The sequence below is a fragment of the Yoonia sp. 67-2 genome (assembly GCF_035117555.1).
GTDB lineage: Bacteria > Pseudomonadota > Alphaproteobacteria > Rhodobacterales > Rhodobacteraceae > Yoonia.
This window is the reverse complement of record NZ_JAYKPK010000004.1, coordinates 56,876-112,127: the sequence shown is the minus strand read 5'-3', so window position 1 is coordinate 112,127 and position 55,252 is coordinate 56,876. Positions and strand designations below refer to the sequence as shown.

59 protein-coding genes and 1 pseudogene (1 of these 60 only partly in view) are annotated in these 55,252 nt (G+C 60.3%); 24 read left to right on the top strand and 36 right to left on the bottom strand.

Annotated features, from left to right (window positions below; genetic code table 11):
* Positions 1–19 precede the first annotated feature (19 nt).
* A complete protein-coding gene (locus VOY09_RS08105; protein WP_322894019.1) occupies positions 20–364 on the top strand; it encodes a metalloregulator ArsR/SmtB family transcription factor in 345 nt (114 codons plus the stop codon).
* Here VOY09_RS08105 and VOY09_RS08100 read toward each other — a convergent pair.
* Entirely contained in the window at positions 337–1,218 is an 882-nt protein-coding gene (locus VOY09_RS08100) for a LysR family transcriptional regulator (protein WP_322894020.1), read from the bottom strand. The two genes, VOY09_RS08105 and VOY09_RS08100, sit on opposite strands and share 28 nt — an antisense overlap.
* A gap of 119 nt (positions 1,219–1,337) precedes the next feature.
* Between VOY09_RS08100 and VOY09_RS08095 the strand changes: the two genes are divergently transcribed.
* The 10 genes from VOY09_RS08095 (at position 1,338) to VOY09_RS08050 (ending at position 7,423) form a co-directional block, all read left to right on the top strand.
* Positions 1,338–1,706: a hypothetical protein gene (locus tag VOY09_RS08095; protein WP_322894021.1), complete on the top strand. Its 369-nt coding sequence runs from the start codon at positions 1,338–1,340 to the stop codon at positions 1,704–1,706.
* Positions 1,707–1,832: 126 nt separating this feature from the next.
* On the top strand, positions 1,833–3,326 hold the full coding sequence (gene ffh / locus VOY09_RS08090) for a signal recognition particle protein (RefSeq protein ID WP_322894022.1): 1,494 nt from the start codon (positions 1,833–1,835) through the stop codon (positions 3,324–3,326).
* Between the two features lie 81 nt (positions 3,327–3,407).
* Positions 3,408–3,704, top strand: coding sequence for a chorismate mutase (locus VOY09_RS08085; protein WP_322894023.1), 297 nt, complete (start codon positions 3,408–3,410; stop codon positions 3,702–3,704).
* Positions 3,705–3,754: 50 nt separating this feature from the next.
* Entirely contained in the window at positions 3,755–4,141 is a 387-nt protein-coding gene (gene rpsP, locus VOY09_RS08080; protein WP_322894024.1) for a 30S ribosomal protein S16, read from the top strand.
* Positions 4,142–4,200: 59 nt separating this feature from the next.
* Complete coding sequence (locus tag VOY09_RS08075) at positions 4,201–4,344, top strand: hypothetical protein (RefSeq protein WP_322894151.1); 144 nt, start codon at positions 4,201–4,203, stop codon at positions 4,342–4,344.
* Positions 4,337–4,852, top strand: a complete 516-nt coding sequence (gene rimM, locus VOY09_RS08070) for a ribosome maturation factor RimM (protein WP_322894025.1) — start codon at positions 4,337–4,339, stop codon at positions 4,850–4,852. Before VOY09_RS08075 ends, rimM begins: the two co-directional genes overlap by 8 nt.
* The gene (gene trmD / locus VOY09_RS08065) at positions 4,845–5,639 is read left to right on the top strand and encodes a tRNA (guanosine(37)-N1)-methyltransferase TrmD (protein ID WP_322894026.1); all 795 of its coding nucleotides are present in this window, start codon (positions 4,845–4,847) and stop codon (positions 5,637–5,639) included. The genes rimM and trmD overlap by 8 nt, the downstream gene beginning before the upstream one ends.
* Before the next feature lie 254 nt (positions 5,640–5,893).
* Complete coding sequence (gene rplS, locus VOY09_RS08060; protein WP_322894027.1) at positions 5,894–6,277, top strand: 50S ribosomal protein L19; 384 nt, start codon at positions 5,894–5,896, stop codon at positions 6,275–6,277.
* Positions 6,278–6,289: 12 nt separating this feature from the next.
* On the top strand, positions 6,290–6,511 hold the full coding sequence (gene rpmE / locus VOY09_RS08055; RefSeq protein ID WP_322894028.1) for a 50S ribosomal protein L31: 222 nt from the start codon (positions 6,290–6,292) through the stop codon (positions 6,509–6,511).
* Positions 6,512–6,946: 435 nt separating this feature from the next.
* Positions 6,947–7,423 (top strand): DUF3291 domain-containing protein, encoded by a 477-nt coding sequence (locus VOY09_RS08050; RefSeq protein ID WP_322894029.1) that lies wholly within the window; start codon positions 6,947–6,949, stop codon positions 7,421–7,423.
* Between the two features lie 45 nt (positions 7,424–7,468).
* On the opposite strand, the gene map is transcribed toward VOY09_RS08050, so the two are convergent.
* Together map and VOY09_RS08040 are read right to left on the bottom strand one after the other, a co-directional pair.
* Positions 7,469–8,221: a type I methionyl aminopeptidase gene (gene map / locus VOY09_RS08045; protein ID WP_322894030.1), complete on the bottom strand. Its 753-nt coding sequence runs from the start codon at positions 8,219–8,221 to the stop codon at positions 7,469–7,471.
* A 67-nt stretch (positions 8,222–8,288) separates the two neighbouring features.
* On the bottom strand, positions 8,289–9,617 hold the full coding sequence (locus VOY09_RS08040) for a DEAD/DEAH box helicase (RefSeq protein ID WP_322894031.1): 1,329 nt from the start codon (positions 9,615–9,617) through the stop codon (positions 8,289–8,291).
* Positions 9,618–10,010: 393 nt separating this feature from the next.
* On the opposite strand from VOY09_RS08040, the gene VOY09_RS08035 reads away from it, so the two are divergent.
* Both VOY09_RS08035 and VOY09_RS08030 read left to right on the top strand, forming a co-directional pair.
* On the top strand, positions 10,011–10,820 hold the full coding sequence (locus VOY09_RS08035; RefSeq protein ID WP_322894032.1) for a division plane positioning ATPase MipZ: 810 nt from the start codon (positions 10,011–10,013) through the stop codon (positions 10,818–10,820).
* 57 nt (positions 10,821–10,877) lie between these two features.
* Entirely contained in the window at positions 10,878–12,494 is a 1,617-nt protein-coding gene (locus VOY09_RS08030) for an FMN-binding glutamate synthase family protein (RefSeq protein ID WP_322894033.1), read from the top strand.
* On the opposite strand, the gene VOY09_RS08025 is transcribed toward VOY09_RS08030, so the two are convergent.
* From VOY09_RS08025 to VOY09_RS08015, 3 genes are read right to left on the bottom strand one after another with little or no spacing between them, the layout of a single operon-like run.
* Complete coding sequence (locus VOY09_RS08025) at positions 12,491–13,468, bottom strand: DMT family transporter (RefSeq protein ID WP_322894034.1); 978 nt, start codon at positions 13,466–13,468, stop codon at positions 12,491–12,493. The genes VOY09_RS08030 and VOY09_RS08025 overlap by 4 nt on opposite strands.
* A gap of 1 nt (position 13,469) precedes the next feature.
* On the bottom strand, positions 13,470–14,573 hold the full coding sequence (leuB, locus tag VOY09_RS08020) for a 3-isopropylmalate dehydrogenase (protein WP_322894037.1): 1,104 nt from the start codon (positions 14,571–14,573) through the stop codon (positions 13,470–13,472).
* A 55-nt stretch (positions 14,574–14,628) separates the two neighbouring features.
* Positions 14,629–15,522, bottom strand: coding sequence for a LysR family transcriptional regulator (locus VOY09_RS08015; RefSeq protein ID WP_322894039.1), 894 nt, complete (start codon positions 15,520–15,522; stop codon positions 14,629–14,631).
* 91 nt (positions 15,523–15,613) lie between these two features.
* On the opposite strand from VOY09_RS08015, the pseudogene VOY09_RS08010 reads away from it, so the two are divergent.
* Positions 15,614–16,171 (top strand): annotated as a pseudogene (locus VOY09_RS08010) (NAD-dependent epimerase/dehydratase family protein); the annotation flags it as partial.
* 147 nt (positions 16,172–16,318) lie between these two features.
* On the opposite strand, the gene VOY09_RS08005 reads toward VOY09_RS08010, so the two are convergent.
* The 6 genes from VOY09_RS08005 to leuC form a co-directional block, all read right to left on the bottom strand.
* Positions 16,319–17,419, bottom strand: coding sequence for an endonuclease/exonuclease/phosphatase family protein (locus tag VOY09_RS08005; RefSeq protein WP_322894041.1), 1,101 nt, complete (start codon positions 17,417–17,419; stop codon positions 16,319–16,321).
* A gap of 23 nt (positions 17,420–17,442) precedes the next feature.
* On the bottom strand, positions 17,443–18,291 hold the full coding sequence (locus tag VOY09_RS08000; RefSeq protein WP_322894043.1) for a hypothetical protein: 849 nt from the start codon (positions 18,289–18,291) through the stop codon (positions 17,443–17,445).
* Between the two features lie 258 nt (positions 18,292–18,549).
* Positions 18,550–19,155, bottom strand: a complete 606-nt coding sequence (gene leuD / locus VOY09_RS07995) for a 3-isopropylmalate dehydratase small subunit (RefSeq protein WP_322894045.1) — start codon at positions 19,153–19,155, stop codon at positions 18,550–18,552.
* Positions 19,156–20,292: a hypothetical protein gene (locus VOY09_RS07990; protein WP_322894046.1), complete on the bottom strand. Its 1,137-nt coding sequence runs from the start codon at positions 20,290–20,292 to the stop codon at positions 19,156–19,158.
* A complete protein-coding gene (locus tag VOY09_RS07985; protein ID WP_322894048.1) occupies positions 20,289–20,780 on the bottom strand; it encodes a DUF4365 domain-containing protein in 492 nt (163 codons plus the stop codon). Before VOY09_RS07985 ends, VOY09_RS07990 begins: the two co-directional genes overlap by 4 nt.
* Before the next feature lie 7 nt (positions 20,781–20,787).
* Positions 20,788–22,194 carry a 3-isopropylmalate dehydratase large subunit gene (gene leuC / locus VOY09_RS07980; RefSeq protein ID WP_322894049.1) on the bottom strand — a complete coding sequence of 469 codons (1,407 nt, stop codon included), beginning with the start codon at positions 22,192–22,194 and terminating at the stop codon, positions 20,788–20,790.
* Positions 22,195–22,440: 246 nt separating this feature from the next.
* Between leuC and VOY09_RS07975 the strand changes: the two genes are divergently transcribed.
* Together VOY09_RS07975 and VOY09_RS07970 are read left to right on the top strand one after the other, a co-directional pair.
* Positions 22,441–23,766 (top strand): mechanosensitive ion channel family protein, encoded by a 1,326-nt coding sequence (locus VOY09_RS07975; RefSeq protein ID WP_322894050.1) that lies wholly within the window; start codon positions 22,441–22,443, stop codon positions 23,764–23,766.
* Positions 23,767–23,836: 70 nt separating this feature from the next.
* Positions 23,837–24,151, top strand: coding sequence for an HPF/RaiA family ribosome-associated protein (locus VOY09_RS07970; RefSeq protein WP_322894052.1), 315 nt, complete (start codon positions 23,837–23,839; stop codon positions 24,149–24,151).
* Positions 24,152–24,204: 53 nt separating this feature from the next.
* Here the strand turns inward: VOY09_RS07970 and ureG are convergent, their stop codons facing one another.
* The 12 genes from ureG to VOY09_RS07910 all read right to left on the bottom strand — a co-directional run bounded on the left by ureG (position 24,205) and on the right by VOY09_RS07910 (position 34,996).
* Entirely contained in the window at positions 24,205–24,813 is a 609-nt protein-coding gene (gene ureG, locus VOY09_RS07965; protein WP_322894053.1) for an urease accessory protein UreG, read from the bottom strand.
* A gap of 14 nt (positions 24,814–24,827) precedes the next feature.
* A complete protein-coding gene (locus VOY09_RS07960) occupies positions 24,828–25,463 on the bottom strand; it encodes an urease accessory protein UreF (protein WP_322894146.1) in 636 nt (211 codons plus the stop codon).
* Entirely contained in the window at positions 25,456–25,911 is a 456-nt protein-coding gene (locus VOY09_RS07955) for an urease accessory protein UreE (RefSeq protein ID WP_322894055.1), read from the bottom strand. The genes VOY09_RS07960 and VOY09_RS07955 overlap by 8 nt, the downstream gene beginning before the upstream one ends.
* A complete protein-coding gene (locus tag VOY09_RS07950; RefSeq protein WP_322894057.1) occupies positions 25,908–26,495 on the bottom strand; it encodes a hypothetical protein in 588 nt (195 codons plus the stop codon). Before VOY09_RS07950 ends, VOY09_RS07955 begins: the two co-directional genes overlap by 4 nt.
* Before the next feature lie 52 nt (positions 26,496–26,547).
* The gene (locus tag VOY09_RS07945; RefSeq protein WP_322894059.1) at positions 26,548–26,772 is read right to left on the bottom strand and encodes a DUF1127 domain-containing protein; all 225 of its coding nucleotides are present in this window, start codon (positions 26,770–26,772) and stop codon (positions 26,548–26,550) included.
* A gap of 114 nt (positions 26,773–26,886) precedes the next feature.
* Positions 26,887–28,647: an urease subunit alpha gene (gene ureC, locus VOY09_RS07940; protein ID WP_322894060.1), complete on the bottom strand. Its 1,761-nt coding sequence runs from the start codon at positions 28,645–28,647 to the stop codon at positions 26,887–26,889.
* Positions 28,648–28,889: 242 nt separating this feature from the next.
* Positions 28,890–29,195, bottom strand: coding sequence for an urease subunit beta (locus VOY09_RS07935; RefSeq protein ID WP_322894061.1), 306 nt, complete (start codon positions 29,193–29,195; stop codon positions 28,890–28,892).
* A gap of 42 nt (positions 29,196–29,237) precedes the next feature.
* Complete coding sequence (locus tag VOY09_RS07930; protein WP_322894062.1) at positions 29,238–29,540, bottom strand: urease subunit gamma; 303 nt, start codon at positions 29,538–29,540, stop codon at positions 29,238–29,240.
* 3 nt (positions 29,541–29,543) lie between these two features.
* Positions 29,544–30,377: an urease accessory protein UreD gene (locus VOY09_RS07925; RefSeq protein WP_322894063.1), complete on the bottom strand. Its 834-nt coding sequence runs from the start codon at positions 30,375–30,377 to the stop codon at positions 29,544–29,546.
* Between the two features lie 118 nt (positions 30,378–30,495).
* Positions 30,496–32,784: a glycosyl hydrolase family 28-related protein gene (locus VOY09_RS07920; RefSeq protein WP_322894064.1), complete on the bottom strand. Its 2,289-nt coding sequence runs from the start codon at positions 32,782–32,784 to the stop codon at positions 30,496–30,498.
* 102 nt (positions 32,785–32,886) lie between these two features.
* Positions 32,887–33,291, bottom strand: coding sequence for a DUF4864 domain-containing protein (locus VOY09_RS07915; RefSeq protein ID WP_322894065.1), 405 nt, complete (start codon positions 33,289–33,291; stop codon positions 32,887–32,889).
* Between the two features lie 130 nt (positions 33,292–33,421).
* A complete protein-coding gene (locus VOY09_RS07910) occupies positions 33,422–34,996 on the bottom strand; it encodes a lysine--tRNA ligase (protein ID WP_322894066.1) in 1,575 nt (524 codons plus the stop codon).
* Between the two features lie 110 nt (positions 34,997–35,106).
* Between VOY09_RS07910 and VOY09_RS07905 the strand changes: the two genes are divergently transcribed.
* On the top strand, positions 35,107–35,529 hold the full coding sequence (locus VOY09_RS07905) for a tellurite resistance TerB family protein (RefSeq protein WP_322894067.1): 423 nt from the start codon (positions 35,107–35,109) through the stop codon (positions 35,527–35,529).
* Positions 35,530–35,588: 59 nt separating this feature from the next.
* Here the strand turns inward: VOY09_RS07905 and dacB are convergent, their stop codons facing one another.
* The 5 genes from dacB to mgrA form a co-directional block, all read right to left on the bottom strand.
* Positions 35,589–37,121: a D-alanyl-D-alanine carboxypeptidase/D-alanyl-D-alanine-endopeptidase gene (gene dacB, locus VOY09_RS07900; protein ID WP_322894068.1), complete on the bottom strand. Its 1,533-nt coding sequence runs from the start codon at positions 37,119–37,121 to the stop codon at positions 35,589–35,591.
* A complete protein-coding gene (locus VOY09_RS07895) occupies positions 37,052–37,645 on the bottom strand; it encodes a nicotinate-nucleotide adenylyltransferase (protein ID WP_322894069.1) in 594 nt (197 codons plus the stop codon). Before VOY09_RS07895 ends, dacB begins: the two co-directional genes overlap by 70 nt.
* Before the next feature lie 61 nt (positions 37,646–37,706).
* Positions 37,707–38,525, bottom strand: a complete 819-nt coding sequence (locus VOY09_RS07890) for a hypothetical protein (protein WP_322894070.1) — start codon at positions 38,523–38,525, stop codon at positions 37,707–37,709.
* A complete protein-coding gene (locus tag VOY09_RS07885; protein ID WP_322894071.1) occupies positions 38,525–40,111 on the bottom strand; it encodes a glycoside hydrolase family 43 protein in 1,587 nt (528 codons plus the stop codon). The genes VOY09_RS07890 and VOY09_RS07885 overlap by 1 nt, the downstream gene beginning before the upstream one ends.
* Positions 40,108–41,142, bottom strand: a complete 1,035-nt coding sequence (gene mgrA, locus VOY09_RS07880; protein WP_322894072.1) for an L-glyceraldehyde 3-phosphate reductase — start codon at positions 41,140–41,142, stop codon at positions 40,108–40,110. Before mgrA ends, VOY09_RS07885 begins: the two co-directional genes overlap by 4 nt.
* A 137-nt stretch (positions 41,143–41,279) precedes the next feature.
* Between mgrA and VOY09_RS07875 the strand changes: the two genes are divergently transcribed.
* Genes VOY09_RS07875 through VOY09_RS07865 form a run of 3 tightly spaced genes read left to right on the top strand, consistent with a single transcriptional unit; the run spans position 41,280 to position 43,649 of the window.
* Positions 41,280–42,212 (top strand): aldo/keto reductase, encoded by a 933-nt coding sequence (locus VOY09_RS07875; protein ID WP_322894073.1) that lies wholly within the window; start codon positions 41,280–41,282, stop codon positions 42,210–42,212.
* Positions 42,209–43,279: an FAD-dependent oxidoreductase gene (locus VOY09_RS07870; RefSeq protein ID WP_322894074.1), complete on the top strand. Its 1,071-nt coding sequence runs from the start codon at positions 42,209–42,211 to the stop codon at positions 43,277–43,279. Before VOY09_RS07875 ends, VOY09_RS07870 begins: the two co-directional genes overlap by 4 nt.
* Before the next feature lie 46 nt (positions 43,280–43,325).
* Positions 43,326–43,649, top strand: a complete 324-nt coding sequence (locus VOY09_RS07865) for a hypothetical protein (protein ID WP_322894075.1) — start codon at positions 43,326–43,328, stop codon at positions 43,647–43,649.
* Here the strand turns inward: VOY09_RS07865 and VOY09_RS07860 are convergent.
* Positions 43,646–46,138, bottom strand: a complete 2,493-nt coding sequence (locus tag VOY09_RS07860; RefSeq protein ID WP_322894076.1) for an FAD-dependent oxidoreductase — start codon at positions 46,136–46,138, stop codon at positions 43,646–43,648. The two genes, VOY09_RS07865 and VOY09_RS07860, sit on opposite strands and share 4 nt — an antisense overlap.
* Before the next feature lie 102 nt (positions 46,139–46,240).
* Positions 46,241–47,227 carry a D-glycerate dehydrogenase gene (locus VOY09_RS07855; RefSeq protein ID WP_322894077.1) on the bottom strand — a complete coding sequence of 329 codons (987 nt, stop codon included), beginning with the start codon at positions 47,225–47,227 and terminating at the stop codon, positions 46,241–46,243.
* A gap of 108 nt (positions 47,228–47,335) precedes the next feature.
* On the opposite strand from VOY09_RS07855, the gene VOY09_RS07850 reads away from it, so the two are divergent.
* Together VOY09_RS07850 and VOY09_RS07845 are read left to right on the top strand one after the other, a co-directional pair.
* Positions 47,336–47,854 (top strand): SH3 domain-containing protein, encoded by a 519-nt coding sequence (locus tag VOY09_RS07850; RefSeq protein ID WP_322894078.1) that lies wholly within the window; start codon positions 47,336–47,338, stop codon positions 47,852–47,854.
* 45 nt (positions 47,855–47,899) lie between these two features.
* A complete protein-coding gene (locus tag VOY09_RS07845; protein ID WP_322894079.1) occupies positions 47,900–48,823 on the top strand; it encodes a cation diffusion facilitator family transporter in 924 nt (307 codons plus the stop codon).
* A 46-nt stretch (positions 48,824–48,869) separates the two neighbouring features.
* On the opposite strand, the gene VOY09_RS07840 is transcribed toward VOY09_RS07845, so the two are convergent.
* From VOY09_RS07840 to VOY09_RS07820, 5 genes are all read right to left on the bottom strand, one after another.
* The gene (locus tag VOY09_RS07840; protein WP_322894080.1) at positions 48,870–50,891 is read right to left on the bottom strand and encodes a M3 family metallopeptidase; all 2,022 of its coding nucleotides are present in this window, start codon (positions 50,889–50,891) and stop codon (positions 48,870–48,872) included.
* Positions 50,892–50,903: 12 nt separating this feature from the next.
* Positions 50,904–51,968, bottom strand: a complete 1,065-nt coding sequence (locus VOY09_RS07835) for a molybdopterin-synthase adenylyltransferase MoeB (RefSeq protein ID WP_322894081.1) — start codon at positions 51,966–51,968, stop codon at positions 50,904–50,906.
* Positions 51,965–52,411 carry a dUTP diphosphatase gene (dut, locus tag VOY09_RS07830; RefSeq protein ID WP_322894082.1) on the bottom strand — a complete coding sequence of 149 codons (447 nt, stop codon included), beginning with the start codon at positions 52,409–52,411 and terminating at the stop codon, positions 51,965–51,967. The genes VOY09_RS07835 and dut overlap by 4 nt, the downstream gene beginning before the upstream one ends.
* A complete protein-coding gene (gene coaBC / locus VOY09_RS07825) occupies positions 52,408–53,601 on the bottom strand; it encodes a bifunctional phosphopantothenoylcysteine decarboxylase/phosphopantothenate--cysteine ligase CoaBC (protein ID WP_322894083.1) in 1,194 nt (397 codons plus the stop codon). The genes dut and coaBC overlap by 4 nt, the downstream gene beginning before the upstream one ends.
* Before the next feature lie 66 nt (positions 53,602–53,667).
* Positions 53,668–54,546, bottom strand: coding sequence for an RNA polymerase factor sigma-32 (locus VOY09_RS07820; protein ID WP_322894084.1), 879 nt, complete (start codon positions 54,544–54,546; stop codon positions 53,668–53,670).
* 89 nt (positions 54,547–54,635) lie between these two features.
* Here VOY09_RS07820 and cobU point away from each other — a divergent pair, with 89 nt between their 5' ends.
* Positions 54,636–55,151, top strand: a complete 516-nt coding sequence (cobU, locus tag VOY09_RS07815) for a bifunctional adenosylcobinamide kinase/adenosylcobinamide-phosphate guanylyltransferase (protein WP_322894085.1) — start codon at positions 54,636–54,638, stop codon at positions 55,149–55,151.
* A protein-coding gene (locus VOY09_RS07810) for a histidine phosphatase family protein (protein WP_322894086.1) crosses the window boundary here: on the top strand, positions 55,148–55,252 show its beginning. The gene runs 474 nt beyond the window's last position; only the first 105 of its 579 coding nucleotides appear in the window; the start codon lies at positions 55,148–55,150; its stop codon lies off the right edge, out of view. The genes cobU and VOY09_RS07810 overlap by 4 nt, the downstream gene beginning before the upstream one ends.

Sequence of the window (55,252 nt, the reverse complement as noted above, 5' to 3'; positions counted from 1 at the left end):
CTGTGGCGTAAGCGAAGCTATGAACACATCACTCGACATCATCTTTGCCGCCCTTGCGGACCCGACCCGGCGCGCGATCCTTGCGATGCTACTGGAAGATGACATGGCCGTCACCGATGTGGCCGAGCCTTTTGCGATGTCACTGGCCGCAATTTCCAAACATCTGGGCGTGCTGACCGCCGCGGGCCTGATCAGTCAGGAAAAGCGCGGCCGGGTGAAATGGTGCAAACTCGAACCCGACGCCCTGCGCGCCGCCTCGGTCTGGATGCAGGGCTTCGGCCAGATGGGCGCGATTGATCTTGATGCTTTCGAGGCGTTTCTGGACCGCGAATTCGATCAGGATGCCTCTGCTTCCTTCAGATAATCTTTCAGGAACCGTAAAAACGCCTGCACCTTGGTCGTGCGGTGCAGATCGACATGGGTGACCAGCCACAAGGGCGCGGTCCAGGCATCCATGCTGGGAATTACCTCGGTCAGGCCGGACTCCGCAGTGCATTGTTGGCTCAGCACGAAACCGATCCCGGCACCGGCCATGACGGCATCCTGCATATTGCGCTGATCCGTGGCACGATAGCTCAGACACTCATCCGGCACCTGCCCGCGCAGCCAGCGTTCAAACGGCGCGCGGGATGTCTCGTCATCGCTGGTGACAAAGCGGTGGTTGCGCAGATCATCCACACCATCGGGCAAGCCGTACCGCGCGATATAGGCGGCAGAGGCCACCAGCGACATCCGCCGCGCCATCAGCGGCTGCACGACATTATCCGGCTCTTCTGGCATATTGCCCGCCCGGATCGCGACATGGGCCTCGCCATATTCCAGCCGGAAGACGCGCACGCCGCTGCGGTATCTGATCCGCACCTCGGGATAGAGCTCCTGAAACGCGACCATCACCGGGGTCAGCCATTGCGACAACAGATCGACCGAGGTGATCACCAGATCGCCAGAGACACCTTCGCCCTGCCCTTTGATCCGGCCCGCAAGCTGGGTGAATTGATCATCCGTCGCCTGTGCCACCTGCAACAGGTCCTGCCCCGCTTCGGTCGCGGTATAGCCGCGCGCATGGCGTTGGAACAGCTTGACCCCTAACCTTTGTTCCAGCGCATCGATATGGCGGATCACGGTGGCATGATGCACGCCCAGCACCTCTGCCGCGCCGCTGACAGTGCCTTTGCGCGCCACCTGAAAAGCGGTGCGGATTTCATCCCAATTGTCCATGATGCTTTCCGTGCGCTGGCAAACGATTATGACGAAACCTGTGCCAATCCGTTCATTTGTGCAAGGGAATTCGCAAGCCGGTGCTCTTGATAATGACAACAGCGGCCTATCCTTGCCTCATGACCAAGCTCAAAGCCCTGCGCATCTCGCTCACCCTCGCCTTTCTTTACTTCGGCCTGCGCAAGCTGCTGGGCTATAGCACCGATGTCGCGATCTACGAGGCGATAGGGTTCGGCCAGTTCCCCCGCTATGTGACCGGATCGGTCGAGGTGCTGGGCGCCGCCCTGCTCTGGCGGCGCGGCTGGGAAGGCATCGCCGGGCTGCTTTTGTTGGCCACGGTGATCACTGGCCTCGGCGCCCTGCTGATCTGGGTCGGTCCACCCTATTGGCATATGCTGGCGCTGATCGCGGGCACTGGTACTATCACCTATATTTACCGTCATCACATGACGGCAGTGTTGACTCCGGGACTCTCACGCAATAAGTGATTTTCAATTCCGGATTGCATCTGCTGTCCGGTCCCCGCTTGGTGGGGATCGCCCTCCGTCAGCGCGTTGCGCCCACGGGGGCCTTCCTGTTTGGCGGTCATCGCAACGACGAAAAGGCGCGCGCCTATGTTTGAAAATCTCTCCGAACGCCTGTCAGGTGTTTTCGACAAGCTGACCAAACAAGGTGCGCTGTCCGAGGATGATGTCAAAACCGCCCTGCGCGAGGTGCGGATCGCGTTGCTGGAGGCTGACGTCTCCCTGCCCGTCGCGCGCGATTTCGTCGCCGCCGTGCAGGCCAAGGCGACAGGTCAGGCCGTCACCAAATCGATCACGCCGGGCCAGCAGGTCGTCAAGATCGTGCATGACGAATTGCAGCGCGTCCTGACCGGCGATACCGATCCGGGTGCGCTGAAAATCGACAACCCGCCTGCGCCGATCCTGATGGTCGGCCTGCAAGGGTCGGGGAAAACCACCACCACCGCCAAACTCGCCAAACGGCTCAAGGAACGTGAGGGCAAGAAGGTCCTAATGGCCTCGCTCGACACCAACCGCCCTGCGGCGATGGAACAGTTGGCGATCCTGGGGATGCAGATCGGCGTCGATACGCTGCCCATCGTTCCCGGCGAAACGCCCGTCCAAATCGCCAAACGCGCCAAGGTGCAGGCCAGCATGGGCGGCTATGACGTCTATATGCTCGACACCGCCGGTCGGTTGCATATCGACGCCGAACTGATCGCGCAGGCCGCTGCGGTGCGCGACGTCGCGAACCCGCGCGAAACGCTGCTGGTCGTGGACGGGTTGACCGGCCAAGACGCGGTGAATGTCGCGCAGGAATTCGACGACAAGATCGGCGTGACCGGCGTGGTCCTGACGCGGATGGACGGTGACGGTCGCGGCGGTGCCGCCTTGTCGATGCGCGCGATCACCGGCAAGCCGATCCGCTTTGTCGGCCTTGGCGAAAAGATGGATGCGATCGAAACCTTCGAGCCATCACGCATCGCGGGCCGCATCCTCGGCATGGGCGATATCGTCGCCCTTGTGGAAAAGGCGCAGGAAAATATCGAGGCTGAACAAGCCGCGCGGATGATGAAACGGTTCCAGCAGGGCCGGTTCAACATGAACGACCTCAAGATGCAGCTGGAACAGATGCTGAAAATGGGCGGCATGGAAGGCATGATGGGGATGATGCCCGGTGCCGCCAAGATGGGTAAACAGATGGCGGCCTCGGGCATGGATGATTCCATCCTGAAACGCCAGATCGCGCTGATCAATTCGATGACCAAGAAAGAACGCGCCAACCCCGATCTGCTGGCCGCCTCGCGCAAGAAACGGATCGCCAAAGGCGCCGGGCTGGAAGTGTCAGAACTGAACAAACTGGTCAAACAACACCGCCAGATGGCCGATATGATGAAGAAAATGGGCAAAGGCGGCATGCTGAAACAGGCGATCAAAGGCATGTTCGGCAAAGGTGGCGCGCCCGAGGGCATGCCCGACATGAACGACCCCAAGGCGATGGCCGAAGCTGCCAAAGCGCTGCAAGGCCGCGGCGGCCTGCCCGGCTTGGGCGGCGGCGGCATGCAATTGCCGTCCGGCCTGTCGGGCTTTGGCAAAAAGAAATGACATCGTCAGAGCCCAAATATCCCCGCCGGAGGCTTCAGGTTTGCCAAAACCTGAAAACCCGCCACCCGAAAGGAACAGCCCATGTCTGATCCCGTCACCCGCGCCGCCGAGATCCTGAAAGGGCATCGCGCCAGCATCGACCGGCTCGATGCGATCCTCGTCTATACTCTGGGCGAGCGTTTCAAACACACACAGGCCGTGGGTAAGCTGAAAGCCGAACACGCCCTGCCCCCGTCCGATCCCGCCCGCGAAGAGGCGCAGATCGCACGGTTGACCGAGCTTGCGGAACAGGCCGATCTGGACCCTGAATTCGCCAAGAAATTCCTGAATTTCATCATTCAGGAAGTGATCCAGCATCACAAACAACACCAATCGTAGGGCGGGGTTCACCCCGCCACCCCCAAAAGACATCTTAAAGGAGATACCCAATGTCTATGAAAATCCGGCTCGCCCGTGGCGGCTCCAAGAAACGCCCTTATTACGCGATTGTCGCTGCTGACAGCCGCATGCCACGTGATGGCCGTTTCATCGAAAAACTCGGCACCTATGCGCCCATGCTGCCCAAAGACAGCGAAGACCGCGTGCGCATGGATATGGACCGTATCCAGCACTGGCTGGGTCAAGGCGCACAGCCGACCGACCGCGTTGCCCGCATGCTGGAAGCTGCTGGCGTGATGCCGAAAAAAGACCGTGCCAACCTGAAAAAAGGCACACCCGGCAAGGCCGCGACCAAGCGCGCCGAAGAAAAAGCCGCCAAAGCGGCCAAAGCTGAAGAAGCGGCCAACGCACCAGCCGAAGAAGCCGCCGCAGAATAAGCGGCGGATCGTGGCCCGGGTGCAAACCCGGGCGACACCCCTCATCCCAGATGTTTCGCTTGCTCCGTACTTTCATCCTTGTGATCATCGCCTTTGTGGCGGGGATGCTCTATGAACGCAGCGGCCAGCAGGAGATCTGTGAAAACGGTGGCGGGCTCTGGGTGTCTGATATCTGTCTTGCAGCGGAGATGATCAATGAATGACCGCGTTATCGTCGGCCAGATCGGCGGCTCTTTCGGGGTCAAGGGTGAGGTGCGGCTGAAATCCTATTGCGCCGACCCTGCGGCCATCGCCGATTATACCCCGCTATATACCGAACATGGCGACAGCATCGCGCAGATCGTGCTGACTGGCCAGCTCAAGGGCGGCTTCACCGCGCGCCTCTCCGGCGTCGTGACGAAAGAAGACGCCGATGCCCTGCGCAATGTGGCGCTTTACGCCGACCGCGCGGCGATGCCGTCGCTGCCGGACGATGAATATTACTACGCCGATCTGATCGGGCTGCAGGTGCTCGACACCGGCGGCAGCAAATTGGGTCAGGTCAAATCCGTCGTCGATCACGGTGCGGGTGCGATCCTCGAACTCCATGTTGCGGGCCAGTCCGAAACCGTGCTTTTGCCCTTCACCCAGGCCGCCGTGCCCACCGTCGATCTGGCAGCAGGGCGCATCATTGCCGACCCGCCTGCCGGGCTATTTGCCGACAATGAATGACAAACCCCACCGCGCCATCGGTCGCAAATCAATCAGCGCGACCCTGAAACCGCGCGAGCTGATGACCGACACGCCCACACTTGCGGGCGCATGGATGGCCCAGATCATCACCCTCTTCCCCCAAGCCTTTCCGGGCGTGCTGGGCGAAAGCCTGACCGGCCGCGCCTTGCAGGACGGGCTGTGGCAGATGCAGACCTATGATCTGCGCGAACACGGGATCGGCAAGCACCGCAATGTCGATGACACGCCCGCAGGCGGCGGCGCGGGCATGGTCCTGCGCGCCGATGTGCTGGAATCCGCCATCACCGCCGCCCGCAGCAGCGCGAAAGGCATCATGCCGCTGGTCTATCTCTCGCCGCGCGGGCGCCGTTTCGACCAAACCATGGCGCGCAACTGGGCGCGGATGGACGGTGTCACCCTGCTTTGCGGGCGCTTTGAAGGTGTCGATGAACGCGTCATCCAGCATTTTGGGATCACCGAAGTCTCGCTCGGTGATTTCGTCCTGACGGGCGGTGAAATCGCCGCCCAAGCGATGATCGACGCCACCGTCCGCCTGCTGCCCGGCGTGCTCGGCAATGCTGAAAGCGCCATCGAAGAAAGCCATTCCAACGGCCTGCTCGAACATCCGCAATATACCAAACCCGCCGAATGGCAGGGCCAGCCGATCCCCGATGTGCTGATGTCCGGCAATCACGCGAAAATCGCCGCCTGGCGGCGCGCGATGTCGGAACAGATCACCCGTGATCGCAGGCCCGATCTGTGGCAGGCCTATCAAGACAAGCCTTGATCGCAAGGGCAGTTGCGCCTATACGCCACTCAGCTTGGGCAGTTCATCTGATTCCGGGCCATTGGTTTATGGAACCTCTGGATCATGTGGGGCACTTGCGTTGGTGCCAACAACACCAGACAGGCCGGACAACCGCGATAAAACGATGACGCAATCTCTGACGGGCGCTGCGGCGGACCCGGACAACGATCAGAGCTCTTCGTTATGGCAAACAACATTGCGGACCACCGCAAGCATCATAAGGAGCGTTTCAGATGAACCTGATCGCACAGATCGAAGCGGAGCAGATCGCTGCGCTGGGGAAAACCATCCCCGATTTCAAAGCGGGTGACACCATCCGCGTCGGTTACAAAGTGACCGAAGGCACACGCACCCGTGTGCAGGCCTATGAAGGCGTCTGCATCGCCCGCAAGAACGGCAAAGGCATCGCCGGGTCGTTCACCGTGCGCAAGATTTCCTTTGGTGAAGGCGTCGAACGTGTGTTCCCGCTGCATTCCACCAATATCGACAGCATCGAAGTTGTCCGTCGTGGCCGTGTGCGCCGTGCGAAACTCTATTACCTGCGCGCCCGTCGCGGGAAATCCGCACGTATCGCCGAGGACACCAATTATTCCGCCCCCAAGGGCGCCAACGCATAAGGACCCCGTGTTATGAAACAAGGTATTCACCCTGATTATCACATCATCGACGTGAAATTCACCGATGGCACCGTGGTCCAGATGAAATCCACCTGGGGCAAGGAAGGCGATCAGATGTCGCTGGAAATCGACCCTTCCGTGCACCCTGCATGGACCGGCGGCGGCACACGTCTGATGGACGCTGGCGGCCGCGTGTCGAAGTTCAAGAACAAATACGCCGGTCTGGGGTTCTAAATCCTGTAAGGTGGAGCCTGCTCCACCCTCCGCTGGCCGAAACGCCGCATCTTCGGGTGCGGCGTTTTGCGTTTGGTCGGTGCGTATCGCGCCGGTCAAAGGCCCCGCAAAACGGCAGCCTCACTTTTTCACACGTCCTCGGGAACCATCTGTGATCTGGTTGGTTAGTGTCCAAACGTCCCATGTCTGGGAGTTTCAGGAATTGGAGTAAACATGAACAATATCATTTATATCGTTGGCCTCGTCGTTGTCGTCCTCGCTGTGCTGTCATTCTTTGGCATGCGCTGAAGACGCCCGCACGCCGCCCGGTCTGACTGGCGCCACTGGCGCGAAATGCCGCTCCTTTCGGGGCGGCGTTTTGCGTTGAAGGGGCGCTTGACAGGTTGGGTGGACCTGGACCAAGTTTGAGATGTGCCCCCATCCAAAGGCAAAACGATGCAACTTGCTGAACTGAACATTGGCCGCCTTCTCGCCCCTACTGACGATCCGCGCGTCAAAGAATTTATGGATAATCTCGACCGGGTGAACGGCTTGGGCAAGCGGATGCCGGGATTTGTCTGGATGATGGAAGGGTCCGGCGAACCGGGCACAGGCAACACCGATGCGAAAATTGGCGGTGATCCACAATTCGTGTCCAACCTGACGGTTTGGGAAGATGTGGAAAGCCTCGAAAAATTCGTCTTCGGCACCATCCACAAGCAATTCTACGACCGCCGCAAAGAGTGGTTCGCGCTTTTGGGAGAGCAGCATTTCGTGATGTGGTGGGTCGCGGAGGGGACGCGCCCGACATTGCAAGAGGCCTTGGCGCGGCTCGATGATTACCGCACCAACGGGCCAACGGCGCGGGCTTTCGGCTGGCGGGATCTTCCGCAGGCGCAGCTTTACAAAACGCAAGCCTGCACAGCGGCATAGAACCCGGCAGCAACCGCCGATTCCGGAACAATCATTAAAGCCCCCTCACCCCGGCAGCGTCACAATCACTGGCCCGCCGCGCGTTGCCACGACCGTATGTTCATATTGCACGCAGGGCGCCGCTGGTGTGCTGTAAAGTGTCCAGTCGTCCTTGCCGCTGGACTGCGCCCATTTGCCGCCGCGCGACAGGAACGGTTCCACCGTCAGCACCAGACCGTTATGCATCCGCCGCCGGTCGCCTTTGGTAGGCCAGGTCGGTATCTCTCCCGGCTCTTCATGCAGGGCTTTGCCGACGCCGTGGCTCGCAAGGTTGCGGATCAGCGTATAGCCACGCTTTGACGCGAATTTGCCAATCGCATTGCCGATTCCTGCCAGCGGTTTGTCATGGCCGACCTGCGCGATACCGATCTGCATCGCGCGTTTGCCATCACGGCACAGCTGCGCGACCGATGGCGCAACGGCCCCGAGGCAAAAACTCGCCCCTGTATCGGCGAAATAGCCATTGAGCGAGGCGGATACGTCGATATTCACCAGATCACCATCGGCAATGCGGCGGCTGCCCGGGATGCCATGGGCGATCTCTTCGTTCACGCTGATGCAGGTGATGCCCGGAAAATCGTAGCTCGCCTGCGGGGCGGAAACCGCGCCATCCCGCTCCAGCAAGGTGCGGCCGATCTCATCAAGCTCTTTGGTGGTCATCCCCGGCTCCATCGCCGCGGCCATCTGATGCATGGTCTTGGCGACGATGCTGCCGATTTTCATCAGCCCGTCCAGATCATCCTGATGCGTGATTGTCATGATTTGTCTCCATTCATCGCCACTTTAGCAAAAAGCCCCGGCGTTTCCACCGGGGCTTTCCTGTCTCTTACGCTACCGACCGGCTGCGCGACCGGCCACCGCCGCCACCGGCACCGGGTCTGCGGCCACCCTGCGGCTTGCCAGCACCACCGGCAGGTTTGCCACCGGCACGCGGCGCGGCAGAGCGGTTACCGCCGCCACCACCAGCACCACGGCGACCGCCGCCACCGCCACCACCATTGGGGCGCTTTTTCTGACCGGGCATGATTTCCCACGCGCGGCCCGATGCGACAGGAATGGTTTCCTTCATCGCTTTTTCGATATCCTGCAATTCGATCATCTCATCCGGTGCAACCAAGGCGATGGCCGATCCTTCAGCGCCCGCACGTGCGGTCCGGCCGATCCGGTGGACATAGTTTTCCGCCACATTGGGCAGATCGTAGTTATAGACATGGCGTACGCCCGGAATGTCGATGCCACGGGCGGCAACATCCGTCGCGACCAGCACGCGGACCTTGCCGGATTTAAACGCCTCGATCGCGCGTTCGCGCTGACCTTGGGATTTGTTGCCGTGGATCGATGCCGCGGCAAAGCCTTTGGCTTCCAGCGTTTTATACAGTTTCTCACAGCCGTGCTTGGTGCGGCCAAAGACCAGCGCCAATTCGTCCCGGTGCTTGTCCAGCAGATCGACCAGCAGATCAGTCTTCGCCGCCTGCGCCACGAAATGCACCGATTGCGCGATCTTCTTGACAGCCTGGCCCGGAGGGTTGACCTGCACCCGCACCGCATCGGTCAGGAAAGCATCCGCCAGTTCCGACATCAGTTTCGGCATGGTGGCCGAGAACATCATCGTCTGACGATCCTTCGCCAGCAACGGCGCGATCCGGCGCAGGGCATGGATGAAGCCCATGTCCAGCATCTGGTCGGCTTCATCCAGCACCAGATAGACGGTCTCATCCAACCGCACGGCGCGGCGGTCCAGCAGGTCGATCAACCGGCCCGGTGTCGCGACCAGCAGGTCCACACCACCGGCCAGACGTTTGGTCTGGGCTGTGATCCCGGCCCCACCAACGACCAAAGCCACTTTCAGATGGCTGCCCTTGGTATAGGCGGTCAGGTTATCGGCGATCTGTTTGGCCAATTCGCGTGTCGGTGCCAGCACTAGACCGCGCACCGCCTTGGGGTTGGGTTTTACACCCGCCTTCATCAGCGCATGAATCATCGGCAGACCAAAGGCCGCCGTTTTGCCGGTGCCGGTCTGGGCCAGGCCCATCACGTCACGGCCATTCATCGCATGCGGAATCGCCTGCGTCTGAATCGGGGTTGGGTCGGTGATGCCTTGTTCTTTGAGAACGGCAATCAATCGGGGCGCAAGGCCCAGCATGTCAAAATCCATAATGGATATCCTTTTCAGCGGACCAAAGGCCCGCGCATATGGGTGTGACCCATGGGCGTTTCCCAAAGGTCATAGCAAGGTTGCGCCATATGCTGACTGCCTGAACCGCATTGTCCGGGCGCCGATGTGGCGCGGGACCCCTGCGTGATCTGGGAACCTGAAAATCAACCGATGCCTTGCGACAGACCAATCATGGCCCTGCTCTGCTCACGCGGCAGCTTGCATCTGTTGGCCGACACTTGCGCCATCGTCATCCGCTTGTCAAGCACCTGTGGTCCAAGTGCAAAAAGCCAACACTGGCTAAAAACCACGGGCCTGCGCGATGCTGCGCTTTCACTCAGGCGGACCACATCATATAGAAGCAGCAACCTTGACCAGTAAAAGGATTTGACCGTGGCGCATATCATCGTGGTGGGGAACGAAAAGGGCGGCGCTGGCAAATCCACCGTGTCGATGCATGTGGCCACCGCCCTTGCGCGCTGCGGGCTGAAGGTCGGCGTGCTCGATCTCGACCTGCGGCAGCAGACCCTCGCGCGCTATCTGACGAACCGCACCGCATATCTGGCCAAGGCAGAGCTTGATCTGCCGTCGCCGGTGTTTCTGGCCCTGCCAGAGGTGGATGAGGCCAGCCTGCAGCCCGGCGAACATGCCTCTGACCTGCGGCTGTCGCGGGCTGTCGCGCAGCTGGAAAAAGACTGCGATTTCATCCTGATCGATTGCCCCGGATCGCATACGCGGATCTCTCAGGTCGCGCATTCATTGGCCGACACCTTGATCACGCCGCTGAACGACAGTTTCGTCGATTTCGACCTGCTCGCCCATGTCGACAGCGAGGGTGAGGAGATCACCGGCCCTTCCGTCTATTCCGAAATGGTGTGGAACGCGCGGCAATTGCGCGCACAGGCCGGGCTGAAACCGATCGATTGGGTCGTGGTGCGCAACAGGATGGGCGCGCAGGCCATGGTCAATAAAGAAAAAATGCAGCGCGTGATCGAAAAGCTTGCCCGCCGGATCGGGTTCCGCACTGCCCCCGGCTTCAACGAACGCGTGATTTTCCGCGAATTATTTCCCCGCGGGCTAACTTTGCTCGATCTGCGCGATACCGGGGTGAAGGGGTTGAATATTTCCAACATCGCCGCCCGGCAGGAATTGCGCGATCTGATCAAATCTTTGGGCCTGCCGGGGGTGAAGTTAAACTTCTGACATCTGGCTGCGATAGATGTAAAGACGCCCGAATCCCGCAACCCGAAGGACGTTACTGTGCCACGATTGTCATTACCCAACAGGTTCACCCCGCTGATCATTGCCGCGACGCTGGCGCTGATCAGCCTCGCGCTGACGTTCTGGGCCGGGATTTTCTGGCTGTTCTTTGTGATCTTTGTCGGGCTGACTGTGCTAGGCGTTTATGATCTGCGCCAGCACAATCATTCGATCCTGCGCAATTATCCGATCATGGGGCATATCCGCTTTTTGCTGGAAAGCATCCGCCCGGAAATCCGGCAATATCTGATCGAAAACGATCAGGACGAACAACCATTCAGCCGCGAACAACGATCCTTGGTCTATCAACGCGCCAAAGGGGCCGAGGATAAGCGCCCCTTCGGCACGCAGGAAAAAGTATACGAGGCGGGCTATTCCTGGTTGACCCATTCGGTCCAGCCGGTGCATTTCCCTGACACGGATTTCCGGGTCCGCATCGGCAATGATGCCTGCAAGCAACCCTATGATGCCTCGCTTTACAACATTTCCGCGATGAGCTTTGGCGCGCTGTCCGCCAATGCGATCCTTGCGCTGAACACCGGGGCCAAGATGGGCGGTTTCGCGCATGACACCGGCGAAGGCGGGATCAGCCGCTATCACCGGCAGGCAGGCGGCGATCTGATCTATGAAATCGGATCAGGCTATTTCGGCTGCCGGACGGATGACGGGCGGTTCCACCCCGACAAATTCGCCGAAACTGCCGCTGACCCACAGGTCAAAATGATCGAATTGAAACTCAGCCAGGGGGCAAAACCCGGCCATGGCGGCATGCTGCCCGCCGCCAAGATTACACCTGAGATCGCAGAGGCGCGCGGTATCCCGATGGGGCAGGATTGCGTCTCTCCCGCCGCCCATCCTGAATTTTCCAACCCGGTCGGGATGATGCAATTCATCGGCCAGCTGCGCGATCTGTCAGGCGGCAAACCCGTGGGGTTCAAACTCTGCATCGGGCATCGGCGCGAATTCATGTGTATCGTCAAGGCGATGCTGGAAACCGGCATCGTGCCTGATTTCATCGTGGTGGATGGCAGCGAAGGCGGCACCGGGGCGGCCCCCTTGGAATTCGCCAACCATGTCGGCATGCCCTTGGTCGAAGGGCTGACCTTTGTCCACAATACCCTGCGCGGTGCGGGCCTGCGCGATCAGGTCAAGATCGGCGCGGCGGGCAAGATCGTCAGCGCCTTTGACATTGCCCGCGCGCTGGCGATTGGCGCGGATTGGTGCAATTCCGCGCGCGGCTATATGTTCGCCGTGGGCTGTATTCAGGCGCAGGCCTGCCACACCAACAAATGCCCGGTCGGTGTCGCGACACAAGACCCGCTCCGCCAGCGCGCGCTGGATGTGGATGATAAATCCCACCGCGTCGCGCGGTTCCACGCCAACACACTGAAAGCTTTGGGTGAAATGGCGGGCGCTGCGGGCCTGACCGACCCGAATAATTTCGAGCCCTATCATTTCATGACACGGCGGGGCGACGGCCAGATGACCGAAGCCAATGACGTCTATACCTATCTGCGCAACGGTTTCCTGCTCGACGATGGCACCGACAACCCGATCTACCGCGAACGCTGGGCGCGGGCCAATGCCCACAGCTTTGCCCCGCCGGAAGGGCGCTAGTGGCGGCCCCTTTTCTGCCCCGGTAAGGTCTTGCCGCTGACCCGCGCCAGCATGCTGATGCGTGGCACGATCCCGGTTTCCGACCGCGACCGCGTGCGCAGCACCGGCGTATTCTCCGACGCACCGGACTTGCTTTCGCGCAAGACGATATACAGCCCGCTGGCAATGATGATACTGGCCCCGATGGCCGTGGTCAGTTCGATGAATTCGCCAAAGAACAGAAAGCCAAAAATCGTCGCCCAGATGATCTGGCTATATTGCATCGGCGCGATGATCGCCGCCTCACCCGCCTGATAGGCCGAAATGATCATCCGGCCCGCGATCCAGGCAAAGACCGCGATGATCCCCATCATCCCCAGATGCTCAATCGGCATCGGCACATAGACAAAGGGCAGCGCCGCCGCCATCACCACAAAGTTCAGCGCCATCGGATAAAGCAGCATCACAACGGGCCGTTCCTCTGACCCGATCTTGCGCACGATGATCGACGCAATCGAGCCGCCCACCGCCGCCATCAGCGCCGCCAGATGCCCGATCGATAATTCCGCCGATCCCGGCCGCAACACGACCAGCACGCCGATCAGCCCCACAATGACCGCCGCCCAGCGCCGGATGCGGACCTTTTCACCCAGCACCGGAATCGCCAGCACCGTGATCAGCAAAGGCGAAGCAAAGAGGATCGTATAGACCTGCGCCAATGGCAGGACCGAAAACGCATAAAACGCCGTGAACCCGGTGATCACCGTCGCCACCGCGCGCAGCGCCATCCACCACGGATGGATCGGGACCAAAGTGCTGGGCTTGCTGTCGCGCATCAATGTGAAGGTCGCCAAGGGAAACGACAACAGGACCGAGAAGAACACGATCTGCACCGGCGAATAGATCCCGCCAAGCACCTTCACCACCACGTCATGCGTGGCAAAAACGCCAAAGGCGGCCAAAGCAATCAGGGCACCTTTGGCATTCGGGGTCATATCACAGGCTTTCGTCGAGGGCGGACAGGATCACATCACCCATCTGCGTCGTGGACAAGGGCGTGCCACCTTCCGGCCCCATCAGATCGGCGGTGCGGGCACCATCGGCCAGAACCTTTTCAATCGCCGCTTCCAGACGATCCGCCTCTGCCCCCTGATCGAACGAATACCGCAGCGCCATCGCGAAGGACAGGATACAGGCAATCGGATTCGCCTTGCCCTGCCCCGTGATATCCGGGGCCGATCCATGCACCGGCTCATACATCGCCTTGGGCCGGCCATTCGCCATCGGCAGGCCGAGCGAGGCAGAGGGCAACATGCCCAGCGACCCGGTCAGCATCGCCGCACAATCTGACAGGATATCACCGAACAAATTGTCGGTATAAATCACGTCAAACTGTTTCGGCGCGCGGACCAGCTGCATCGCACCATTATCGGCATACATATGCGACAGCTCAACCTCGGGATAATCGCGATGCACCTCTGTCACGACATCGCGCCACAGGATGCCGCTTTCCATCACATTGGCCTTTTCCATCGAACACAGCTTCTTGCCGCGCTTCATCGCCAGCTCAAACGCCGCGCGCGCGCCGCGTTCAATCTCGGCCTCGGTATAGCGCTGGGTATTGATGCCCACACGCATATTATCTTCCATATGAATGCCGCGCGGCTCACCGAAATAGACGCCAGAGGTCAGTTCGCGCACGATCATGATATCCAGACCGGCGACGATATCCTTCTTCAGGGATGAAAAATCCGCCAAAGCGTCAAAACATTGCGCCGGGCGCAGGTTGGCAAACAGATCCATTTCCTTGCGCAGGCGCAGCAGCCCGCGTTCCGGTTTCACGCTGAAATCCAGATCATCGTATTTCGGCCCGCCGACGGCGCCCAGCAACACGGCATCAACCGACTGCGCCTTGGCCATCGTGTCATCATGCAATGGCACACCGTGTTTGTCATAGGCGGCACCGCCCACCAGATCCTCTGACACGTCAAAGGCCAGATCGCGCTTGGCACCGAACCAGTCGATGATGCGCTTGACCTCGTTCATGACCTCGGGGCCGATGCCGTCACCGGCGAGGATCAGAAGGGATGGGTTAGCCATGGGATTATCCTTGTGAAATTCTGTCGCATTGGCGTAGCGCGCCTCGCCGCGAGGTTCAAGACACCAGCGGCCGCAACCCCGCCGCCAACAAATCCCAGACCCGCCTGATCCGGGGCGTCTGGCGCATCGCCTCATGCGCGGTCAGCCAGACCGGCAGCACCGGCAAGGGAAAGCCAAGGTTCAATTCGCGCACCAAGGAATCGGCCCGCCCGACGCCTGCCTGCGCAAAACCGATCCCACAGCCCGCGCGCACCAATTCCCAATAGGCAATATTGTCGTCGCAGCGGGTCTTGAAAAAATCCCGGTCCACCGTGATCCCCGCCGCACGAAATCCGTCGATGATATCGGGGCTGGCGTCAAAGCCCACGAAATCATGCTGCATCAGATCAGCCGCCGATTGCGGCATGCCGCGTTCCGCAATATAGGTTTCCGCCGCAAACATCGCCAGTTTGATATCGCCCAGATGCTGGGTGATCAGATCGATCTGCGTCGGGCGATACATCCGCACCGCAATATCCGCCTCGCGATAGAGCAGGTTGCGGCTATCATCGCTCGGCACCAGATCAATCGCGATCTGCGGTTCCAGCCGGCGGATCTGCGCGATGATCGCCGGCAGATGCAGGGCAGAGGTCGACACGCTCGCCGTGATCCGCACATTTCCGGCAAGGCTCGCCTGCCGCCCCGCTGTTGTCAGCGCGATCCTTTGCACCGCATCGCGCATCGCTGTCGCCGGTTGGATCAAGGCCGCGCCGATATCGGTCAATGCCAGACCACGCGGCTGGCGGTGAAACAATTCCGCACCCAATTGCGCCTCGATCTGTTTGATCTGACGGCCCAAGGTCGGCTGGCTGGTCCCCAGATGCCGCGCCGCACCCGACAGGCTGCCGGTTTCCGCGACGGCCAAAAAGGCCTGCACCAAGGACCAGTCGAGAGATGGTAATTTACCCATTCAATTATGAATACATGATATCCGCTTTCTGGCAATATGCGAATGCCGGTGAATAGCGCAAACTCCTCATATCAACATAAAGGAGATCACCATGACTAAAACTGTCCTCATCCTCGGCGCATCCGGCAAAATCGGCAGCCATGCTGCCGAGGCGTTCTGGAACGCTGGCTGGACCGTGCGCCAGTTCAACCGCAAAACCGATGACATGACACAGGCCGCAATGGGCTGCGATGTCATCGTCAACGGGCTGAACCCGCCCGCCTATTACAAATGGAACGTGACGATCCCCGCGATCACCAATCAAGTCATCGCGGCGGCAAAGGCCAGCGGTGCCTCTGTGATCCTGCCCGGCAATATCTACAATTACGGCAACCAGCCCGGGGTTCTCGACGAAAACACCCCGCATCTGGCCAAGACCCGCAAAGGCCGGGTGCGGGTCGCGATGGAAGCCGCCTACCGCGACGCGGGTGTGCAGACAATCGTGCTGCGCGCAGGCAATTTCATCGACCCGCGCGGCAACGGCGATGTGATGCAGATGTTCATCCTGCGCGACCTTGCCAAAGGCAAAGTCACCTATGGCGATGACCCCGATGTGCTGCAGGCCTATTGCTACACCCCTGATTGGGCGCGCGCGGCGGTGCTCTTGGCCGAACAGCGTCAGCAATTGGCGATGTTCGAGGATATCCCCTTTCCCGGCCATGCCTTTACCTTTCGCGATCTGGCCAATCATATCGCCAGCAAGCTAGACAAACCCATCAAACTCGCCGCCTTTCCCTGGTGGATGATGACAGCCCTGTCACCTTTCTGGCCTCTTGCCCGCGAATTGCGCGAAATGCGGTATCTTTACGCCATGCCGCATCAGATCAGCGGCAGCAAATTCGCCCGGCTGCTGCCCGATTTCCGCGCGACCGATCTGCAAACCGTCCTGCAATCCGCGCGCGCGCCGGATATCCACCCAGACAAGGTGGTGGACACCGGCAGAACCGCTGTCACCCTCTGACATCGGCCAATCGACATCGGCATCCACCACCTCCCACCCCCGCGACGGCAGCACATAGCTGACCCGCAGCTTGCCGATCCCCAGTTCCGTCCAATCCGCTGTCGGCAGGTCCGGCAGCGGGTCCTGCAACAAAGGATGCGCCAGAAATGCGGCCATCGCCGCAGTCTCGCCCCGCCCGGCAAAAGGGTCCAGATTGGCATTGCCCGCAATCACGAAATCATCGGGCAATGGGCCGAACTGCCCGTCCAGCACATGCTCCCACAGCCGCAATTCATCGCGGTTGCGCAGGACATTGCGCCGCTCCGGCCCGTCAAAGGCAGGCGGCGTCGCCGCAAATGCCATGATCGCAAAAGGGGGCGCATCGGGCGGCAGAACCGGGACGACCCAATGCCCCGTCGTGGACAGGCGCTGCACATCCAGCATGGCATCCGTCAGGAACGGCTGCCCATCCAGCACCGGCAGCACGCCCCCCGGCAGATCACGCCACAGCAGCGCCGACAGGTCCGTCACCCCGCCCGGATCAATCGGCAGCCGTGACAGCAAAGCCATGCCACTGTCGCCGCTGAACCGGCCATAACCCTGCGCATCGCGCGCTTCACCCAGACGGCCATTGCGATCCATGTCCAACCCCGTCGGCATGCCGGAATTAGGCCGCAGCGCGAAATGATGCGGATAGGGCGGGTCGACCAAGGCGGCAAAAGCCGCCAGCGCCAGCCCATCCAGATCATAATCAAAATCCGTCAGCAGCAGCACATCTGCGTCGGTCCGGCGGATCACGGCCAGAATTGCGGCAATCTGCGGGTCATCGCCCCGCATCAGATCGCGCAACAACATTCCCGGACCATCGCGCCCCAAAGGCGCCGCATAAGTCGCAATCCGCAGGCCGTCAGCGACCAAAACCCATGGCCAGAAGACCAGAATCAGGGCAAGCGCCAGTCCCCCGCAACCGCGCGGTCGCGCGCATCGCGCAATTTGTCGCGCTGCATGGCGATCATATCCGCCACCCGGCTGAGCGCGACACCCCGCATCACAATACTTGCTGGTAAAAACGCCCATGCGGTCACCGTCCAGATCAAACTATGGGGGTTTGCCAGATCAATCGGCGACCCAAAGGTCGACAACAGCGTCAATACCACCGGAATCAAGAATGGCAGCAAAAACCCTAAGATGATGTTAACGCGCGCATCTCTGTGCAGGCGGGCGACGACATCACCGCCTGCCGTGGGATCAAAGGTCGGCAGATTGACCCAGACATTGAACGCACCCCCCCGTGGCGGCCAGCGGCGCAGACGCATCAACAGGATGAACGAAACAATCGAAAACAAAGCGATCAGATAGCTCATCCCGGCAGCGTCGCGCATCAGACCCATCAGCTCTGGGCTGGCATCTTCGGGCATGATCGAAACCATCAGCCGCACGGGGGAATAGGGAAAATCAATCGCCTGCCCGATCTGCGCACCGCTGCGACGGAACAGATCAGTCATCTCTGACGGATTCTGATAGCCGCGAAAGATCATCGACAAGGACAGCACCATCGCGAAAAGTGCCGAAAACCGCATCCGGTTGAACGGCGGCGCATTGCGGAATTCGACCAGACTGGGACTGGCGGCAATGTATTCGACAAAAGTAAACAAAGCCGCAAACAGCGCGACCAGCACGACAATCTGCGCGGAATCAGCCCTGCCGCCCTGCAACAGGGCGGATGGCATGACCACCAATATCACCACCAATGTCGCCCGCCCGATCGCTGCCGGTAGCCTGATAAACACGATAACCCTCTCCCCCCGGGAACGTAACCGGACATTGTCGCCGACTCTTGTTCCAATGATCCAGATCGCAGGTAAACTGGTCTATAATGTGAACCGGTCCAACGGAAATCTGCAAGGATTTGCGGGGATATTACTGAATTTTCACAAGCATTTGGCGCAAAACTGGTGCGCCCTTGCAACCGTCAGGACAGTCTGTTTCCTGCACGGAAACAATGAAGGCCACAGGATCACTGCGGCCTTCATTTTGATCAGCTTTTGTCAGACCCAGGGACGTTCCGCGCTGGCCTTGGCCTCGAATCCGGCAATGGATTCGGATTTCTCCATCGTCAGGCCGATGTCATCCAACCCGTTCAGCAGGCAGTGTTTCTTGAAACTATCCACCTCAAAGCTGAACACCTCCCCATCAGAAGACGTGATGGTCTGTGCTTCCAGATCAACCTCGATCCGCGCGTTGGAGCCTTTTTCGGCATCCTTCATCAGCACATCGACTTGTTCCTGTGGCAGGACAATCGGCAGGATGCCATTCTTGAAACAGTTGTTATAGAAAATATCCGCATAGCTGGGCGCGATCACGCAGGTGATTCCGAAATCGGCAATCGCCCAAGGCGCATGTTCGCGGCTGGACCCGCAACCGAAATTTTCGCCGGCCACCAGAATCTGGGTGTCACGGTACTGCGGTTTATTCAGCACGAAATCGGGGATTTCATTGCGGTCATCATCATAGCGCATCTCATCAAACAGATTCACGCCAAGGCCGGACCGTTTGATGGTTTTCAAAAACTGTTTCGGGATGATCATATCAGTGTCGATATTGACCAAGGGCATGGGTGCGGCAATCCCGCTGAGTTTGGTGAATTTTTGCATTTACTGCTCTTCTCTTTCTGTCTTTACGCGTAGGTTGCGGGGGCGACGAAGGTAATAGCGTTGTCCTTCAAACTCAAGGTCACCTTCAATTTCAACCACATTTCGTGCATCATGGGCATCAAGCGCTTGCCTGTATTCAGCAGGAGGGAGACTGACCATCACACTTCGCGGCTGACCGTCCACAAATGTTTTGAGGCTAACCTTACCATCAACCGGGGTGACATCTCGATTCAACCCGGTAATGTAGCCCTCCAAAATCTCATTGTTAAAAGACTGCCTTTGCTTAAGAACTTTTGCAGCTTCCGTCAAAATTTCACTGTCTGACTCGGAAAACCTCCGGGTAAACCTGGGCACAGGAGCTGGTCGGGTACGCGCCCAACTTAGGGAGAAGTCCAGCCCATCGCCGTCCTTTGCCAGTTTGGAAATGGCACTACAGAGATTCGAGCTCACACCATAGTTCACCGCCGCCTCGAAAGCTTCGATACTAGCACCTCGACCAACTTGACCGAGTGCATCGATCAAAGCCTCAATTGAATTTGCGAGAGTACGCGTCACCTTTCTAGAAAAAGGCTCCTCGTCCAGCTCTGGCCAAAAACTCTGTTGAGGTATTTCACTTAGCTGCGGCGGAACCGGCGAAAACAGGTTCACGACGAAGCTGCCATGCTCGGTCTGACCCAGCTTAACAGACTGCAAGTATTCGTTGGCCGGGATGTTTCTGCCACTTCTGAAAAACCGCTGCGGACTTCCGGCCGAGCAGGCCGCGGCGAGCAGGGCCTCTTTGCTTTGCTCAACAAGGTCCACACCGGCCAACAGACCAATAGATCCATCATCGTCAGCATCTGGTGCCCGGAATCGAATAACATCACGGTCAGCAGTCACCAAGTCACGGTAAACTGACAGCTCATCTCTGTTTTCGCTACGTGCGATAGCCTCAACAACACTAGAAATCGCTGAAGGATAGTCTCCAAGTCGATCAGATCCGGGTGCGAATACCTCCACATCAGACGGTCCGAGATACACAACGCCTCGATCACCCAGATCATCCCCACGGTGCCATCCTTCTGCACGGAGGTAGGAGTGAACCGAAAGAACAGACACCGCCTGCAGCGCATCAGAGTCTGTTATGATCCCCTTCATAATGTTCCCTCCTCTGACCTGCGGATCAGGTCACAGAGTGATTTCTGATCCAGAATGTTGGTTGTCGAGATTAATACTTGTTTGCTGCCTTGATCAGTTGTCGCGTTGCCGATCATACAATGCCACCATACGCACTGCTTCAGTATCATTTCGTTCAAACTCACCGTAAGCCAATCTTGTTCCTGTGCTGGTAAGACCATGACGGCCAAAAGTAATGGAACTTGCCTGACACAAACCAGATCGTTGTAGTTTTTTTGCTTCAACTGAAATTTTAGACCGTCGTCTGACCAGTCGGGCGACACTGTTGCTTTCAACTGAAATTGCACTGATGCCCGTCTACTAGACCCTGAAGAAACTTGAATATCAACACTGTCTCGATCAAGATTCGGAATAGAAACGGTGTAGCCGCACCCAGCAGCCAGCGCAGCCACGTACGCCTGCGACAGCTGCTCTTTTCTATCGTTTTCTGAAAGAAGACGGTGCGGCATCACTAACTCACATCATCTCCCGCACATCGGTCAGTTTGCCGGTAATCGCTGCCGCTGCCGCCATCGCGGGGGACATCAGATGGGTGCGTCCACCGCGCCCTTGCCGGCCTTCGAAATTGCGGTTGGATGTGGCCGCGCAACGCTCGCCCGGTGCCAGTTGGTCGGGGTTCATCGCAAGGCACATGGAACAGCCCGCGAGCCGCCATTCAAAACCGGCATCGATGAAAATCTGCGCCAGCCCTTCCTCTTCCGCCTGTGCGCGGACAAGGCCGGAGCCGGGGACGACCATCGCGCGCAGCCCGTCTTTCTTCTTTTTACCCTTCAGGATCGCCGCCGCAGCACGCAGATCCTCGATCCTTCCATTGGTGCAGGAGCCGATGAAGACCGTGTCGATGCTGATATCGGTCAGCGGCGTGCCGGGGGTCAGGTCCATATAATCCAGCGAGCGTTGCGCCGCGCCGACCTTGCCGCCGGTGAAGCTGTCGGCCGATGGCACAGAGGCGGTGATCGGCAACACATCCTCGGGCGAGGTGCCCCAGGTCACCACAGGCGCGATATCTTCGCCTTTCAGCGTCACGACTTTGTCGAAATGCGCGCCTTCATCGGTGTAGAGCGTTTTCCACCACGCCACAGCCGCCTCCCATTGCGCGCCTTTCGGGGCATGCGGGCGGCCTTTGCAATATTCAAAGGTCTTTTCATCCGGCGCGATGATCCCTGCGCGTGCCCCGCCCTCGATCGCCATGTTGCAGACGGTCATCCGCCCTTCCATCGACAGATCACGGATCGCTTCGCCGCAATATTCGATGACATAGCCATTGCCGCCAGCGGTGCCGGTGGCACCGATGACAGACAGGGTGATGTCCTTGGCCGTCACGCCGGGGCGCAATTTGCCGGTGATCTCGACCTTCATATTCTTGGATTTCTTCTGGATCAGCGTCTGGGTGGCCAGCACATGCTCCACCTCGGACGTCCCGATCCCATGCGCCAGCGCGCCAAAGGCACCATGCGTCGCGGTGTGGCTGTCACCACAAACGACCGTCATGCCGGGCAAGGTCCAGCCCTGTTCAGGGCCGACGATATGCACGATCCCCTGACGGACATCGGACACGGGATAGTAATGGATGCCAAATTCCTTGGCATTCGTGTCCAAGGCGGCGACCTGAATTGCGCTATCCTCGGTCATGTTCTTGGGGTCATTGCGCCCTGCCGTCGTGGGGACGTTATGATCCGGCACGGCGATGGTCTTATCCGGCGCATGGACACCACGACCCGCCATCCGCAACCCTTCAAAGGCCTGCGGGCTGGTGACTTCATGCACCAGATGGCGGTCGATATAGAGCAGGCAGGTGCCATCCTCGGCCTCATGCGCCACATGGGCATCCCAGATTTTATCGTACAGCGTTTTGGGGGACATTGTCCTCTCCCATACTAGAAATTGCGGTAAAGTGCAGACGTGCGGAAACGGCAGGCGTCAGCCCCGCGCAAGGACCGAGCAGGTCGCGCCGTAAAACCGCCAAGGCAGGCGGGCGCGGTCATCCATGTCAAAAACCTGTTTCATGGGCCTCAGATACACCTTGCCCCGGCTTCCCGCAAGGGCAGCCACACTTGTCAGGCCCAAAGCCCCGTGCCACAGTTCAAGGCCAGTGATCAGCGGAGCGCCATGGAAAACCAAGACCCGCCACCCGAGCTGTCAGCCCAGCAATTGCAAGAGATCGTGTCGATTGGCACCGATCTTTATACCCAGCTGCAATTCGTGGCGGGCGGGCTGCTGCGGCCGTGGAACCTGTATCAGATCGCAATCATCCTCGGGCTGATGCTGCTCGCCCATGTGCTGCGGGCCTGGCTGGGGCCTGCGATCCGCAACTGGATGGCATCGCGCGACAATTGGCCGAAATGGCGGATGCGTATCCTCGCGGTGATCCATCAGCGCCTGCGCGCGATCTTTTTCGTGATCCTGATCTGGCTCGTGATCGCGTTCCTGCGCGAATATACTTGGCCCAGCCGCAGCTATCTGCTGAGCATTGTCGGCACGCTCGCCTTTGCCTGGCTGATCATCGCCTTCGCGACACGGCTGATCAAAAGCGTGCCTTTGCGCCGCACGATCCGCTATGGCGCGTGGATTTATGTGACCTTGCTGATCCTCGGCGTGGTTGATCAGGCCGAAGGCGTGCTGGACAATATCGGCTTCAGCATCGGCGAGATTCGCTTTACCCTGCTTTTGCTGATCCAGTCGCTGGTGGTCCTGACCCTGCTGTTGGCCTTGGTCCGGTTTGTGATGCGCACGACGGCCAGCAAGATCACCAGCAATGCCGATATCAGCCCGTCCATGCAGGTCCTGCTGATCAAGGCGGTGCAGATCGGCCTTTACGGCACCGCGTTTTTCATCGGCATCCGCGCTTTGGGGATCGATCTGACCGGGTTGGCCGTGCTGTCCGGCGCCATCGGTGTGGGCTTGGGGTTCGGTCTGCAAAAAGTGGTGTCGAACCTTGTGTCGGGCGTCATCATCCTGCTGGATAAATCGATCAAGCCCGGCGATGTGATCAGCCTTGGCGATACCTTCGGCTGGATCAATTCGCTGGGCGCGCGCTATGTCTCGGTCGTCACCCGCGACGGCAAGGAATATCTGATTCCGAATGAGGATCTGATCACCGGGCAGGTCGTCAACTGGTCGCATTCCAATGAATTTGTCCGGCTCGATATCCATTTCGGCACCTCCTACAGCGATAACCCACATCAGGTGCGCAAGATCGCGGTTGAGGCTGCCGAAAGCGTGGAACGCGTGCTGAAAACCCGCCCTGCCGTGTGTCACATCATAGGCTTTGGCGACAGTTCGGTCGATTACGTGCTGCGGTTCTGGATTTCCGACCCGACCGGCGGTCTGACCAATATAAGGGGCAATGTGTTTCTGGCACTCTGGGATGCTTTTGCGGCACATGGGATCAGCATCCCTTTCCCGCAGCGCGAGGTGAAGCTGTTGCAGGACTGAACCGGGAACCCTTGGAAATCCAAGGCGTTATACATAGGTGACATAGAGAAATGACACCGAAAGGACCGACATGCAGTTCCAACTGAACACCGATTCCAGCATTCAGGGCGATGACCGTCTGGCCGAAGTGGCTGAAACCATTGTCACCGGCGCATTGGGTCATCTGACAGACCGTCTGACCCGGGTTGAGGTTCATATCGTTGATGTGAATGCCACCAAAGGTGGGTCAGATGATATCCGCTGCACCGTTGAAGGCCGGCCAGAAGGCATGCAGCCTCAGACCGTGACGCATAACGACGCCGATGTCGAAAAGGCTTTGCGCGGGGGTGCCAAAAAGCTGCGCGCGCTGCTGGACAGTGAGTTCGGCAAGCTCGGGCGGCGCTAAAACCTTCCCCGCGGGGAAGGTCATCTTCCCCGCGGGGAAGGTTTGAGCGCCCTCTATAAGCCGCCGATACTGCGGATCAGGGCCACGATATCATCCACGCCCTTGCCCTGTTTCAGACTGGCAAAAACCACAGGCAGATCGCCGCGCATCTTTGCGGCATCTGCCTTCATCATGTCGAGCGAGGCCCCGACATAGGGGGCCAGATCGGTTTTATTCACCACCAGAATATCGGACCGTGTGATCGCCGGGCCACCTTTGCGCGGGATATCCTCGCCCGCTGCCGTGTCGATGACATAGATCGTCAGATCGGCAAGTTCGGGGCTATAGGTCGCTGACAGATTATCGCCGCCGCTTTCGATCAGGATCAGCTCCAGCGCCGGATGCCGCGCGTTCATTTCCGCGACAGCGGCAAGGTTGATCGAGGCATCCTCGCGGATCGCCGTATGCGGGCAACCGCCGGTTTCCACCCCCATCACCCGGTCAGCAGGCAGGATCTGCATCCGCATCAAGGCTTCGGCGTCTTCCTGTGTGTAGATATCATTGGTGATCACGGCGAGGCTGATCTCATCCTTGAGCGCGCGCGCCAAGGCGGCGGTCAGCGTGGTTTTCCCCGCGCCGACAGGGCCGCCGATACCGATACGCAATGGGCCGTTGGGGGACATGGGGTGACCTTTCATCAGGACCGGAAGATCCGGGAATAGCTGTGTTTATGCTGCATGGATGCGGTATCCACCGCGAAAGTGGCAGAACCGATATCATCAAGGCTGGCGCTTGTGGCCTCTGCCCCGATGCGGATGCACAGAGGCGCGAGCCCCGCCAGAATCCGCTGCGCCTCGGTCTGGCCCAAGGGCATCAGGCGTTGCGCGGCCTGCACAAGGTTGCTGGCAAAGGCTTGCAGCCAGAGCTGCGCCACCGGCAGCACTGGCAGGTCAATCAACCACGCCGCGCGCCCCACCGCCACCGGATAGGCCATATCGGGCAGGTCAATCTGCCAGACCGCGCGGGTGGTCGCGGCAAAGGCCGCCCCTTGTTGCAGCGTTTCCATCCGCCGTTCGACACTGGGGGCAAGGGCGGCGGCGAGTTCGGCCACAGGGCACACATCATCCGCCGCATAGGAGGCACAAAGCAGGATCGCATCGCTGCGTCCCGCGCCATGGGTCAGCACATCACTTAGCCAATCAGATAACTCTGCGGCGTTGCGAATATCGCCCCGCCCCACGGCCCGTTCCAGCCCATGCGACCAGGCGAAAGCTCCCGCCGGATAGGAAGGTGACAGCCATTGCGTCAACGTCAGCAGATCGGCGTCACGCATGGGAATGGCTGTGATCATGCCCCATGGTGCGGCCATGGCCGTAGGCCCCACCTTCCGGCGTGAACGGCCCGTCGAAATCCACAACCTGCGCGCCGAGCTGTTCCAGCATCGCGCGCATCACCTTTTCGCGCTGCACCACCAGCGCATCAGGCAGGATCGCGCAGGGCGCATGCCGGTTGCCGATATGCCAGGCCAGACGGGTCAGATCGCCGGTGACGCGCATCAAGGCCTCATCCGCAGCTTTGACCATGATCTGACGGCCATCCTCCAGCACGAAAACATGCCCGGCATCAACCGAGGTGGTCTGCGGCAGATCGACCAGAAATGCCTCTCCCTTATCCGTCACCAGACGTTTGCGGCGCAGCATCCGCGCGTCATAATTCAGGCTGACATGGTCTGCCACCGGGCCATGGGCGTGGTCATGTATGTGCAAGGCGCGCGCAATCATTCGCCCGGCTCCACCGCCGAGATCGCTATGATCTGATATTCATTCATCTGGCCGGAATGTTCGTATTGCGAAAACGCCAGATAGGCAAAGCCAAGCTCGGGCAGATAATGCAACCCTTCGGTCTGGCGGTAATTGGCACCGCTATAGGTGATTTCGCCGGGGATCACTGTATAGCTGCAATCGCCATAGGTCATCTCGACCGGGGCGTCCCAACTTGCGGTAATCTTGTCCTCATCGGCACCATCGACAATCGCACGGGTGCGCCAGATCGCATGGGGCGCGGGGTCCGGCATCGCATCCACCGGGTCCTGATAGGCATAGGTCGATCCGCTGCCATGCACTTTCTGGCCGTGATAAAACTCTTCCACTGCCAGCAGAAAGACACCTTTGCCCAACAGGCTTTTGTCGGAATACCCGCCGTCATAGGTGACCGTGAGTTCGACGATATCCGGCGTCTGCGCGACATAGGTTTCCACCGCGCCATCATCGGCTGTCAAACGAATCCCGCTCTGCAGATCCTCTGCGACCGGACAGACAGCCCAGGCCGGACTGGCCAGAACGGAAATTATCAAAGCACGATACATCAAAAGCCCCTCGCATTATGCTGCGAAAAGCTATCAGATCGGTGCCGGAGTGTCAGTCGTGGCGCGACAAAACCAGTTCGAAGGCCTGCGACCGGGTCAGGCCAGCAGCTTCCAGCGTGGCGTCGGACATATTGTTCACTTCGTGCAGCGCACGGGCCTGTGCTGTGGCTTCGGCAACGTGCACGAGAAAGCGGCCAACGGCGCGCAGCGGAATCATCACCAGATCGGCCAGCATTTCGCGGTTGGAGATCAGGGTATTGTCTGTCTGGAAAGTCATGTTGCACCTCTTGAATGCGGTTTTCTTTCCTCCCTGCACCCAAGTTAGGCCCGGCACCCCCGGCCAACAACAGCCCTTTGCGCAATGCCACTATGCGTTTTCTGCAATGCAGCATCAGAACAGGAAATAGCGCTGCGCCATCGGCAACACCTCCGCCGGTTCGCAGGTCAGCAACACGCCATCGGCGCGGACCTCATAGGTTTCGGGGTTCACCTCGACATGCGGTATAGCATCGTTCAGTTTCAGATCCTTCTTGCCGATGTTGCGGGTGTTCACCACCGGCAGGGTCTGTTTTGCCAGCCCCAGCGTGTCCCTGATCCCCGCATCCTGCGCCGCCGCAGAGACAAAGGTGACCGCAGAATGTTCCAGCGACCGCCCGAAAGCGCCGAACATGGGCCGTGTATAGACCGGCTGCGGTGTGGGGATCGACGCATTCGGGTCCCCCATCTGCGCCGCGACAATCGTGCCGCCCATCAGGATCATCTCGGGCTTCACCCCGAAAAACGCCGGGTTCCACAGCACCAGATCGGCGCGTTTGCCGACCTCGATGGACCCCACATGCGCCGAAATCCCATGCGCAATCGCCGGGTTGATCGTATATTTCGCGATATAGCGGCGGACGCGGATATTGTCATTATTGCCCTTTTCCTCGGCCAGTTGGCCGCGCTGCACCTTCATCTTATGGGCAGTCTGCCATGTGCGGATGATCACCTCGCCCACACGGCCCATCGCCTGGCTATCCGAGGCGATGATCGAAAACGCCCCCATGTCGTGCAGGATATCCTCTGCCGCGATGGTCTCGCGCCTAATACGGCTTTCGGCAAAGGCCACATCTTCGGGGATCGACTTGTCCAGATGGTGACAGACCATCAGCATATCGAGGTGTTCGTCGATGGTGTTGACGGTGAATGGCCGCGTCGGGTTGGTCGATGACGGGATCACATTGGGCTGGCCGCAGATCTTGATGATATCCGGCGCATGGCCACCCCCCGCCCCTTCGGTGTGAAAGGCATGGATCGTGCGGCCTTTCAGCGCCGCCACTGTATTTTCGACAAAGCCCGCCTCGTTCAGCGTGTCGGTGTGGATCATCACCTGCACGTCCAGCGCATCGGCCACCGACAGACAGCAATCAATTGCGGCAGGGGTCGTGCCCCAATCCTCATGCAGTTTCAGACAGGACGCGCCTGCCAGCACCTGTTCCTCCAACGCCGCTGGCAGCGAGGCATTCCCCTTGCCCGCAAAGGCGAGGTTCATCGGAAACCCATCCGCCGCTTGCAACATCCGCCCGATATGCCAAGGCCCCGGCGTGCAGGTCGTCGCCAGCGTGCCATGCGCAGGCCCGGTGCCGCCGCCGATCATCGTGGTCAAGCCGGAATACAGCGCATCCTCGATCTGTTGCGGGCAGATGAAATGGATATGGCTGTCGATCCCGCCGGCGGTCAGGATGCGGCCCTCACCGGCAATCGCCTCGGTCCCCGGTCCGATGATGATATTGACGCCGGGTTGCGTGTCGGGATTACCCGCTTTGCCGATGGCAACGATCTTGCCATCCTTGAGGCCGACATCCGCCTTGATGATGCCCGTCCAGTCCACGATCAGCGCATTGGTGATGACAGTATCCACAGCACCCGCCGCACGCGTGACCTGCGACTGCCCCATCCCGTCGCGGATCACCTTGCCGCCGCCGAATTTGACCTCTTCACCGTAATACATCGCGTTGGGGCCAGACCCGCCAGTGGTCGCCCGCCCGGCGAGTTCGGCGGTCAGGTCGCGTTCGACCTCGATGAACAATTCCGTATCGGCAAGCCGGACCTTGTCGCCCACAGTGGGGCCGAACATGGCGGCATAATCGCGGCGGTTGATTGTTGCTGGCATGGATTAATGTCCTCGTGTCTGGCGGTGGGGATAAAATAACCCTCGGAGTGGTTGGCGCTGTAACCGGTCACTCCCCTTAATAGAGAGGTTGCCCAAAAACGAACGTGATTCGTTACAAATGAGAGGAGGCAACCAATGGACCTCACGCTTGTGCTTCAAGGTGTGCTTATTGAAATCATCGTCGTGCTCATCTGCTCGATTTTTGCAGGGCTGTTGAAACGGTGGCGTCGAAAGTGAAGACATCACAAATCCCCCATCACAGCTTGATTGAACCCGTAAACACGCCGCGCGCCCGACAGCGCAATCAGCGACACATCGCGCCTTTGGCCCGGTTCGAACCGCACGGCGGTGCCAGCGGCGATATCGAGCCGCATGCCGCGCGCCGCCGTCCGGTCGAAATCCAGCGCTGGATTGGCCTCGGCGAAATGGAAATGCGACCCGACCTGCACCGGCCTGTCGCCTGTATTGGCGACCTGCAAGGTCAGAACCTCGGCCCCCGCATTCAGGGTAATGTCACCTTCCGCCACAATCACTTCGCCCGGTTTCATCGCAGGACCCCCATCTTCTTATTTCCAAAAATACTCACTTTTTCACCGGATCGGATCATGAACCGTCACCAGTTTTGTGCCATCTGGAAAGGTCGCCTCGACCTGGACCTCGTGGATCATCTCGGCGATGCCATCCATCACCTGATCGCGGGTGATGATCTGCGCGCCCGCCTGCATCATATCCGCGACAGAACGGCCATCGCGGGCGCCTTCGACCACGGCATCGGTGATCAGCGCAATCGCCTCGGGGTAATTCAGCTTCACGCCGCGCGACAGGCGCTTGCGCGCCACCTCGGCGGCCATGGCGAGCAGGAGTTTATCTTTTTCGCGGGGGGTCAGTTGCATCGTTTACAATCTCCAGACACGGGGGATGGGCGCTGCTGACAGCGCCTCGATCAAAGGGATAAGGTCGCGGCGCAGGGTAAAGCCATCGGCCGACAACAGGCGGATCAGCAGCAGGTCATCGGAAAGCAGGCTGGCCCCTGCCGTTGCGGGCAGGTGCAGCGCCCCCGCCAAACCCGCCGCCGAAGGTGCCGCCAGCAACAACGTCGCCATCGCCCCTGCCCCGCCTGCAATCGCCGGGCGGGCAAGCAAAGCATCAGCATCGCCGATCAACCGCAGGGAATCGGCAAAGATCAACGCGCCATCCCGCCTGATCCGCCAATGGTCAGTGAAATGCAGCTGATGCACCACCTCGCCCATGGCGACCCGGCCAAAGATCACCGGTTCCACGATCAGGCACTGCCCGCTGCCCGCCAGATCGACGTTCATCTGGCGGTTCAACGCGGCGGCATCGAAGAGAATGGTTTCCTGCGGCAGCCAGTCGATGCGCCCGCCATCGGCCACCTGCAACGTCACATCGACCGTTGCGATCTGACCATCCAGCGCGGCATAGCCACGCTCTGCCGCTTGCGAGGACAGGACGATATGCGCGCCCGGCCCGGCCGCGATATCCAGCGCCATCCGGTCGCCGCCGGTCAAACCGCCAGCGGTGTTGAGAAACACAGCCTCCAGCGCGGAACCATAGCTGCGCGGGAACAGCACCTTCAACGCGCCTTGCTGGCGCAGATCGGCGATCACGCTTTCTGCGCCGCGCCTTTTGGCTGTCAGATGCAACGCGCCCTGCGCCCGCTGTGGCAAGGGCGTCGCCCGGTCGGTATCGATCTGCGCATTATAGGTCATTGGCTGCCTTTCCCGGCCTGTTCTGCCAAAGATCGACGGTGCAGGGCCAGCCTCCTCCGCCGAAAATCCGATAGGCGCGGCAATATTCCGGTCATATGCCCATAATTTAGGCACTACCCTAATCCGGCCTGTCCGTCCGGACCTGATAACGGACCGCGCCACGCACGGCCCTGCTCCAGTTCAGATGGACAGACCGCAGGTTTGGGCCCTTTTCGCCTTCGGCCCAAGGCAGGTCATGGACGCGCTGGTTATTGGGCGCCGTAATCGCACCGGCGGGCATCACGCAATCCACCTGACGCGCCCGCCCGCCAAAGGGCAGTGCGGCACCGGTATCAATCACCCAGGTTGTCGCCGCCGCCGCCTGATCATGCGACAAGGACGCCGGGTTCGCCACCGGAAAGGCCACGTTGTGGAATGTATTGCCGGTAAAGACAAAACTGCGGGTGCGGCTGTGATCCAGATCGGCAAAGGTGGTATCGACATGATCCACCCTGTCGATCCTGCCATTGATCGACCGGAACACATTGCCCACCACCGAAAACCCGTTGATGTAATGGCCCGGCCCATAAGGTTTGATCACGATGAAATTGAACCAGGGGGCCACGTCATTGACTGTGAACATATTGCCGGTGATCGTCAGCCCGCCAAAGGAAAACTGCGCCCCCAAGGCAGGCATGCTGCTATGTTCATTGGTCCATTCGATGAAATTATTGTCACAATAATTGCCGGTAAAGATGCTTTTGGGGTTGGGCTGAGTCAGCACGATCCCACCCTTGCGCACGCTGAAGCTTTGGTCATCGCCGTGAAACCAATGGTTGGCTGTGATCAGATTACCGGACCCGCCCAGCACACAGAAATGCAGGAATTTGCTGGTCCGGTTGTCGCGGATCTTGACGTCATTGGCATTGGCGTTGAACCCGACCGAACTGCGCGCATTCACCGGCGTCGATTGTTCATCAGAGATGAAATTGCAGCGGTCAATCATCAACCCCTGACAGCCATAACCGGGCGAGGTGACGCCACGGTCGCGGGGCCGGTTGATGAAACAATCGCGGATGTGAAAGGTAAATCCGTCCGTCGCCAGCATGATCCCGCTGGCGATTCCCAGCCCTTGAAATTCGATATCCGACAGGATCAGCTGGCTCAGCTTTTCATAGCCAGAAAAGTCGAGCATGTATCTGAACCGGGTAAAAGTATAATTCTGCGTCGCATCCGGGCCATAAAGCGCATTGCTCAGCGTCAGGCTGTTCTGCGCGACATTGACCGCCGTGACATAAACCTCGCGCCCGACGCCTTTGCCGGTGACCAGCGATCCGACCGCGATATTGGCGATGCCCGAGACATTGGTCAGCTGCCGTTCGCGCGCCACGGAATAGCTGGCCTGCGCGGGAACCACCTTGGTGTCCCAGGCGGCCCCTTCGCTGGGCTGAAACTGCCCGTTGCGGATCACGCGGCGGGTTTCAAACCGCCGCCGGGACGGATCGCAGGCCTGCATATCGACAGGTTCGCTCAGCGAAATGCGCCGCCCGCAGAGATCCAGCGAATCGTGATCGGCGAAATTGATCAGCGCCTGATAGGCCTTTTTGAAGGCAAGCTCCTCATCCTTGAAAGCATCAAGGTAATTGTCATAATTATAACCACGTTGCAGGATGAAATGCTGGTCCTGTGGCTGGCTGATCCGGCCTTCAAAGCGGACATTGTTCTGCATTGTGACCGAGCCTGCCAGCCGGAAATTGCCCGCAGGCACCATCACGGTGCGCCCATTCGCTGCCGCATCTGCTGCGACAAAGGCAGCAGTGTCATCGCTGACCCCATCGCCAAGCGCGCCGTAATCGCGCACATCGACAAGGCTGACCAGATCGCGGGTGAATTCCGCGCTGACATCTTCAATCATGATATCATCGATCCGCACCAGCCCGCCGACCGGCCCGGTCAGATCCAGCCCGATATGGCCATAGCTCGCGCCAAGCCAGGTCAGATCGACACCCCGGCGCGCGGGCGTCGCGATGATCGCCGTCACCGTGACGACCGACCCATAGCGGATCAATTGCGTGGCTGGCCCGCTCAGCGGCAGACCCGTGATCGCGGACCCATTGGCGCGCCCGGCCCAGCCTGCGATCCGCACGGCGGGCAGCGGACCTGCCACCGCCTTGACCCTTGCCGTGACCCGCAGATAACAGCCCGGCAGGATCGGCGTCTGGCCCATATAGCGCAGCTTGGCGACGGGGGTGGTTTTCAGCACCTCCAGACAGCCGGCGAAATCCTGATCAGCAGCGACGAAAACGCCGGAACCGCTGACCGCGTAAGTGTCAGACCCCGGCGTGCCATCGCCGCTGGACCAGACCCCAAGGCCTGCCGCAAAGGGCAATGGATTGAAAACGAGTGACTCGGTGATAGCTTTGTTCATGATAAATCCTCTGGTGCAGGAACGCACAACTGCCCAAAGGATTATCGCGAAGGGGTGAAGATCGGCTGACCGGACCGCGCGGTGCCCCGCGCAACGGCTGTGTCAGGCGCCGACGTCGGGCGCGGGCAGCAACTGCACACCATTGATCTGCCAGCCATTTTCCGTCTCGACCATTTGATATTCCAGCATGTGCAGCGCGCCTTGCGCATCGCGGATCAGGACGCGCTGGAACAACAGGCCCGAAAGTTCACGCAATTCGCCGAAACGCACATCTTCATTGTCCCAGACCATCGGATAGCCTTGCTGGACCATCGCCCCGAAATTATCCGCAGAGCCAAAGAGGCGTTGGATATTGGGGCTGGCATAGGACCAGGCAGCGCTGACATCGCGGTCATTGAAGGCCTGCAACTGATCGCCGATCACGCCTTCGATCGCGGCATTCTCCTGCGCGGCAAGGGATGTGGCCGACAGCCAGAGCCCCAGAATAAGAATGGATAAACGCTTCATCACCCTCTCCCTGCATATCTCTTATTTCAAAGATACGCAGGGAAAGCCCGATCAGTTTCAATTTTGCGCCAAGGCCCCGCATCGTCCGAGCATAAATATCCCCGCCGGAGGCATCCGCGTCAGCGGATTTTCAGCCCTCGCCGGACAGACGATCCTCGATCAGGGCAATCGTTTCATCCACACCGTAAAGCGCGATGAACCCGCCAAAGCGTGGCCCTTGCGACGCCCCCAGCAACACCTCGTAAAGCGCTGTGAACCAATTGCGCAAAGGATCAAAGCCGTGATCATTGCCGACGGCAAAGACCATGGTTTGCAGGGCTTCATCCTCAGCCGGGCCATCCCAGACGCGCAGGCGTGCGACCAGATCCAGCATCGCGGCACGTTCCTGATCACTGGGCGCGCGATAGGTTTTGGTCGGCTTCACAAAGTCATTGTAATAGCGCACGGCAAAACCTGCCGCCTGATCCATCTGCGGATTGTTTTCCGCCGAAGCATCGGGCGCATAGCGGCGGATAAAGCCCCAGAGCGTATCCTTATCCTCTGCCCCCGACACCGAGGCGATGTTCAGCAGCATCGCAAAGGACACCACCATATCCGAGGCGGGCACATCGCCCGCGTGGATGTGGAACACCGGGTTGTTCACCCGGCCCGCATCATCCTGCGTCGCATAGGCGCGGAGTTGCTGGTGATATTCATCCACCGCTTTCGGGATCACGTCGAAATGCATCCGTTTCGCCGTCTTGGGCTTGAGATACATGAAATAGCTCAGCGATTCGGTGGAGGCGTAGGTCAGCCATTCATCAATCGAAATCCCGTTGCCGAAGGATTTGGAGATTTTCTGGCCGTTTTCATCCAAGAACAATTCATAGGAAAAATGGTTCGGCTTGCGCCCGCCCAATATCTCACAAATCCGGTCATAGATCGGGGTGTTGGTGGCGTGTTCCTTGCCATACATCTCGAAATCGACGTCGAGTGCGGCCCAGCGCGCGCCGAAATCGGGTTTCCATTGCAGTTTGACGTGGCCCCCCGTGACCGGCAGCGTCCATTCGCGACCATCTTCATCGTCGAACGTGATCTCGCCTTTGGTGGCATCGACGTGTTTGATCGGCACGTAAAGCACGCGGCCCGTTTCAGGATGGATCGGCAGGAAGATCGAATAGGTTTCCTGCCGCTCTTCGCGCAGGGATTTCAGCATCACGGCCATCAATTCATCATAGCGTTCAGCGGCGCGCAGCAGGATTTCGTCGAACTGGCCGGTGCGATAGAATTCCCGCGCAGAATAGAATTCATATTCGAACCCGAAGGTATCGAGGAAACGGCGCAGCATGGCATTGTTATAATGGCCGAAACTTTCATATTCGCCGAACGGGTCCGGCACGGATGTCAGCGGTTTGTGCATATGGTCCTTCAGCATGTCCTGCTGCGGCACATTGCCCGGCACTTTGCGCATGCCGTCCAGATCATCGGAGAAACAGATCAGCCGGGTGGGGATATCCGAGATCACCTCGAACGCGCGGCGGATCATCGTGGTGCGCAACACTTCGCCGAACGTGCCGATATGCGGCAGGCCGGAGGGGCCATAGCCGGTTTCGAACAGCACATAGCCTTTTTCAGGTGGTGCCTTTTCGTAGCGTTTGAGCAAGGCGCGCGCTTCTTCAAAGGGCCAGGCCTTGGATGTCATCGCCGCGTCACGCAGATTGCTCATTGATTTACTCATTTATGGTCGCGGCCCCCCGATGGGGCCGTCACGCACACTCCCTATTGCGAGACGGGCAAGCCGTCAATAAATGGGACAGGATTACAAAGGACGCCACCATGTCAGAAGACCTTGCCCCATTGACAGCTCAGGACGCGCTGATCGCGCTGATGATCGCGGTTTCCGCCGCGGACGGGAATATCCGCACCTCGGAACTGGTGAAGATCAGCAATGCGATCAACAACCTGCCCGTGTTCGCGGGCTACGATGTCGAACGCGTGCCGCAGATGTCGCAGATGGTGTTTGACTTGCTGGAACCCGAGGATGGGTTGGAAGCCTTGTTCGGCCTGATCCGCGATGCCCTGCCCGCGCGGCTGTTTGAAACCGCTTATGCCCTGTCCTGCGATGTCGCGGCGGCCGATGGCAAAATCCCGGGGCAAGAGGCGCGGATGCTGGAAGAAATCCGCGAAGAGCTCGATATTGACCGGCTTTATGCCGCCGCGATCGAACGCGGCGCGCGGGCGCGGCATATGACGTTGTAAAGAAAAGATTCTGGCCTCCGGCGGGGATATTTAGGCTCGGACGATGGGGGGGCGCGGGTTTAATAGGCGCGCAGGGCCCATTGCTGCAGGATATCCTGTTGCAGACGACGGGCGCGGGTGTTCCATGTGCGCGCACCTGCGGGGATTTCATCCGTTTGGTTGCGGGTGCTGGCGCGGGTGTCCAGATCGGCGGCGAAGATCGCGAATGTCAGATCGCGGCCACCGGCGCTGCGGAGATAACCAGCGAGGGCCGAGACAAAGTTGAGGGTGCCGGTTTTTGCCTGCACGGCGGCCTGACCCGCGCTGATCGGGTTCTGGTTGGTATCGACCAGATTGATGTTGCGCATCACCGGGCGTAGCTGTGTCATGACATCGGGGGCTTGCAGGAAGCCGACCATATCGCCCGCACTGATCCGTGACGCATCGCCAAGCCCGGAATGATCCACGAAACGCGGCGCGATCCCCGGCGCGCGCGTCGCGGCCCAGCGCGCCATCTGCGCGGCAGAGGTGATCAGGTCGCGCGGAGGGCTGCTGATCCGCGTGGTGGCGGTCAGGCCCAGCGCCTCTGCCGTGATATTGGTGGAATAGCGCATCATATCGGTCAATAGGCCCGGCATCGCCTTGCCATCGACGCGGGCCAGTTCCACGGTTTCGGGCAATGCGTCGATGATGCGGGGGGTGCCCAGCACGATGCCATTGCTGCGCGCGAAAGTGGCGAAGACTTCGGCGGCGTAAAGCGCGGGCGAACGGACGGGCAGCCAGCGGGAGCCGCTTTCGTTCAGCGCAGAGCGCGCGACGGTCCAGTCGTCCACGTCGCCATCGCGGGCATAGGTGAAGACCGGGACATCGCGGTCGACGATCTGCATCCGCGCCACGGTGACTTCTGGGCGGTAAGTGTCGCTGCGCGCATCCATTGTGGTGGTATAGGCCCCCGATGCCCGCTGCCAGCCGAAATGGACGCGGTTGTAATTCAGGTTCAGCCCGCTGATCGTCGGGTTATAGCCTGCGGTGGGCAATTGCGTGGGGTCGATCTGGTTGATCGGGGGCAAGGCGGCGTCCCAGATCAGGAAATCACCGCGGACTTCGATCAGGCCTGCGGCCTGCAAGGTTTGCGCAAGATCGGCCAGTTGATCGGTGGTCAGGTCGGGATCGCCGCCACCGGCGAGGATCAAATTGCCATCTAAAATGCCGTCCGTGATCGTGCCTTGAGCAAGAATGCGTGTTGTGAACCGATGCGCGACCCCCAAAGTTTCCAGCGCATAAAGGGCGGTGATTGCCTTGGTCACACTGGCGGGGGGCATCGCTGTGGCGGGGCTATAGCTTTCCAACACAGCCCCTGTTGCGGGATCGGCCAGCGCGACGCTGACCTGCCCGGTCAGGCCCGCGCGGGCGACGATGCCTTCCAGCGCATTGCGCGGGTCGATCCGCGCGACTGGGCGGTAGGATCGCGTGGGTGCCTCGGCGATGGCGCTGGTGCCAAGGCTCGCGATGGCCCCGGCCAGTATCTGGCGGCGTGACAGCATCACCATTCCCCCCGCGCGCGGATGGCCGAGGAGGAATGATGCGACATCGGCAGGTTGATGAAGGACCATGAGGGCGCCTGCGCGCGGCCCAGAATATGGCTCGCGTTTCCCGGCAATTGGGCTGCGGCATAGATTTTCGCGGTTTTCGACAGGCGGGCGGAAATCCGGTCATCGGGCCGCGCGATCACGCCTACCGGGACATTGTCCATGATCCAGCGCCAATCCTGCCAGCGGTGGAACTGCGCCAGATTATCCGCGCCCATCAGCCAGACAAAGCGCACGCCGGGATAGCGGCGGCGCAGGGCGGTCAGCGTTTGGGCGGTGTAGCGGGTGCCAAGCTGCGCCTCGATATCCGTGACCGTGACGCGGGGATGCTGCATGATGGCGCGCGCGGCCTGCATCCGGCTTTCAAGCGGCGCGGGGCCGTTTTTTTTCAGCGGATTGCCGGGGCTGACCAGCCACCAGATATGATCCAGCCCGAATCTTGTCAGCGCAGAGCGGGTGATATGCACATGGCCGTAATGCGGCGGATCGAATGACCCGCCCAGCAATCCGATCACCTGACCTGCTTTTGCCACTGGAAAGCTGTACAATCTGCCGTTCCTTTTCACCTTGGCGCAACAAGCATTCTGGGTGGAAAAAAGTAAACCCCCGTCAGATCACAAAGCGCATGAAGGCAAAGCGTGTCGCATCCGGCGACCAGCAGGGCACGTTGATCGTGCCTTGGCCGCCGAAAAGCGTCAGCAGATCGCGCGGGGTGCCGCCGGTGGCGGGCATCAGGCGCAGGGTGACATTGAGGTTGGCGGGGTGCCCTTGGGTGCCTGTGGGATAGGCGAGGTAGAGGATATGTTCACCGTCCGGGCTGGGGTGGGGGAACCAGTTGACGGATGTGTCGTCGGTCATCTGTTGCAGATCGCGGCCATCGGGGCGGATGCGCCAGAGGTTGACCGTGCCGCCTCGTTCGCCGTTGAACCAGATCCAAGCGCCGTCCGGTGTGTAATCCGGGCCGTCGCAATGGTCGAAATCAGCGGTCACGCAGGTTTCAGCGCCGCCTGTGGCGGGGCAGGTCAGCACGCTGAACGGGCCGCCGCGTTTGCCGACATAGGCAAGTGTCGCGCCATCGGGCGACCAGCCGTGCCAATAGGAGGGCACCTGCGCGGTGATCCGTTCCGGTGTGCCGCCGCTGATGGGCAGGGTGTAGATGCAGCTTTCGCCGCTGTCGTCCTTTGCGCTGATCACAAGCGTTTTGCCATCAGGGCTGATGCCGTGGTCGTTGTTGCAGGCCGTGGCAAAGCCGGTGTCGATCTGCACAAGGTTGGGGTCATCGAGTGCCATGCGGTAGAGCAAACCGTTGCCGTTCACGATCAGGTAACGATCGGGGTGCCAGTTCGGGGCCTCGATATGGCCTGCGTGGTCGAGCAGGACCGTGATCTGATCCCGCGCCAGATCGTAGAGGCAAAGCTGGCTGCGCATCAGGTGGCACCTGCGGGGATATAGTCAAAACGGGCGAAGCGGGCCTTTGCCCCCTGCCCGGTCAGATCGAAAGCAACCATACCGACGAAAGCCCCGGTGAAGGAGGCATGTTCGCCGCGCCCGCCTTCGTCGGAGATATGCGATGCGTCCAGTTCAGGGCCGAGTTTTTGCCAGTAGCCGCCTTGGGCGAACCAGAATTGCTGGGCGGCACCAGTGACGGTGACTTTCAGGTCAACCGGGCCGTCCGCCAAGGGGACGGGGTCGGCGGGAAAATTCAACGCCTCGCCCGGCCAATCGCCAAGGCAGGACATGATCTGCAAGGCGCGGCCATGCTCCGGCAGATGGGTGACCAGAGCGGCGTGGAATTTGGTGCGGTTGTAATAGGTCGTGAGGCCTGCGGCCTGTTGATAGGTTGCTGGCGTGAAATCCAGTGTGGTTTCCGCCACATAGCTGGCATGTTCCTGCCTGCGGGCGACCAGTGATTGTTCAAACCAATTGCCGATGCTTTGGCGTCCGATCAGGACCAAGGCATCGCTTTCCATGCGGAAAATCCGATCGGGCTTCGGGGTGCGCAGCCATTGGAATTCGACCGGCAGGGTGTCGCTGAATGTCCGACGGGTCGCGGTGACCGGCAGCGGGTCCACTTCAACCGGCGACGGCACTTCTTCGCGCGGGACCATCCCGCCAGCGGCGAGGTAGAGCCAGTCATCGCGCCAGATGACTTCCTCGATCCCGGTCTCGCGCCCCATCGGGCAGAAACGGCCCTCCTGCGGGCGGCCCATCAGGAAGGTGTGGTAATACCTGCCCCAATGGGTTTCGACATATTGCCCATGGCCGGTGCGCTGGACCCTACCATCCGTTCCCGCCGCGCAGATCACATGCAGATCGGGGTGGTTTTCGTAGGGTCCCCAGATATCGCGCGACCTAGCCAGCGTGACGGCATGGTCATAGCCGGTGCCGCCCTCTGCCGTGGTCAGGTAGTAGTAACCGTTGCGTTTGAAGATATGCGGTGCCTCGGTCAGGCCCCGGCTGGTCCCGGCATAGATATTGCGCACCGGGCTATAAAGGCCGCGATCCGGGGACCATGCCTGCAACAGGATACCGTCGAAACTGTCATGCGCCGAGTTGCAGCCGGTGCCGGGGCCGCAGTGGTTCCATTGCATGTTCATGAAATATTTGGTGCCGTCGTCGTCGTGAAACAGCGAGGGGTCGAACCCGGACGAATTGACATACCAAGGATCTGACCAGTCACCGTCGATGGTGTCGCAGGTGGTGATGTAATTCGGCGCATCCTTGAACGCGCCGTCCAGCCGTTTGACATCGGTATAGACCAGCCAGAATTTGCCATCAGCATAAGACAGACATGGCGCCCAGATGCCGCAGGAATCGGGATTGCCGCGCATGTCGAGCAGGCCCGCCCGCGCCAAGGGGCGGGCAACAAGCGTCCAGTTCACCAGATCGCGCGAATGGTGGATCTGCACGCCGGGGAACCATTCAAAGGTCGAGGTCGCGATATAATAATCCTCCCCCACCCGGCAAAACGACGGGTCGGGGTTGAAGCCGGGCAGGATCGGGTTCTGGATCATGTGTCGAGTTCCGCCGAGGCCGCCCAGAGGTTGATCTGTTCCTCATCGGCATATTGGTCGATCAGGGCGAGTTCATCGGCGCTGAAATCCAGATTGGCGATGGCCCCGGCGCTATCGGTGACCTGCGAAGGTTTCGACGCCCCGATCAGGGCCGTGGTGATGCCGCCATCGCGCAGGACCCAGGCGATGGCCATTTGTGCCAGCGTCTGGCCCCGGCTTTGCGCAATCTCATTGAGTTTGCGGATATTGCCGATGGCATTCTCGGTCAGCATCGTGGGGGCAAGCGATTTATCCTGCGCCGCACGGCTGTCGTCAGGAATACCGCCCAGATATTTATTGGTCAGCATCCCCTGCGCCAGCGGCGTAAAGGCGATAGACCCGACCCCCAATTCCTTCAGCGCATCTTTTAACCCGTCCTTTTCCACCCAGCGATTCAGCATGTTGTAAGATGGCTGATGGATCAGACAAGGCGTGCCAAGGTCCTTGAGGATCGCCACCGCCTGCCTTGTGCGTTCGGTGTTATAGGACGAAATCCCGGCATAAAGCGCGCGACCCGACCGGACGATGTAATCCAACGCGCCCATGGTTTCCTCTAACGGCGTGTCGGGGTCGAAACGGTGCGAATAGAAGATATCGACATAATCTAGCCCCATCCGTTTCAGCGATTGATCACAGGAGGCGACTAGATATTTGCGGCTGCCCCAATCGCCATAAGGGCCGGGCCACATGCCATAACCGGCCTTGGAGCTGATGATCAGTTCGTCCCGGTAGCCATGGAAATCGGTCTTAAGGATATCGCCGAACGCCTCTTCCGCTGATCCGGGGGGCGGGCCGTAATTATTGGCCAGATCGAAATGGGTGATGCCGTGATCAAAGGCGGTGCGGCAGATGTCGCGTTTGGTCTGATGCGGCGTGTCATGGCCAAAGTTATGCCATAACCCCAGCGAGATCGCGGGCAGTTTCACCCCCGAGGTGCCGCAACGGCGATAGATCATCTTTTCATAGCGGTCGGCGGCGGGGGTATAGGTCATCGGCTTCCTCCTAAATCGATTTCGGGCAGGTCAGCATGGTGCCTGCATGATGTCAACCGCAAGGCACCGGGTGGTCCACCGCACGTTTTCCTTTGCCGCTGCTTTTCATCGCGGCAAAGCCGTGCCAATCTGGCGGCATGACAGATTTAAGCACCCCAAACGGCAATCCCGTTTCCCGCCTGACCTTTGGCACGATGCAATTCGGCGGCAAGGCCGATGCAGCGCAAAGTGCCGCCATGTATGATGCCGCGCGCGCTGCAGGCATTAACCATTTCGATACCGCTGTGCGCTATAGTGATGGCGCGGCGGAGACGATTCTGGGGCAATTGATCAAGGAGGAGCGTGACAAAATCTATCTGGCGACCAAGGTTAGTTTTGAAGGCGGGTCAGGCCGCGCCAATATCCTGGCACAATTCGATATCTGCCGCAGCCAGTTGCAGCAGGATCAGGTTGATTTGCTGTATCTGCACCGGTTCGACGATGACACGGCGTTGGAGGAAACCTTCAGCACCATGGCAGAGCTGCAATCATCGGGCGCTGTCCGGCATATCGGCGTGTCGAATTACGCCGCCTGGCAGGTGATGAAGGCGCAGGCTGTGGCGCGTGATCTGGGCACGCGGATCGATGTGATGCAGCCGATGTATAATCTGGTGAAACGGCAGGCAGAGGTTGAGATTTTTCCGATGGCTGCCGATCAGGGGATCAGCCTTGTGCCTTACTCGCCCTTGGGTGGCGGGCTGCTGACCGGGAAATATATCGGCGGCGGCACCGGGCGGCTGACCGATGATCCGCGCTATAACGCCCGCTATGGACAGGATTGGATGCATGAGACTGCCGCGCGGCTGAGTGATCTTGCGCGCGAGGTCGGCACGGACCCTTCCACGCTGGCCGTGGCATGGGTCATGGCGCATCCGAACGGGCCATCGCCGATCATCTCGGCCCGGTCTTTGACGCAATTACAGCCGTCACTGGATGCGGCGGCATTTGCAATGACGCCGGAACTTTATGCGCAGATCACGGCGCTCAGCCCGACGCCGCCACCAGCGACGGACCGGCTGGAAGAGGCTTGATCGATTTCCTGATCATCGGCGGCGGGATTGCCGGGGTCTCTGCCGCTGCACGGCTGTCGGCGCTGGGCAGTGTGACAGTGCTGGAACGCGAAGATGCGATGGCTTACCACGCCTCTGGCCGGTCAGCGGCCCTGTATGAGGCGCATTATGGCAACCCCTCAACCGTGGCGCTGAATGTGGTAGGGTTGGATTTTCACCGCAACGCGGATGTGCTGTCGCCACGCGGGCTGATGCTTGTCGGCAATGCGGCAGAGGCGGATCTGTTCGATGCCGATGTGCAGGCGATGCAGATGCAGCCGATCACGATGGATCAGGCTCTGGCGCTGATCCCGGTGCTGAACACGGACCACGTGGATCGTGCCGCCTATGACCCCGACGCATGGGATATCGATACGGACAAGCTGATCCAGACTTTCGCGAAACAGGCGCGCGGCAATGAGGCGCAGATCGTCACCAAGGCAGAGGTGACGGCGATCACCCGCAGTGCGACGGGCTGGACCGTCAGCACCAGCGCGGGCGATTATGAGGCGCGCCATCTGGTCAATGCCGCCGGTGCCTGGGTGGATGTGATTGCCAGCATGGCCGGGGTGACACCGCTGGGGTTCCAGCCTCTGCGCCGGTCGATGGCCCGCATTCCGGCACCTGACGGACATGATCTGCGCGCTTGGCCGATGGTGTTTGGCGCTGGCGAAGGCTGGTATGCCAAACCCGACGCCGGGGCGCTGATCGTCTCACCCGCCGAGGAAGACCCGGCAGACCCCCACGATGCCTATGCCGATGACATGGTGCTGGCCGAAGGGTTGGCGCGCTACGCTGAAAACGTCACCACCCCGGTGACCCGCGTGCTAGCGTCATGGGCCGGACTGCGCACCTTTGCGCCCGACCGTAATCTGGTGCTGGGGCCGGACCCCGTGCATCCGGGGTTCATCTGGTGCGCGGGTCAGGGCGGTTACGGGATGCAATCCTCACCGGGGGCGAGCCAGTTGCTGGCTGATCTGATCAGCGGCGCGCAACCGGCGATTGCCGCCGATATGGTGGCCGCGCTGACACCGGATCGGTTTCGCTAAATATTTACCAGACCCGATCTGACGCGCCCTTACAAAGCCGCGCGGCTTGGCATATCTGCACGCGATGAAACGCACACGCGACCGCATCATCCGCGCCAGATTTGACCGGCAATATCAAAAGATCGCCGTCTTTGTGCCGGGCATGGCGCGCATCCGCAGGCCGGGCTGGATGGCGGCGCGCCTTGTGCTGGCGGTGTTTTTCATTCTGGGCGGATTGCTGGCCTTTCTGCCGGTGCTTGGTCTCTGGATGATCCCGGTGGGGCTGTTGTTGCTGGCGATCGACCTGCCCGCCCTGCAAGGCCCGGTGACCAATCTGCTGATCCGGGGCCGCAGGCGGATTGATCTGCTGCGGCGGCGCTGGCGGCGTTAACCGTCAAGCCGGATCGTGGCGTTCTGCGGATCATAAGGGCTGTCCTCGACAATCACCGCAGGCCAGAGCTGGTCCAGCATTTTGACCATAAGCTGCGTACCGACCACCGCCATTTCCGGTTTCACGTAGCCCATGCCGATGGATTTCCCGAAAGCCACCGAATAGCCGCCCGAAGTCAGCCGCCCGACGCGGGTGTCGCCGTGATAAAGCGCCTCGCGCCCCCAAGGGTCAGCATCATCCGGCCCGTCGATCAACAGGGTCACGCATTTGCTGCGGATGCCCTTTTCCAGCATCGCCTCCTTGCCGTGGAAATCCTTCGTCAGATCCACGAAACGCGGCAGATCAGCCTCCATCGGGGTGGCATCCCGGCCAAGTTCATTGCCGAAGGCGCGGTAGGATTTTTCCTGCCGCAGCCAGTTCTGTGCCCGCGCGCCGACGAGTTTCATGCCATGCGGTTCGCCTGCCTTTTCCAGAAGATCGAACAGGTAGTTCTGCATTTCAATCGGGTGGTGGAGTTCCCAGCCGAGTTCGCCGGTATAGGCAACACGGATAGCATTCACCGGGCACATCCCCAGTTCGATCTGGCGTGCGGAGAGCCAAGGGAACCGCTTGTTCGACAGGGCGGTCGCCGGATCGGCATCCTTGATCACGCTTGCCAGCACGTCGCGGGATTTCGGCCCGGCGATGGCGAAAACGCCCCATTGCGTGGTCACATCCTGCGCGTTGATCCGGCCGAATTCCGGTTCTTTATCCTCAATCGCCTTGAACAGGTAATCCTGATCGTAGGCCGACCAAGCCCCGGCAGAGACGAGGTAATAATCATTCTCGGCCAGCCGCACGATGGTATATTCCGTCCGCGTCGTGCCATGCGCGGTCAGCGCATAGGTCAGGTTGATCCGGCCCACCTTGGGCAATTTGTTCGTGGTGAACCAATCGAGGAACGCGGTCGCCCCTGCGCCGGTGATCCGGTGCTTGGTAAAGGCGGTCGCGTCGATCAGGCCGACACCTTCACGGATCGCTTTCGCCTCTGCCACAGCATATTGCCACCAGCCGCCGCGCCGGAAGGACCGCGCGTCATGGTCGCTGAAGCCTGCGGGGGCAAAATAATTCGGCCGTTCCCAGCCATTCACGAAGCCGAATTGCGCGCCGCGTGCGGCTTGGCGGTCATAGGCGGGCGATGTCCGCAACGGGCGGCAGGCGGGCCGTTCCTCATCCGGGTGGTGCAGGATATAGACGTGGTCGTAGCATTCCTCATTCTTACGCGCGGCGAATTCGGTGGTCATCCAATTGCCGTAGCGTTTGGGGTCAAGGCTCGCCATATCGATCTCAGCCTCGCCCTGCACCATCATCTGCGCAAGATAATAACCGGTGCCACCCGCCGCAGTGATGCCGAAAGAGAACCCTTCCGCCAGCCACATATTGCGCAACCCCGGCGCAGGGCCGACCAGCGGGTTGCCATCTGGGGTATAGCAGATCGGGCCGTTGAAATCGTCCTTGAGGCCGGAGTTTTCACAGGAAGGAATGCGGTGGATCATCGCCATGTACTGTTCCTCGATCCGTTCCAGATCGAGCGGGAACAAATCGGCGCGGAAAGAGTCAGGCACACCGTATTCAAAGACGGCGGGGGCGTTTTTCTCGTACACGCCCAGAATCCACCCACCGCGTTCTTCACGCACATAGGATTGCGCATCAGCGTCGCGGATAACGGGGTGTTCGACGTTCCCCTGCGCGCGGAACTGCACCAACGCGGGGTCTTGGTCCATCACGATGAACTGATGCTCAACAGGGATCGCAGGGATCTTGATCCCCAGCTTTTTCGCGGTGGTCTGGGCGTGGTTGCCCGATGCGGTAACGACATGCTCGGCGGTGATCACGATCTGTTCGTCGGATGGCACCAGATTGCCGCCCTTTTCGACCATCTTCGTGCAGGTCACCTCCCACGCCTCACCGGTCCAATGAAACGCATCCGCCTGCCATTTGCGCACGATCTCGACACCGCGCTGGCGCGCGCCTTTCGCCATCGCCTGCGTTACATCGGCGGGGTTAATGTAGCCGTCGGTGTGGTGATAGAGCGCGCCTTTCAGATCGGACGTTTCGATCAGCGGCCATTTCGCCTTGATCTCATCCGGGGTCATCCAGACGTAAGGCACATCGCAGGTTTCCGCCGTCGACGCATAGAGCATGAATTCATCCATGCGTTCTTGGGTCTGGGCCATGCGCAGATTGCCGACGACGGCGAAACCGGCATTCAGGCCGGTTTCCGCCTCAAGCGATTTATAGAAATCGACGGAATATTTGTGAATATGCGTCGTGGCAAAGGACATATTGAACAAGGGCAGCAGGCCAGCGGCATGCCATGTCGAGCCTGATGTCAGTTCATCGCGTTCCAGCAGCATGACATCATCCCAGCCTGCCTTGGCCAGGTGATAGGCAATCGAGGTGCCGACCGCGCCGCCGCCCACCACCAATGCTTTGACTTGCGTTTTCATGCTGCGATTCCCTGTTGCCGCTTTTGCGTCAACTTGCGCGAAAACCGGCCAGTCCGGCAGAACCAGCCGACCGCTTTACGCACAAATGCGACACCGGGGGCGTCAGAGCATCGACGGGACGACCAGATCGGGCGGGCGGTGGCCATCGGCGAAGGTCTTGATATTGACGATCACCTTCTCGCCCATCTCGACCCGGCCTTCGAGCGTGGCAGAGCCCATATGCGGCAGAAGGATCGCATTGGGCAATTCTTTCAGCCGCGGATTGATCAGGTGACCGCGTTCAAACACATCCAGACCCGCCCCGGCGATTTCACCGGCGCGCAGCATCCGGGTCAGGGCGTTTTCATCAATCACCTCGCCGCGCGAGGTGTTCACGATGACAGCGGAAGGTTTCATCAGCTTCAACCGGCGTGCGTTCATCAGATGGAAGGTAGACGGCGTATGTGGGCAATTGATCGACAGGATATCCATCCGCGCGACCATCTGATCGAGACTTTCCCAATAGGTCGCGTCCAGCGCCTCTTCCACCTCGGGCCGTAGTCGGCGGCGGTTGTGGTAATGGACCTGCAGGCCAAAGGCGGCGGCGCGGCGCGCCACTGCCTGCCCGATCCGGCCCATGCCGAGGATACCCAAGCGGCGGCCCTTGATCCGGCCACCCAGCATGGCGGTGGCGGACCAACCTTGCCAGGCGTCGGATTCGGCGAGTTTGATCCCCTCACCCATCCGCCGCGTCACGCCCAAAATCAGCGCCATGACCATATCGGCGGTGTCCTCGGTCATCACACCCGGCGTGTTCGAGACATGGATGCCGCGCTGCCGGGCGGTGGCCACGTCAATGTGATCGACACCCGCGCCGTAATTCGCGATCAGCTTGAGCTTATCCCCGGCACGGCCCAGCAATTTCGCATCGATCTGATCGGTGATCGTGCAGACCAGCACATCGGCCGATTGCATCGCATCGGCCAGCTGATCAGGCGTCATCGGCGCATCGGTTTCGCGCAATTGCACGTCAAAAAGCTCTTTCAGCCGGGTTTCGACCTGTTCAGGTAATTGTCGCGTCACGACAACAGTCAGATGCTTTCCTGGCATGGTCACTCTCTCCCGGGTTTTCAAATCAGCGCTTGCGTGGCAGGTTGCGCGAAAGGGACGCGCAGCACAAGAACTGCGCGCCATAATCGGGCAGCCAAAGGCAATAAAATGAACAGTTTTCTGCGGTGGTGGAATGTCGCACGTCTGGCGCTTTGCGCGCTGCTGCTGGCAGGGGTGGCCATGGCGCAGGAGGCCCCTGCCCTTGGCCCCGAAACCAATCTGCCGGTGCCGCGTTTCGTATCGCTGAATGCATCAGAGGCGAATGTGCGGCGCGGCCCGTCGCTGTCGCATCGGATCGACTGGGTCTTCACCCGGCGGAATATGCCGCTGCAATTGGTGGCCGAATATGGCCAATGGCGCCGTGTGATCGACCGTGACGGACAAGGCGGGTGGATTCACTATACCCTGCTGTCAGGCGCGCGCACGGTGCTGATCAGCGACGATGATACCGCCTTGCGCAGCAGGCCGGATGTGAATGGCACCGAGACTGCGATTCTGGAAAGCGGCGTGATTGCCCGGCTTGGCAAATGCGAGACAGAATGGTGCCAATTGACCGCAGGCGGCTATCGCGGCTGGGTGCCCAAGGCGGTGATCTGGGGTGTGGCGCTGGAAGAATTGCGCGACTGAACGTCGCGGATTGTCACCGGCGTCGTGAGGGCCTAAGCCGCTGTCATGAGCACGCAGAATGACACCCGTTTAAATATCTCCGCCGGGCTTTTATCCGTGACGGTGGCGGCTGTGTTGGTCGCGGCCAAGCTCTGGGCGCTGGCGGAAACCGGATCGCTGGCGGTGGCCGCGACTTTGGCGGATTCTGCGCTCGATCTGATGATGTCGCTGGGCGGCCTCGCGGCCATCGCCTATGCGGCCAAACCCGCTGATGATGACCATAATTTCGGCCATACTTCGGCAGAGGATCTGGCGGCCCTTGGCCAATCCCTTTTCATCCTCGTCTCTGCCGCGGTGATCGCGGTGGCCGCCGTGCTGCGGCTGCTGGATGACAGCAACGCGATGCCGCAATCCGAAGGTTTCGGGATGGCGGTGATGGTGTTTTCCATTGTCGTGACCTTGGGTCTGGTGACATGGCAGCGCCATGTCGCGCGCCGCACCGGCAACAAGGTCGTGCTGGCCGATAGCCTGCATTATATGGGCGATCTGATCCCCAATATCGGGGCTATCGTGGCGCTCTGGGCCGCGTCCCGGCTGGGGCTTTATGAGATCGATTCCGTCGTGGCCTTAGGCGCTGCTGCCTTTCTGGCTTTTGGCGCGTTGCGGATCGGCAAAGGCGCATGGGACGCGCTGATGGACCGGCAGGCCGACCCCGAGATGATAGCCGGGATCAGCGCGATTGTGCAGCAATGTGACGGCGTGCAAGGCTATCACGACCTGAAAACCCGCGTCGCGGGCAGCCGGGTTTTCGTCAATCTGCATATCGAACTGGACGGCAGCCAGACGCTGGATCAGGCCCATGCCATCGGCGCGGCTTTGCGCCGGTCGATTGTCGCGGCCTATCCCCGCGCCGATGTGCTGATCCACAAGGACCCGGTCGGCGTCCAGCGCCATCCGTCAGACCCAAGACCCCCTGCATCGTCCGAGTAAAAATATCCCCGCCGGCGGCATCGACTGCGGCGAAGCCGCAGGAAGATCAGGCAGCCAGACCGCGCCCTTTCAGCAAAGCCTCCACCCCCGGCATCCGGCCCCGGAAAGCGGTGTAAAGATCAGCAGCGTCGACCGACCCGCCCGATGACAGCACGGTCTTTTCCAGTTTGGCGGCGGTGATCGGATCAAACGGGTCGCCTGCCTCGTCAAAGGCGGCGAAAGCATCGGCATCCATCACTTCGGACCACATATAGCTGTAATAGCCGCTGGAATAGCCATCGCCCGAAAAGATATGCGCGAAATGCGGTGTGGCGTGACGCATGCCGATGGCGCGGGGCATCCCGAGCTCTTCAAGGATCTCCGCTTGCCTTTGCATCGGATCGGCAGGGGCCGGGCCATTGTGGAATTCCAGATCGACAAGGGCAGAGGCGATATATTCCACGGTCTGGAACCCCATGTCATAGGTTGCCGCGCCCAGCATCCGTTGCAGCAAATCATCGGGCATCGGCTTGCCGGTATCGGCATGGGTCGCGAATTCGGACAGGACAGCGGGCACCTCCAGCCAATGTTCGTAAAGCTGGCTCGGCAGTTCCACAAAATCGCGCGCGACAGAGGTGCCGCTGATACTTTCATAGGTCACATCCGACAGCATCTGATGCAGGGCATGGCCGAATTCATGGAACAGGGTCCGCGCATCGTCATATGAGAGGAGCGCGGGTTTGCCTGCCTCGGGCTTGGCGAAATTGCAGACGTTGATCACATGGGGCCGCGTGTCGCCGCCTAGCCGTTTTTGCGACCGCATGGCGGAACACCATGCGCCCGACCGTTTCGATCCACGCGCGAAGTAATCGCCGATGAAGACGGCGATATGTTCGCCTTTGCGGGTCACCTCCCAGAGCCGGACATCGGGGTGATAAACCGGGCCGTCGATGGGCGTAAATTCCAGCCCGAACAGGCGGTTGGCGCAGGCAAAAGCAGCCTCGATCATCCGGTCGAGTTGCAGATAGGGTTTGATTTCCGCCTCATCGAGGTCATGCAAATCCCGGCGGCGCTTTTCAGAATAATAACGCCAGTCCCAAGGTTCCAGCGGGCCGTCGAACCCGTCCTGATGCAGCATCCGTTCCAGCACTTTGCCATCGTCCAAGGCTCCGGCTTTGGCGGGTTCCCAGACCTGCATCAGCAGATCGCGCACGGCGGCGGGATTGCCCGCCATTTCGGTTTCCAGTTTGAAATCGGCGAAACTGTCATAGCCCAGAAGCTTCGCGCGTTCTTCACGCAAGGCCAGCGTTTCCGCCGCAATCGCGCGATTGTCCGTGGCCCCGCCATTGGCACCGCGTGCGCCCCAAGCCTCAAACGCTTTTTGCCGCAGATCACGCCGGTCGGAAAATTGCAGGAACGGCACGATCAGCGAGCGGGACAGGGTGACGACCAGGCCACCTGCGTCTTTCTCTGCCCCTGCGGCGCGGGCTGTGGCGAGGACGAAATCGGGCAGACCGTCCAGATCGTCCGGCCCCAGTTTCATCATCCAGTCGCGTTCATCGGCCAGCAGGTTCTGGACGAATTGCGTGCCCAGCACCGACAGCCGCGATTTGACCGCGCGCAGCCGGGTGGCGGCGGGGCCTTCCAGCAAGGCACCGGAGCGGACGAAACTGCGCCGTGTCAGCATCAGCACGCGGGCTTGTTCCTCGGTCAGGTCAAGCTGGTCGCGGTCTTCCCACAGCACCTCGACCCGCGCGAAGAGCGCCTTGTTTTCGGAAATCTCGGAGGAATAGGCGCTGAGTAAGGGCGCAAAATCGCGCTGCAAGGCCTCGCGCGCCGGGTTGCTGTCGGCACCGGCGAGTGAATAGAACGCGCCCAAGACGCGGCTCAGCGTTTCATCGGCCAGTTCCAATGCCTCTATCGTATTGGCAAAGCTGGGCTTTTCGGGATTGTCCGCGATATCGGCGACATTCGCGCGGGATTGCTCCAAGGCCGCCTCGACCGCCGGGGCGAAATCATCGTCCTTGATCGCGGCAAAGGGCGGCAGGCCAAAGGGCGTGTCCCAATCGTTCAGCAGCGGATTTGTCATGGCGGATCTCCTTTAAGGATCAACTAGGGTCGCCGGGGCCGCTTTGCCAGCGCAGACGGGGCAATCTTTGCGCGGTTTGATCGCGATAGTGCGGGTTTGCGCATAAAGCGCATCATAGATCAGCAAGCGCCCGGCCAAAGTGTCGCCGGCGCCGGTGATCTGTTTGATCGCCTCCACCGCCATCATCGCGCCGATCACGCCGGGGAGCGGGCCGAGAACGCCTGCCTCAGCGCAACTTGGCACCAGCGCGGGATCCGGTGCCTTGGGGAAGATGCAGGCATAGCAAGGCGTGCCATGGGCGGGGTCATAAAGGCTGATCTGGCCTTCCCATTGCGTCAGGGCGGCAGCGATCAGGGGGATGCCCAGCGCCACGCAGGTGTCATTCACCAGATAGCGGGTGGTGAAATTATCGCTGCCGTCCAGCACCAGATCGTAATCGGCGAACAGATCGGCGGCGATATCGGCGGTCAGGCGACGGTGATAGGGGCGCACGGTGACGAAGGGGTTTTGCGCGACCATGGCGAGTTCGGCGGAATGGACTTTGGGCAGGCCGATGTTTTTGTCGGTGTGGATCACCTGCCGTTGCAGATTGGCGTTTTCGACCAGATCATCGTCGATCACCCCGATGGTGCCGACACCGGCAGCAGCCAGATATTGCAAGGCGGGCGCACCGAGGCCACCAGCGCCGATAACCAGCACCTTTGCGTCGCGCAGGGCCTTTTGCCCCGGCCCACCGATTTCACGGAGCACGATGTGGCGGGCGTAGCGGTTGAGTTCAGAGTCGGAAAAGGTGCCGGATTTGGGCGCGGGTGTGGCGACCGGATTGGCGCGGGCGCGCAGGGCAGCAAGGCCTTTGCGATAGGCCGCCACCAGAAAGCCGAAGGCGATCAGCAACCCCCAGAGCCGGGCATCCCCGCCTGTCGCCATGCGCAAAGGATGGCCCACAGGCAGGATGATATGCAGCATCATCACAGCGATGATCAGGATGGCCAGCATGGTCCAGCGCGCAGAATACGGCGCTTTCATCGCGATGCCGATCCCCCAGAGGGTCGCGGCCATGACACCGACCATGATCATGTGCCGGTGGACCCGAAACCGCCGCTGCCGCGTATGCTTTCGGACAGGGCATTGACCACGGCAAAGCCCATCTGCACCACGGGGGCCACGACCATCTGCGCGATCCGCATGCCGTGGGTGATTGTGGCCACCTCTGCCCCATGGTTGATCATGATCACCCCGATGGGGCCGCGATAATCGCTGTCGATTGTGCCCGGCGTGTTCAGCAGGGTCAGCCCTTGTTTCAGCGCAAGGCCAGAGCGGGGCCTGATCTGCACCTCGAACCCCTGCGGGATTTCCATCCGCAGACCTGTGGGGATCAGGGCGCGCGCGCCGGGTTCAAGGTCAATTGCACTGTGATCCGCAAAATTCGCGCGCAGATCGGCACCGGCAGCACCGGGCGTTTCATAGCTTGGCAGACCCAAGCCTTGGTCCGCCCCGTCATCCCACATCATCTTGATCATGCGATCACCTGCGCGATCCGCTGGGCGAGTTGCGCTGCAACCGCATCTTTCGACATGCGCGGCCAGCTTTCGGCGCCCTGATCAGTAATCAGGGTCACGGCGTTTTCGCTGCCGCCCATGATCCCGGTGCCGGGGGAAACATCATTGGCGACGATCCAGTCACACCCCTTGCGCAGGCGCTTGGCACTGGCATGGGCGATCACATCGTCCGTCTCGGCCGCGAAACCGATGACCAAGGGCGGACGGCCCATGCCCATCTGCGATATCGTCGCCAAAATGTCGGGGTTTTCGGCAAATTCCAGATGCGGCAGGCCGCCCGTGTCTTTCTTGATCTTGCTGGCCCCGGCATTGGCGACACGCCAATCGGCGACGGCGGCGGCAAAGATCGCGGCATCGGCGGGATCAGCCGCCTGCACGGCGGCGAGCATTTCGGCGGCGGTCTGGACCTTGATCAGGTTCACACCGGCAGGCGGCGGCACATCGGCGGGGCCGGTGATGAACGTCACGCTCGCGCCAAGGCCCACCAAGGCGCGCGCAATCGCGGTGCCCTGCGCGCCGGAGGATCGGTTGGCGATATAGCGCACCGGGTCAATCGGTTCATGCGTGGGGCCAGAGGTGACGAGGATATGTTTGTCCTTCAACGGGCCATCAGCGAGAGCGGCAGAAATCGCGCCAATGATATCAGGTACTTCCGCCAGCCTGCCGGGACCATATTCACCGCAGGCCATAGCACCTTCATCCGGGCCGACGACCAGCATGCCGTCATCCCGCAAGGTCGCCAGATTGCGCTGCGTCGCCGGATGCTGCCACATCCGCACATTCATCGCAGGCGCGATCAGCACGCGCTTATCGGTCGCCAAAAGCAAGGTGGAGGCCAGATCATTCGCCAAGCCACCCGCCATTTTGGACATCAGATCGGCGGTCGCGGGGGCGACAACGATCAGATCAGCGGCACGGGACAGCTCAATATGGCCCATCTCGGCCTCATCGGTCAGATCGAACAGATCCTGATAGACTTTGGAGGCCGCCAGCGCGGACAGGCTCAGCGGGGTCACGAATTCCGCCCCCGCGTGCGTCAGCACCGGCGTCACCCGCGCGCCCTGGTCGCGTAAACGGCGGAGCAGGTCGAGCGATTTGAACGCGGCGATCCCGCCACCCACGATCAGCAGAATATGTCGGCCCGCCAGCATCATCTCTCTCCGGTCAATTCTGGCCCGACCTTAGGGCGGAACGGACCGGAAAGACAATGTGGCGTCTTAGGCGAAGAAGGATTGCACTTCGTTGCTTTGCGCCTCTAGGCTTTTGCGCATTTTGCCAAAGGCTGCGGCCTCTAACTGCCGGACACGTTCCTTGGACAGGCCGAGTTCGGAACCAAGGCTTTCCAAAGTCCGCGGATCATCGCGCAATTTGCGTTCGCGCACGATGAATTGTTCACGATCATTCAGCGCCGACAATGCCGTGACCAACCACTGGCGCAACGTGTCGGTGTCATGCGAATTCTCGACCTTTTCAGCGGCCTGCGGCGCGTCATCTTCCAGCGCGTCGATCCATTCACGCCCCTCATCATCCACCGATTGGGTGGCGTTGAGCGAAAAATCAGACCCCGACAAGCGCCCATCCATCATCTGCACGTCATGCAGCGGCACGCCGACTTCGATGGCGATCATTTCGTGCAATTCGTGGGTTTCCAGCGTGCGGCCTTCTGCGGCCGCCTCGCGTTCCAGACGGGCCTGCACCCGGCGCATGTTGAAAAACAGGGATTTCTGCGACGATGTCGACCCGGTCCGCACCATCGACCAGTTGCGCATCACGTAATCCTGGATCGAGGCCTTGATCCACCAGACCGCGTAGGTCGAAAACCGCACGCCCCGGTCGGGGTCAAATTTATCGGCGGCTTTCATCAACCCGACGGAGGCTTCCTGAATCAAATCATTCATCGGCGCGCCATAGCGTTTGAATTTCGACGCCATGGAAATTGCCAGCCGCATATATGCGGTGATCAGCCGATGCAGCGCCTCTTCATCGCGCTGATCGCGCCAGGCATAGGCGAGTTTCAGCTCTGTTTCCGCATCCAGCAATTCAGCACGCATCGCGGTCCGTGACAGCGTTTGATCAGAAAATGCGTTGACGGCCATGTTTCTTCCCCCAAATGAACGAGCGGCGATTAACTCTTTGTTATGATTTTGCTACGCAGCGGGATGGAAACCGGATCACTCGATATCAGATGAACAGCTTGCCGAAACTGACACTCGTGCTAGGCGGCGCCGCCTCTGGCAAATCCGCCTATGCGGAAGGGCTGATTGCAGGCTCAGGTCTGCAAAAGGTCTATATTGCAACGGCGCAGGTCTATGATGCCGAGATGGAGGCCAAGGTCGCCCGCCACCGCGAGATGCGTGGCGAAGGCTGGATCACTTATGAGGAGCCGTTGGAGGTCAGTGCCATTTTGTCGCAGGTGCAGGATGGTCAGGCGGTGCTGTTGGATTGCGCCACTTTGTGGCTGACAAACGTGATGCTGGCGGATCATGATATCGCCGCCGCCAGTGCCGGGTTGGTGCAGGGGTTGGCGGGTTGTGCCGCCCCGGTTGTCATTGTGTCTAATGAGGTCGGGCAAGGCATCGTTCCCGATAATGCGCTGGCGCGGCGGTTTCGCAATGCGCAGGGGGCACTGAACCAAGCGATTGCGGCAGAGGCAGATAGCGTGGTCGCGGTGATGGCAGGCCTGCCTTTGGTGCTGAAATGACAAGGCTCTGGTGGGTGCGGCATGGGCCGACGCATGAGAAATGCTTTACCGGCTGGCGCGATGTGCCTGCGGATCTGTCCGATACGGCGCTGATCGGGCGG

What these genes read in the sequence shown, in the direction of transcription:
- VOY09_RS07915 (WP_322894065.1), bottom strand. Translation starts at nt 33,291, where the DNA reads ATGAAGCGTTTATCCATTCTTATTCTGGGGCTCTGGCTGTCGGCCACA.
- map (WP_322894030.1), bottom strand. Translation starts at nt 8,221, where the DNA reads ATGACAATCACGCATCAGGATGATCTGGACGGGCTGATGAAAATCGGC.
- VOY09_RS07990 (WP_322894046.1), bottom strand. Translation starts at nt 20,292, where the DNA reads ATGAAGGGGATCATAACAGACTCTGATGCGCTGCAGGCGGTGTCTGTT.
- rplS (WP_322894027.1), top strand. Translation starts at nt 5,894, where the DNA reads ATGAACCTGATCGCACAGATCGAAGCGGAGCAGATCGCTGCGCTGGGG.
- VOY09_RS07950 (WP_322894057.1), bottom strand. Translation starts at nt 26,495, where the DNA reads ATGTATCGTGCTTTGATAATTTCCGTTCTGGCCAGTCCGGCCTGGGCT.
- VOY09_RS08085 (WP_322894023.1), top strand. Translation starts at nt 3,408, where the DNA reads ATGTCTGATCCCGTCACCCGCGCCGCCGAGATCCTGAAAGGGCATCGC.
- VOY09_RS07905 (WP_322894067.1), top strand. Translation starts at nt 35,107, where the DNA reads ATGTCAGAAGACCTTGCCCCATTGACAGCTCAGGACGCGCTGATCGCG.
- coaBC (WP_322894083.1), bottom strand. Translation starts at nt 53,601, where the DNA reads ATGCTGGCGGGCCGACATATTCTGCTGATCGTGGGTGGCGGGATCGCC.
- VOY09_RS07985 (WP_322894048.1), bottom strand. Translation starts at nt 20,780, where the DNA reads ATGCCGCACCGTCTTCTTTCAGAAAACGATAGAAAAGAGCAGCTGTCG.
- VOY09_RS07885 (WP_322894071.1), bottom strand. Translation starts at nt 40,111, where the DNA reads ATGATCCAGAACCCGATCCTGCCCGGCTTCAACCCCGACCCGTCGTTT.
- dut (WP_322894082.1), bottom strand. Translation starts at nt 52,411, where the DNA reads ATGATCAAGATGATGTGGGATGACGGGGCGGACCAAGGCTTGGGTCTG.
- mgrA (WP_322894072.1), bottom strand. Translation starts at nt 41,142, where the DNA reads ATGACCTATACCCCCGCCGCCGACCGCTATGAAAAGATGATCTATCGC.
- VOY09_RS07890 (WP_322894070.1), bottom strand. Translation starts at nt 38,525, where the DNA reads ATGCGCAGCCAGCTTTGCCTCTACGATCTGGCGCGGGATCAGATCACG.
- VOY09_RS07920 (WP_322894064.1), bottom strand. Translation starts at nt 32,784, where the DNA reads ATGAACAAAGCTATCACCGAGTCACTCGTTTTCAATCCATTGCCCTTT.
- VOY09_RS07855 (WP_322894077.1), bottom strand. Translation starts at nt 47,227, where the DNA reads ATGCCAGGAAAGCATCTGACTGTTGTCGTGACGCGACAATTACCTGAA.
- VOY09_RS08100 (WP_322894020.1), bottom strand. Translation starts at nt 1,218, where the DNA reads ATGGACAATTGGGATGAAATCCGCACCGCTTTTCAGGTGGCGCGCAAA.
- VOY09_RS07945 (WP_322894059.1), bottom strand. Translation starts at nt 26,772, where the DNA reads ATGACTTTCCAGACAGACAATACCCTGATCTCCAACCGCGAAATGCTG.
- VOY09_RS07835 (WP_322894081.1), bottom strand. Translation starts at nt 51,968, where the DNA reads ATGATCATGGTCGGTGTCATGGCCGCGACCCTCTGGGGGATCGGCATC.
- VOY09_RS07925 (WP_322894063.1), bottom strand. Translation starts at nt 30,377, where the DNA reads ATGACCTATAATGCGCAGATCGATACCGACCGGGCGACGCCCTTGCCA.
- VOY09_RS07955 (WP_322894055.1), bottom strand. Translation starts at nt 25,911, where the DNA reads ATGATTGCGCGCGCCTTGCACATACATGACCACGCCCATGGCCCGGTG.
- VOY09_RS07970 (WP_322894052.1), top strand. Translation starts at nt 23,837, where the DNA reads ATGCAGTTCCAACTGAACACCGATTCCAGCATTCAGGGCGATGACCGT.
- trmD (WP_322894026.1), top strand. Translation starts at nt 4,845, where the DNA reads ATGAATGACAAACCCCACCGCGCCATCGGTCGCAAATCAATCAGCGCG.
- leuC (WP_322894049.1), bottom strand. Translation starts at nt 22,194, where the DNA reads ATGTCCCCCAAAACGCTGTACGATAAAATCTGGGATGCCCATGTGGCG.
- VOY09_RS08105 (WP_322894019.1), top strand. Translation starts at nt 20, where the DNA reads ATGAACACATCACTCGACATCATCTTTGCCGCCCTTGCGGACCCGACC.
- VOY09_RS07960 (WP_322894146.1), bottom strand. Translation starts at nt 25,463, where the DNA reads ATGCGTGACGCCGATCTGCTGACGTTGACGCAATGGCTGTCACCTTCC.
- VOY09_RS08095 (WP_322894021.1), top strand. Translation starts at nt 1,338, where the DNA reads ATGACCAAGCTCAAAGCCCTGCGCATCTCGCTCACCCTCGCCTTTCTT.
- VOY09_RS08015 (WP_322894039.1), bottom strand. Translation starts at nt 15,522, where the DNA reads ATGGGTAAATTACCATCTCTCGACTGGTCCTTGGTGCAGGCCTTTTTG.
- ureG (WP_322894053.1), bottom strand. Translation starts at nt 24,813, where the DNA reads ATGTCCCCCAACGGCCCATTGCGTATCGGTATCGGCGGCCCTGTCGGC.
- VOY09_RS08050 (WP_322894029.1), top strand. Translation starts at nt 6,947, where the DNA reads ATGCAACTTGCTGAACTGAACATTGGCCGCCTTCTCGCCCCTACTGAC.
- dacB (WP_322894068.1), bottom strand. Translation starts at nt 37,121, where the DNA reads ATGGTCCTTCATCAACCTGCCGATGTCGCATCATTCCTCCTCGGCCAT.
- VOY09_RS07975 (WP_322894050.1), top strand. Translation starts at nt 22,441, where the DNA reads ATGGAAAACCAAGACCCGCCACCCGAGCTGTCAGCCCAGCAATTGCAA.
- ffh (WP_322894022.1), top strand. Translation starts at nt 1,833, where the DNA reads ATGTTTGAAAATCTCTCCGAACGCCTGTCAGGTGTTTTCGACAAGCTG.
- cobU (WP_322894085.1), top strand. Translation starts at nt 54,636, where the DNA reads ATGAACAGCTTGCCGAAACTGACACTCGTGCTAGGCGGCGCCGCCTCT.
- VOY09_RS08040 (WP_322894031.1), bottom strand. Translation starts at nt 9,617, where the DNA reads ATGGATTTTGACATGCTGGGCCTTGCGCCCCGATTGATTGCCGTTCTC.
- VOY09_RS07820 (WP_322894084.1), bottom strand. Translation starts at nt 54,546, where the DNA reads ATGGCCGTCAACGCATTTTCTGATCAAACGCTGTCACGGACCGCGATG.
- VOY09_RS07850 (WP_322894078.1), top strand. Translation starts at nt 47,336, where the DNA reads ATGAACAGTTTTCTGCGGTGGTGGAATGTCGCACGTCTGGCGCTTTGC.
- rpsP (WP_322894024.1), top strand. Translation starts at nt 3,755, where the DNA reads ATGTCTATGAAAATCCGGCTCGCCCGTGGCGGCTCCAAGAAACGCCCT.
- VOY09_RS07935 (WP_322894061.1), bottom strand. Translation starts at nt 29,195, where the DNA reads ATGAAACCGGGCGAAGTGATTGTGGCGGAAGGTGACATTACCCTGAAT.
- rimM (WP_322894025.1), top strand. Translation starts at nt 4,337, where the DNA reads ATGAATGACCGCGTTATCGTCGGCCAGATCGGCGGCTCTTTCGGGGTC.
- leuB (WP_322894037.1), bottom strand. Translation starts at nt 14,573, where the DNA reads ATGGCTAACCCATCCCTTCTGATCCTCGCCGGTGACGGCATCGGCCCC.
- ureC (WP_322894060.1), bottom strand. Translation starts at nt 28,647, where the DNA reads ATGCCAGCAACAATCAACCGCCGCGATTATGCCGCCATGTTCGGCCCC.
- VOY09_RS07845 (WP_322894079.1), top strand. Translation starts at nt 47,900, where the DNA reads ATGAGCACGCAGAATGACACCCGTTTAAATATCTCCGCCGGGCTTTTA.
- rpmE (WP_322894028.1), top strand. Translation starts at nt 6,290, where the DNA reads ATGAAACAAGGTATTCACCCTGATTATCACATCATCGACGTGAAATTC.
- VOY09_RS08025 (WP_322894034.1), bottom strand. Translation starts at nt 13,468, where the DNA reads ATGACCCCGAATGCCAAAGGTGCCCTGATTGCTTTGGCCGCCTTTGGC.
- VOY09_RS07860 (WP_322894076.1), bottom strand. Translation starts at nt 46,138, where the DNA reads ATGAAAACGCAAGTCAAAGCATTGGTGGTGGGCGGCGGCGCGGTCGGC.
- VOY09_RS07930 (WP_322894062.1), bottom strand. Translation starts at nt 29,540, where the DNA reads ATGCAACTGACCCCCCGCGAAAAAGATAAACTCCTGCTCGCCATGGCC.
- leuD (WP_322894045.1), bottom strand. Translation starts at nt 19,155, where the DNA reads ATGCAAAAATTCACCAAACTCAGCGGGATTGCCGCACCCATGCCCTTG.
- VOY09_RS07840 (WP_322894080.1), bottom strand. Translation starts at nt 50,891, where the DNA reads ATGACAAATCCGCTGCTGAACGATTGGGACACGCCCTTTGGCCTGCCG.
- VOY09_RS07910 (WP_322894066.1), bottom strand. Translation starts at nt 34,996, where the DNA reads ATGAGCAATCTGCGTGACGCGGCGATGACATCCAAGGCCTGGCCCTTT.
- VOY09_RS07875 (WP_322894073.1), top strand. Translation starts at nt 41,280, where the DNA reads ATGACAGATTTAAGCACCCCAAACGGCAATCCCGTTTCCCGCCTGACC.